The organism is Candidatus Leptovillus gracilis (assembly GCA_016716065.1).
GTDB lineage: Bacteria > Chloroflexota > Anaerolineae > Promineifilales > Promineifilaceae > Leptovillus > Leptovillus gracilis.
In genome coordinates this window covers 576,716-634,386 of the sequence record JADJXA010000002.1, presented here as the reverse complement: position 1 = coordinate 634,386, position 57,671 = coordinate 576,716, and the positions used below count along the sequence as shown (strand labels likewise).

General features: G+C 55.3%; 57 protein-coding genes and 1 pseudogene (2 of these 58 running past the window's edge). 18 read left to right on the top strand and 40 right to left on the bottom strand.

What is annotated here, in order from left to right; all coding sequences use genetic code 11:
* The 4 genes from purF to IPM39_07130 all read left to right on the top strand — a co-directional run.
* Window positions 1-982: the 3' portion of an amidophosphoribosyltransferase gene (gene purF / locus IPM39_07145; protein ID MBK8985846.1), read on the top strand. It extends 503 nt beyond the left edge of the window; only the last 982 of its 1,485 coding nucleotides appear in the window; its start codon lies off the left edge, out of view; it ends in the stop codon at window positions 980-982.
* Window positions 983-1,057: 75 nt separating this feature from the next.
* The gene (locus tag IPM39_07140; protein MBK8985845.1) at window positions 1,058-2,803 is read left to right on the top strand and encodes a VWA domain-containing protein; all 1,746 of its coding nucleotides are present in this window, start codon (window positions 1,058-1,060) and stop codon (window positions 2,801-2,803) included.
* A gap of 96 nt (window positions 2,804-2,899) precedes the next feature.
* The gene (gene purD / locus IPM39_07135; protein MBK8985844.1) at window positions 2,900-4,150 is read left to right on the top strand and encodes a phosphoribosylamine--glycine ligase; all 1,251 of its coding nucleotides are present in this window, start codon (window positions 2,900-2,902) and stop codon (window positions 4,148-4,150) included.
* Window positions 4,151-5,176, top strand: coding sequence for a phosphoribosylformylglycinamidine cyclo-ligase (locus tag IPM39_07130; protein ID MBK8985843.1), 1,026 nt, complete (start codon window positions 4,151-4,153; stop codon window positions 5,174-5,176). It abuts the gene before it with no gap.
* Window positions 5,177-5,282: 106 nt separating this feature from the next.
* Here IPM39_07130 and IPM39_07125 read toward each other — a convergent pair whose 3' ends face one another.
* Window positions 5,283-6,062 carry a hypothetical protein gene (locus IPM39_07125; protein ID MBK8985842.1) on the bottom strand — a complete coding sequence of 260 codons (780 nt, stop codon included), beginning with the start codon at window positions 6,060-6,062 and terminating at the stop codon, window positions 5,283-5,285.
* Window positions 6,063-6,513: 451 nt separating this feature from the next.
* Between IPM39_07125 and IPM39_07120 the strand changes: the two genes are divergently transcribed.
* From IPM39_07120 to IPM39_07095, 6 genes are all read left to right on the top strand, one after another.
* Window positions 6,514-7,869, top strand: coding sequence for a DHH family phosphoesterase (locus IPM39_07120; protein MBK8985841.1), 1,356 nt, complete (start codon window positions 6,514-6,516; stop codon window positions 7,867-7,869).
* 6 nt (window positions 7,870-7,875) lie between these two features.
* Window positions 7,876-8,841, top strand: coding sequence for a YafY family transcriptional regulator (locus IPM39_07115; GenBank protein MBK8985840.1), 966 nt, complete (start codon window positions 7,876-7,878; stop codon window positions 8,839-8,841).
* Between the two features lie 87 nt (window positions 8,842-8,928).
* Entirely contained in the window at window positions 8,929-9,801 is an 873-nt protein-coding gene (locus IPM39_07110; protein MBK8985839.1) for a metallophosphoesterase, read from the top strand.
* A 201-nt stretch (window positions 9,802-10,002) separates the two neighbouring features.
* Entirely contained in the window at window positions 10,003-10,827 is an 825-nt protein-coding gene (surE, locus tag IPM39_07105) for a 5'/3'-nucleotidase SurE (GenBank protein ID MBK8985838.1), read from the top strand.
* Between the two features lie 292 nt (window positions 10,828-11,119).
* On the top strand, window positions 11,120-13,027 hold the full coding sequence (gene dnaK, locus IPM39_07100) for a molecular chaperone DnaK (protein MBK8985837.1): 1,908 nt from the start codon (window positions 11,120-11,122) through the stop codon (window positions 13,025-13,027).
* Window positions 13,028-13,185: 158 nt separating this feature from the next.
* Window positions 13,186-14,175, top strand: coding sequence for a J domain-containing protein (locus IPM39_07095; protein MBK8985836.1), 990 nt, complete (start codon window positions 13,186-13,188; stop codon window positions 14,173-14,175).
* On the opposite strand, the gene IPM39_07090 is transcribed toward IPM39_07095, so the two are convergent.
* The 3 genes from IPM39_07090 to IPM39_07080 form a co-directional block, all read right to left on the bottom strand.
* Entirely contained in the window at window positions 14,176-14,769 is a 594-nt protein-coding gene (locus IPM39_07090) for a hypothetical protein (protein MBK8985835.1), read from the bottom strand. It lies immediately after the preceding gene.
* A gap of 107 nt (window positions 14,770-14,876) precedes the next feature.
* Window positions 14,877-17,594, bottom strand: a complete 2,718-nt coding sequence (locus tag IPM39_07085; GenBank protein MBK8985834.1) for a S8 family serine peptidase — start codon at window positions 17,592-17,594, stop codon at window positions 14,877-14,879.
* A gap of 305 nt (window positions 17,595-17,899) precedes the next feature.
* Complete coding sequence (locus tag IPM39_07080) at window positions 17,900-18,223, bottom strand: hypothetical protein (protein ID MBK8985833.1); 324 nt, start codon at window positions 18,221-18,223, stop codon at window positions 17,900-17,902.
* A 286-nt stretch (window positions 18,224-18,509) separates the two neighbouring features.
* Between IPM39_07080 and IPM39_07075 the strand changes: the two genes are divergently transcribed.
* The 4 genes from IPM39_07075 (at window position 18,510) to IPM39_07060 (ending at window position 23,341) form a co-directional block, all read left to right on the top strand.
* Window positions 18,510-20,243, top strand: coding sequence for a hypothetical protein (locus tag IPM39_07075; protein MBK8985832.1), 1,734 nt, complete (start codon window positions 18,510-18,512; stop codon window positions 20,241-20,243).
* A 70-nt stretch (window positions 20,244-20,313) separates the two neighbouring features.
* Entirely contained in the window at window positions 20,314-21,114 is an 801-nt protein-coding gene (rsmA, locus tag IPM39_07070) for a ribosomal RNA small subunit methyltransferase A (protein MBK8985831.1), read from the top strand.
* Between the two features lie 3 nt (window positions 21,115-21,117).
* On the top strand, window positions 21,118-22,194 hold the full coding sequence (gene add / locus IPM39_07065) for an adenosine deaminase (GenBank protein MBK8985830.1): 1,077 nt from the start codon (window positions 21,118-21,120) through the stop codon (window positions 22,192-22,194).
* Between the two features lie 73 nt (window positions 22,195-22,267).
* Window positions 22,268-23,341 carry a hypothetical protein gene (locus tag IPM39_07060; GenBank protein MBK8985829.1) on the top strand — a complete coding sequence of 358 codons (1,074 nt, stop codon included), beginning with the start codon at window positions 22,268-22,270 and terminating at the stop codon, window positions 23,339-23,341.
* On the opposite strand, the gene IPM39_07055 is transcribed toward IPM39_07060, so the two are convergent.
* The 4 genes from IPM39_07055 to ftsH form a co-directional block, all read right to left on the bottom strand.
* Window positions 23,336-24,859 (bottom strand): ATP-grasp domain-containing protein, encoded by a 1,524-nt coding sequence (locus IPM39_07055; GenBank protein ID MBK8985828.1) that lies wholly within the window; start codon window positions 24,857-24,859, stop codon window positions 23,336-23,338. The two genes, IPM39_07060 and IPM39_07055, sit on opposite strands and share 6 nt — an antisense overlap.
* A gap of 96 nt (window positions 24,860-24,955) precedes the next feature.
* The gene (locus tag IPM39_07050) at window positions 24,956-25,768 is read right to left on the bottom strand and encodes an AAC(3) family N-acetyltransferase (protein ID MBK8985827.1); all 813 of its coding nucleotides are present in this window, start codon (window positions 25,766-25,768) and stop codon (window positions 24,956-24,958) included.
* A 23-nt stretch (window positions 25,769-25,791) separates the two neighbouring features.
* Complete coding sequence (locus tag IPM39_07045; GenBank protein ID MBK8985826.1) at window positions 25,792-26,586, bottom strand: enoyl-CoA hydratase/isomerase family protein; 795 nt, start codon at window positions 26,584-26,586, stop codon at window positions 25,792-25,794.
* A 225-nt stretch (window positions 26,587-26,811) separates the two neighbouring features.
* Window positions 26,812-28,788: an ATP-dependent zinc metalloprotease FtsH gene (ftsH, locus tag IPM39_07040; GenBank protein ID MBK8985825.1), complete on the bottom strand. Its 1,977-nt coding sequence runs from the start codon at window positions 28,786-28,788 to the stop codon at window positions 26,812-26,814.
* Window positions 28,789-29,055: 267 nt separating this feature from the next.
* On the opposite strand from ftsH, the gene IPM39_07035 reads away from it, so the two are divergent.
* Both IPM39_07035 and IPM39_07030 read left to right on the top strand, forming a co-directional pair.
* Window positions 29,056-29,859 carry an N-acetylmuramoyl-L-alanine amidase gene (locus IPM39_07035; protein MBK8985824.1) on the top strand — a complete coding sequence of 268 codons (804 nt, stop codon included), beginning with the start codon at window positions 29,056-29,058 and terminating at the stop codon, window positions 29,857-29,859.
* A 31-nt stretch (window positions 29,860-29,890) separates the two neighbouring features.
* A complete protein-coding gene (locus IPM39_07030; GenBank protein ID MBK8985823.1) occupies window positions 29,891-30,904 on the top strand; it encodes a L,D-transpeptidase family protein in 1,014 nt (337 codons plus the stop codon).
* Between the two features lie 156 nt (window positions 30,905-31,060).
* Here IPM39_07030 and IPM39_07025 read toward each other — a convergent pair whose 3' ends face one another.
* The 13 genes from IPM39_07025 to IPM39_06965 form a co-directional block, all read right to left on the bottom strand.
* Window positions 31,061-32,203 (bottom strand): nucleotidyltransferase family protein, encoded by a 1,143-nt coding sequence (locus tag IPM39_07025; protein ID MBK8985822.1) that lies wholly within the window; start codon window positions 32,201-32,203, stop codon window positions 31,061-31,063.
* Between the two features lie 210 nt (window positions 32,204-32,413).
* Complete coding sequence (locus IPM39_07020; GenBank protein ID MBK8985821.1) at window positions 32,414-33,514, bottom strand: aminotransferase class I/II-fold pyridoxal phosphate-dependent enzyme; 1,101 nt, start codon at window positions 33,512-33,514, stop codon at window positions 32,414-32,416.
* Window positions 33,515-33,712: 198 nt separating this feature from the next.
* Window positions 33,713-33,985 carry a hypothetical protein gene (locus IPM39_07015; GenBank protein ID MBK8985820.1) on the bottom strand — a complete coding sequence of 91 codons (273 nt, stop codon included), beginning with the start codon at window positions 33,983-33,985 and terminating at the stop codon, window positions 33,713-33,715.
* Window positions 33,986-34,198: 213 nt separating this feature from the next.
* Window positions 34,199-34,573, bottom strand: a complete 375-nt coding sequence (locus tag IPM39_07010; protein MBK8985819.1) for a hypothetical protein — start codon at window positions 34,571-34,573, stop codon at window positions 34,199-34,201.
* Complete coding sequence (locus IPM39_07005; protein ID MBK8985818.1) at window positions 34,570-34,863, bottom strand: hypothetical protein; 294 nt, start codon at window positions 34,861-34,863, stop codon at window positions 34,570-34,572. Before IPM39_07005 ends, IPM39_07010 begins: the two co-directional genes overlap by 4 nt.
* A 275-nt stretch (window positions 34,864-35,138) precedes the next feature.
* The gene (locus tag IPM39_07000; GenBank protein MBK8985817.1) at window positions 35,139-35,546 is read right to left on the bottom strand and encodes a PIN domain-containing protein; all 408 of its coding nucleotides are present in this window, start codon (window positions 35,544-35,546) and stop codon (window positions 35,139-35,141) included.
* Window positions 35,547-35,549: 3 nt separating this feature from the next.
* Entirely contained in the window at window positions 35,550-35,771 is a 222-nt protein-coding gene (locus IPM39_06995; protein ID MBK8985816.1) for a hypothetical protein, read from the bottom strand.
* Between the two features lie 273 nt (window positions 35,772-36,044).
* Window positions 36,045-36,326, bottom strand: a complete 282-nt coding sequence (locus IPM39_06990) for a hypothetical protein (GenBank protein MBK8985815.1) — start codon at window positions 36,324-36,326, stop codon at window positions 36,045-36,047.
* A gap of 62 nt (window positions 36,327-36,388) precedes the next feature.
* On the bottom strand, window positions 36,389-36,712 hold the full coding sequence (locus IPM39_06985; protein ID MBK8985814.1) for a hypothetical protein: 324 nt from the start codon (window positions 36,710-36,712) through the stop codon (window positions 36,389-36,391).
* 235 nt (window positions 36,713-36,947) lie between these two features.
* Entirely contained in the window at window positions 36,948-37,436 is a 489-nt protein-coding gene (locus tag IPM39_06980) for a DUF3368 domain-containing protein (GenBank protein MBK8985813.1), read from the bottom strand.
* The gene (locus IPM39_06975; GenBank protein ID MBK8985812.1) at window positions 37,433-37,684 is read right to left on the bottom strand and encodes a UPF0175 family protein; all 252 of its coding nucleotides are present in this window, start codon (window positions 37,682-37,684) and stop codon (window positions 37,433-37,435) included. The genes IPM39_06980 and IPM39_06975 overlap by 4 nt, the downstream gene beginning before the upstream one ends.
* 271 nt (window positions 37,685-37,955) lie before the next feature.
* Window positions 37,956-38,321 carry a hypothetical protein gene (locus tag IPM39_06970; GenBank protein MBK8985811.1) on the bottom strand — a complete coding sequence of 122 codons (366 nt, stop codon included), beginning with the start codon at window positions 38,319-38,321 and terminating at the stop codon, window positions 37,956-37,958.
* Window positions 38,308-38,637 (bottom strand): hypothetical protein, encoded by a 330-nt coding sequence (locus IPM39_06965; GenBank protein ID MBK8985810.1) that lies wholly within the window; start codon window positions 38,635-38,637, stop codon window positions 38,308-38,310. Before IPM39_06965 ends, IPM39_06970 begins: the two co-directional genes overlap by 14 nt.
* A gap of 651 nt (window positions 38,638-39,288) precedes the next feature.
* Between IPM39_06965 and IPM39_06960 the strand changes: the two genes are divergently transcribed.
* Together IPM39_06960 and IPM39_06955 are read left to right on the top strand one after the other, a co-directional pair.
* Window positions 39,289-39,609: a hypothetical protein gene (locus tag IPM39_06960; GenBank protein ID MBK8985809.1), complete on the top strand. Its 321-nt coding sequence runs from the start codon at window positions 39,289-39,291 to the stop codon at window positions 39,607-39,609.
* Window positions 39,597-39,935, top strand: a complete 339-nt coding sequence (locus IPM39_06955) for a hypothetical protein (protein MBK8985808.1) — start codon at window positions 39,597-39,599, stop codon at window positions 39,933-39,935. The genes IPM39_06960 and IPM39_06955 overlap by 13 nt, the downstream gene beginning before the upstream one ends.
* A gap of 257 nt (window positions 39,936-40,192) precedes the next feature.
* Here the strand turns inward: IPM39_06955 and IPM39_06950 are convergent, their stop codons facing one another.
* The 19 genes and pseudogenes from IPM39_06950 to IPM39_06860 all read right to left on the bottom strand — a co-directional run.
* A complete protein-coding gene (locus tag IPM39_06950) occupies window positions 40,193-40,834 on the bottom strand; it encodes an acetyltransferase (GenBank protein MBK8985807.1) in 642 nt (213 codons plus the stop codon).
* 4 nt (window positions 40,835-40,838) lie between these two features.
* On the bottom strand, window positions 40,839-41,444 hold the full coding sequence (locus IPM39_06945; protein MBK8985806.1) for a sugar transferase: 606 nt from the start codon (window positions 41,442-41,444) through the stop codon (window positions 40,839-40,841).
* A 250-nt stretch (window positions 41,445-41,694) separates the two neighbouring features.
* A complete protein-coding gene (locus IPM39_06940; protein ID MBK8985805.1) occupies window positions 41,695-42,921 on the bottom strand; it encodes a glycosyltransferase family 4 protein in 1,227 nt (408 codons plus the stop codon).
* A gap of 10 nt (window positions 42,922-42,931) precedes the next feature.
* On the bottom strand, window positions 42,932-44,056 hold the full coding sequence (gene wecB, locus IPM39_06935; protein MBK8985804.1) for a UDP-N-acetylglucosamine 2-epimerase (non-hydrolyzing): 1,125 nt from the start codon (window positions 44,054-44,056) through the stop codon (window positions 42,932-42,934).
* Between the two features lie 4 nt (window positions 44,057-44,060).
* A complete protein-coding gene (locus tag IPM39_06930; protein MBK8985803.1) occupies window positions 44,061-44,636 on the bottom strand; it encodes a PIN domain-containing protein in 576 nt (191 codons plus the stop codon).
* Window positions 44,636-44,977: a type II toxin-antitoxin system Phd/YefM family antitoxin gene (locus tag IPM39_06925; GenBank protein ID MBK8985802.1), complete on the bottom strand. Its 342-nt coding sequence runs from the start codon at window positions 44,975-44,977 to the stop codon at window positions 44,636-44,638. The genes IPM39_06930 and IPM39_06925 overlap by 1 nt, the downstream gene beginning before the upstream one ends.
* A gap of 82 nt (window positions 44,978-45,059) precedes the next feature.
* Window positions 45,060-45,221, bottom strand: coding sequence for a four helix bundle protein (locus IPM39_06920; protein MBK8985801.1), 162 nt, complete (start codon window positions 45,219-45,221; stop codon window positions 45,060-45,062).
* Window positions 45,222-45,257: 36 nt separating this feature from the next.
* A pseudogene (locus tag IPM39_06915) lies at window positions 45,258-46,368 on the bottom strand (NAD-dependent epimerase/dehydratase family protein).
* On the bottom strand, window positions 46,365-47,402 hold the full coding sequence (locus IPM39_06910; GenBank protein MBK8985800.1) for a polysaccharide biosynthesis protein: 1,038 nt from the start codon (window positions 47,400-47,402) through the stop codon (window positions 46,365-46,367). Before IPM39_06910 ends, IPM39_06915 begins: the two are co-directional and overlap by 4 nt.
* 3 nt (window positions 47,403-47,405) lie before the next feature.
* Entirely contained in the window at window positions 47,406-48,602 is a 1,197-nt protein-coding gene (locus tag IPM39_06905; GenBank protein ID MBK8985799.1) for a glycosyltransferase, read from the bottom strand.
* Window positions 48,599-50,026 (bottom strand): oligosaccharide repeat unit polymerase, encoded by a 1,428-nt coding sequence (locus IPM39_06900; protein MBK8985798.1) that lies wholly within the window; start codon window positions 50,024-50,026, stop codon window positions 48,599-48,601. The genes IPM39_06905 and IPM39_06900 overlap by 4 nt, the downstream gene beginning before the upstream one ends.
* On the bottom strand, window positions 50,023-51,267 hold the full coding sequence (locus IPM39_06895) for a glycosyltransferase family 4 protein (GenBank protein ID MBK8985797.1): 1,245 nt from the start codon (window positions 51,265-51,267) through the stop codon (window positions 50,023-50,025). Before IPM39_06895 ends, IPM39_06900 begins: the two co-directional genes overlap by 4 nt.
* Entirely contained in the window at window positions 51,230-52,057 is an 828-nt protein-coding gene (locus IPM39_06890) for an FkbM family methyltransferase (GenBank protein ID MBK8985796.1), read from the bottom strand. The genes IPM39_06895 and IPM39_06890 overlap by 38 nt, the downstream gene beginning before the upstream one ends.
* The gene (locus IPM39_06885) at window positions 52,054-53,337 is read right to left on the bottom strand and encodes a glycosyltransferase family 4 protein (GenBank protein ID MBK8985795.1); all 1,284 of its coding nucleotides are present in this window, start codon (window positions 53,335-53,337) and stop codon (window positions 52,054-52,056) included. Before IPM39_06885 ends, IPM39_06890 begins: the two co-directional genes overlap by 4 nt.
* Before the next feature lie 66 nt (window positions 53,338-53,403).
* A complete protein-coding gene (locus IPM39_06880; GenBank protein ID MBK8985794.1) occupies window positions 53,404-54,138 on the bottom strand; it encodes an FkbM family methyltransferase in 735 nt (244 codons plus the stop codon).
* 226 nt (window positions 54,139-54,364) lie between these two features.
* On the bottom strand, window positions 54,365-55,090 hold the full coding sequence (locus IPM39_06875) for a glycosyltransferase family 4 protein (GenBank protein ID MBK8985793.1): 726 nt from the start codon (window positions 55,088-55,090) through the stop codon (window positions 54,365-54,367).
* Window positions 55,091-55,481: 391 nt separating this feature from the next.
* A complete protein-coding gene (locus tag IPM39_06870; protein MBK8985792.1) occupies window positions 55,482-56,453 on the bottom strand; it encodes a tetratricopeptide repeat protein in 972 nt (323 codons plus the stop codon).
* 100 nt (window positions 56,454-56,553) lie between these two features.
* On the bottom strand, window positions 56,554-57,213 hold the full coding sequence (locus tag IPM39_06865; GenBank protein ID MBK8985791.1) for a methyltransferase domain-containing protein: 660 nt from the start codon (window positions 57,211-57,213) through the stop codon (window positions 56,554-56,556).
* 70 nt (window positions 57,214-57,283) lie between these two features.
* Window positions 57,284-57,671: the end of an oligosaccharide flippase family protein gene (locus IPM39_06860; protein ID MBK8985790.1), read on the bottom strand. It continues 1,094 nt past the right edge of the window; the window shows 388 of its 1,482 coding nt (coding positions 1,095-1,482); its start codon lies beyond the right edge, outside the window — the gene reads right to left on this strand; its stop codon occupies window positions 57,284-57,286.

The following is a 57,671-nucleotide window of genomic DNA, read 5'->3' as shown; positions in this document are numbered from 1 at the left end:
TTGGGTAGCCCGTATTCGCGGCTTTATGGATGTGGCCGAAGGCGCTTATTCACTCACCATTCTGACCCGACACGCTATCTATGCCGTGCGTGATCCGTTGGGCTTACGGCCGTTATGCCTGGGCCAACTCGACAGCGGCGGCTACATCGTCGCCTCCGAATCGTGCGCCCTGCACACCATCGGGGCGAACTATGTGCGCGACGTAGAACCGGGCGAAATCGTGCGGCTCAACGGCAGCGGCCTCACCTCCCACCTGGGCAAACCATCACCCAAACGCGCCCTGTGCATCTTTGAATACGTCTACTTCGCCCGCCCCGATTCCCACTTCGAGGGCAAAGTTGTGCATCAGGTACGGCAGCAGTTGGGCCGCGAACTGGCCCGCGAAGCGCCCGTCGCCGCCGACATCATCGTCGGCGTACCCGATTCCGCCACGCCCCACGCCATTGGCTTCAGCCTGGAAAGCGGCATCCCCTACTCCGAAGGGCTGACCAAAAACCGCTATATCGGCCGCACCTTCATCCAGCCCGACGACCATCTGCGCAAAGTGGGCATCTCACTCAAATACAACCCCCTCACCAGCAACCTGCAAGGCCAGCGTGTCGTACTGATTGATGATTCGATTGTGCGCGGCAACACCGCCGGGCCGCTGATTCAGCTAATCCGCGATGGCGGCGCGACCGAAGTCCACGTGCGCGTCGCCTCGCCGCCGGTGCGCCACCCCTGCTTCATGGGTGTGGACATGGCGACCTATAAGCAGCTCATCGCCCATAAAATGGATGTGGAAGGCATCCGCCAGCGCATCGGCGCAGACAGTCTGGCTTATCTCAGCGTCGCCGGACTAGACAAAGCGGTCGCCGAGGCCATCGGCAAGCAATCGGGCCATTGCAACGCCTGTTTTTCCGGCAAATATCCCATCAACATCCCCGATTGGCTTTTTGAAGAAGACCGCGATAAAGTAATTTTTGAAGATATGTGGGGATAAAATAGGCTAAGTTTGGTGGTTGGACTGAACACTGGCTTCTACTACTAACCAAATTAACCAACAAAGGATCAACCTATGGACCGCACGCGCATTATTTTTGTCGGTATTGTCGGACTGGCTTTTCTGGTCATCGTCTGTATGGTGGGTGTTCAGTTTATTGCCCGGTTGGGCGGCAATGCTAACCCGGTGACCCAGGTGGAACAGGCCACCCCCCTGCCCCGCGACAGCGTTTTGATTACTGTGTCCAGTTCTAACACCAAGCAGAATTGGTTGGATGCCGTCGTGGCCCAGTTCAACGCCGCCGGGCAGACCACCTCGGCGGGCAATGCCATCATTGTGGAAGTCAGCCACGTCACGTCGGGCGATTCGATGGAGGCGATTTTGGACGGCCGTTCCCAGCCCACCGCCTGGAGTCCCGGCGACCAATCCTGGGTGGACCAGGCCAACGCCGCCTGGAAACTACGCGCCAACAAGCCGCTGGCTTCCCAGGAATGCCTGCCCACCATCTACGCGCCGCTTGGCTTTGCCATGTGGCAGCCCATGGCCGAAACCCTCGGCTGGCCCAACGAACCCATCGGCTGGGACACCATCGTGCAGTTAGCGGCTGATCCAGACGGTTGGGGCAGTTACGGCCGTCCTGAATGGGGTGAATTCCGCTTCGGCCACACCCATCCCGCCTACGCCAACTCCGGGCTGCTCTCCATGGCCGGCTTCGTCTATGGCATCGCTGGGGCCAACCTGACCCCGGCCGACGTTTACAGCGACGAGGTGCAGAACGCCATGCGTGAGCTGCAAAACAACACCAGCAAATACGGCCGTCAGGCCCCCGCCCTGCTGGATTTAATGGCCCGCGAAGGCCCCAGCTACCTGCACGCCGCCGCCGTGCCCGAAGCCGACGTGGTGCGCTTTAACGTTGAGCGCGGCAGCGAACTCAGCTTTCCGCTGGTTTTCATCTTCCCCGCCGAAGGCACAATTTGGGCCGACCATCCCTTCTGCATTCTGGACAATGCCGACTGGGTGACGCCAGAGCAGGCCGAAGCGGCCAAACTCTTTCGCGATTACTTGCGCGCCCCCACGCAGCAAGAAATGGCGATTGATAATTATTTACGGCCGTTAGACCGCAGCATCGCCCTCCACTCCCCCCTGGACCGCAGCAGCGGCACAGACCCCAACGCCAGCCCCCAAACCATCCCGGCTCTGCCCAGCCCCAACACCGAAATCAGCAGCGCCATCATAGATGTATTCCAACTCAACAAGCGCAAAGCCACCATCCTCGTCGTGTTGGATACTTCCGGCAGTATGTCCGGCGAACGCATCAAGACCGCCCGCGATGCTACCATGGACTTCTTGCGCCGCCTGGACCCCAACGACAACGTCGGCGTGATGATTTTCAGCGACAACGTAACCATGTTGGCCGAACCGAACCGCGCCGGTGACGTTGTAGAAACCCTCACCCAGCGCGTCGGTGGGCTGGTGGCCAACGGCAACACCGCCCTTTATGAAGCCGTCTGCGACGCCGTTGAAGCCGTCAATGCCGCGCAAGAAGCGGATGTCGCCGATGGTGAATCTCGCCTCTACGGCATCGTTTTATTGTCTGATGGCGAAGACACCGTGGGGCGCGTCACGGAAAACCAGATGTTCGCCACCTGCCTGCCGGCCAACGCCGAAGCCGATGGCGTGAAGATTTTCCCCATCGCCTTTGGCAGCGAAGCCGACGTCTCCGTGCTGACGCGCATGGCGAATGTCACCGCCGGCCGCATGTTTACCGCCGACCCGGCATCCATCAGCAACGTCTACATCTCCATCTCGGCCGAACAGTAGCGCGGCACACCACCACGCCTGGGAGCGCAGGCGTCTCGCCTGCCGGGGCGGACGGGACGTCCGCGCTCCCATTTTCACAGGAGGGAAAATAACGGCATGAAGGTTTTGATTGTCGGTTCGGGCGGGCGGGAACATGCGCTGGCGTGGAAACTGGCGCAGTCGCCGTTGGTAGGCGAAATTTTTATCGCGCCGGGCAACGCGGGCACGGCGCAGGTGGGGACCAACGTCCCGATCAGCGTGGAAGACGTGGCCGGGCTGGTGGCTTTTGCGCGGGGGAAGGGGATTGGGCTAACGGCCGTTGGCCCCGAAATCCCCCTCGCTTTGGGCATAGTTGATACATTTAAATCCGCCGGGCTAACCGTCTTTGGCCCCACCCAGGCTGCCGCCCAACTGGAAACGTCGAAAGCCTTCGCCAAAGCCTTTATGCAAGACATGGGCATCCCGACGGCCGTTTCCGCCACGTTCACCAATCACCACCAAGCCCTTGCCAACCTGCCCGATGGCCCCGTCGTCGTCAAGGCCAGCGGGCTGGCCGCCGGCAAGGGCGTCATCGTCTGCGATACGCGCCAGGAAGCGGAGGCCGCCCTGCGCCAGATCATGCTGGACCGGGAATTTGGCGCGGCTGGCGACGAAGTGGTGATTGAGGAGCGCCTCAGCGGCCCGGAAGTGTCGCTGTTGGCCTTTTGTGATGGGCAAACGGCCGTTCCCCTGCCTCCCGCCCGTGACCACAAACGCGCCTACGACGGCGACCGCGGCCCCAACACCGGCGGCATGGGTGTTTACGCCCCGCCGCCCGACGTAGACGCGGCGCTGGTGGACGAACTCATGCGCGCCGTCATCCAACCGGCGGTGCAGGGCATGGCGCAGCAGGGCACACCTTACGTAGGTGTGTTGTACGCCGGGGTGATGTTGACGGCCGTTGGCCCCAAAGTGCTGGAATTCAACTGCCGCTTTGGCGACCCGGAAACCCAGGCACTGCTGCCCCTGCTGCAAAGCGACCTGGCCGAAATTATGTTAGCTTGCGCCGCCGGTCGCCTGACGCCAGAACTGGTCCAGGTACATCCCGGCGCGTGCGCCACCGTCGTTATGGCCGCGCCGGGCTATCCGGGGCGTTATCGCAAAGGGCTGCCCATCACCGGCCTGGACGATGCGCCGGAGGGCGTGCAGGTCTTCCATGCCGGCACAAAAACAGAAGGCGGGCAGATTGTGACGGATGGCGGCCGGGTGTTGTGCGTGAGCGCGCGGGGCGCAGATTTGGCAACGGCCGTAACCCTGGCGTACGTCAGGGTACAAACCATTCACTTTGACGGGGCGCATTACCGCACCGACATCGGCAGGAGGGAGTAAATGAGCAGCAGCGCCTATGCCGCCGCCGGGGTAGACCTGGCCGCCGGACACAAAGCGACGGAATTGATGAAAACGGCCGTACACGCCACCTTCGGCCCCGAAGTGCTGTCTGGCGTGGGCAGTTTTGGTGGTTTATTTGACATAAGTAAGCTCAAGCAGATGGATGAACCAGTCCTCGTCGCCTCCACCGACGGCGTAGGGACCAAAACGATGGTCGCTGCCGCCCTGGACCGTTGGGACACCATCGGCCAGGATATCGTCAACCACTGCCTCAACGACATTTTAGTGCAAGGCGCAGAGCCGCTCTTTTTTCTTGATTACGTGGCTTCCAGCAAGCTGGACCCGCAAAAGATTGCCGCGGTGGTGGGCGGGGCGGCGCAGGCGTGTCGCGCCGTCGGCTGCGCCCTACTCGGCGGCGAAACGGCCGAAATGCCCGGCGTCTACCAGCCCGGCGAACTCGACCTGGTCGGCACAATCGTCGGCGTGGTGGACAAAGCGAACATCATTGATGGCTCGCGCATCCAGGCAGGCGATGCGATTTTAGGGCTGCCATCCAGCGGGCTGCACACCAACGGCTACAGCCTGGCCCGCGCCGCCCTGGCCGGGCTAGATTGGCGCGCGCCCCATCCCGACCTGGGCCAATCCATCGGCGAGGCGCTGCTGGCCGTCCATCGCCCCTACCTGGCGGAAATTCGCCAGCTATGGCAGGCAGGCATAGACGTGCGCGGCCTGGCCCACATCACCGGCGGCGGCCTGATTGACAACCCACCACGCATTTTCCCGGCCGGCCTGGGGGCCATTCTGCGGCATGGCAGTTGGCCTGTCCCGCCTATCTTCGACCTGATCCAGCGCCACGCCAACGTCTCCGACGCGGAAATGGCCCATGTGTTTAACCTGGGGTTGGGCATGTTGGTCATTGTGCCAGCCGAACAGGCGGAACTAGCCCAACAGGCACTCAAGCAATCCGCTTACATCATCGGGGAAATGAGAACAGGGTCACGGCAAGTAGAAATTGCGGTTCTCTGAGCTTACCTGTGGCAAACCCCTCTTCCCAACCCTCTCCCAAGGGTGGAGGGCTAGGGAGGGGGGCAGCCACAGAATTCTTCAGAGATCCGAAATTGCCTGAAACGTCTCATTGACATGAGGATTGATACGAATGTATCCAGACGTCTTCATGCACACAAGAGTCCGCGCTGCACATGTGAATGGTAAACGGGTCACCATTTACCCCAGAGGGTTTTTCAAGAATATACTCGGTGGCGGCCACATCCCGCATGATAAGTTTTCCCTCATCACGAGTAACCGTGTCATGGAAAAAATCATAACGGCCGTTTCCCCCATGGCCCATCAATTTATAGACCAACTGGCAGCGATTATTGCCTAACGAACGTGCCTCCTGAAAAACGATTTCCAACCAGATCGAAGATGTATCCTTGTCAGGAGGCGGAGTAACGAGATTTGTAGAAGAGCTTCTCTTCCCAGACTCCGACAAGGTGGGTGGATTAATAGATTTTACGTCCACTTCAACCAGGATAGTTCCGTTCTCTAGTGTATAGATTTCTCGGACCCATTCCTGCTCAGAAAACTTCACCTTAAATGCCTCACCAACGTTGTACTGTTGCTGCCAGATGCCATTGTCATTTTCCCAAACAAGGATGAGAAAATTTGATTTGCCTTTTGCCTGATTCAGAGCCTTTTCAACGCCCATCTTTAGGCTGACGCCCAAGAAATCTTCTGACCCGATTTGGATAATGGTGATGGCACTTTGGACAGAAATCTGTCCGTTAGAATCCACAGCTAGGGATACTTCGACCGGGCCAACATCGCCCTCAACCGCAATAAAACTGGTTCCACCCGCACAACCTACACAGGTGCAAAACAGAACGATTACATAAATGAGACCGCTTTTCACAGGAACCCCACGATTCGTATATGATAGACAAGCACGGTAATGTCGAGACTCAACAATCATGGCAGACCAAACGATTGTTTGGCAAGTGATCATATTCCACGAAACGAAGGTAATTTGTCATGTGTTAAACTGCACAAGAAGTAGCAATCCAATGAACACACCTGCTCAGAATTATCTTGGACAAATACGCCGGAAAGCGCTAAAAATAAGCGGAAAGTGTAGTGTAGTGGTCAAAGGTTAGTCAAACTCATCGGGTTAAGGACATCGCGTCGCATTTTCATTCTGAGCGGAGTCTTCGGCCATCGGGTTTCGGAGCGAAGAATCCCTATTTGTCAGTGGTAAGGGGATTCTTCCTCGAAGACTCGTCAGAATGACAACGATTCCTACTAATCCCTTGACCATTACAAAAATAAGCGGCAAGATTCAGTATCAGAAATAGGAAAAACCCACCATGCCTACGAACAGCGAACAAACTTATGTCATCGGCCATTTGAACCCGGATACAGACGCCATTGCCTCGGCTATGGGCTACGCCTGGCTGCTGCAAGACAAAGAGGGCGAAAAAATCGCCGCGGCCCGCGCCGGACAATTGAACCCCCAAACAACCTGGGTATTAAAACGACTGCAACTGGAGCCGCCGTTTCTGCTGCCGGATGCTTCGCCGCGCTTTGAATCCATTTGCCACCGGCTGAACACCACCACGCCAGACCGCCCACTGCGCGAAGCCTGGGCTATTGCCAATCGCACCGGCGGCACAGCGCCGATTGTCACGGAAGATGGCAAACCTTTTGGCCTGGTGACGGTGTTGAGTTTGTTCAAGTTTCTCAGCGAAGCGGTTGGTCCCCATCCGCGCCGGGAAGAAGTCCGTCTGGCGGAACTGCTGGACCAGCCGTGCAGTGAAGCGTGCGATACAGAAGTGCCGCGATTTCAGATTAAGAGCCGCATTAAGGACACGCTGCCGCGCATTTTGCGCGAAGAACGCAGCGAGTTTTGGATTGTAGATGAACATGGCAGCTATGCCGGCGTTTGCCGCCAGCGCGAGGCGTTAAACCCACCTCGCCTGAAGCTGATTCTGGTGGATCACAACGAGATGGGGCAGGCGTTGGGCGCGTTGGATGAGGCCGATTTATTGGAGATTCTGGACCATCACCGGCTGGGCAATCCGACGACACACATCCCGATTCGCTTTACGGTGGATGTGGTGGGCAGCACCAGCACATTGGTGACAGAACGCATTAACGAGGCTGGCCTGAGCGCGCCGCCAGCGCTGGCCGGGCTGTTGTTGGCCGGGGTGCTGTCTGATACGCTCATTCTGACGTCGCCGACGACGACGGAGCGCGACCATGCAGCCGCCGAGCGGCTGGCGCGGTGGGCGTTTATGCGCGGCTCCATGTTGGAAGGGGAGACAATTGAGGGTTACGGCCGTCAAATTCTGGAAGCTGGCGCCGGTTTGGCCTCGCGGTCGCCAGGCGAAATTGTTAGCGCCGACTTTAAGCTGTATGAAACCGATGGCATCGAGTTTGGCATTGCGCAGGCGGAAGTGACCAATTTTGCCCAGTTGGAAGAACACCTGGCAGCTTTACGTGAAGCATTGACCGAGCTTAAAGAAAGTCGCGGCCTCCATTTTGCCATGTTGATGGTGACAGATGTTGTGCGGCGTACCAGCCGACTGATAGTGACTGACGAACTGCCACAGTTGGAAGTGCTGCCTTACCCACGCCTGCCAGACCACACGCTGGAAGCGGTGGATGTGGTGTCGCGCAAGAAGCAGCTGCTGCCGGTGGTGTTTGGCGCGCTGGAGGGGTAAACGGCCGTGCGCGCCGACCGACTGATTTCACTGCTGATGCTGCTGCAAACCCGCGGGCAAATGACGGCCCAAGAGTTGGCCGACCGCCTGGAGGTTTCGCCGCGCACCATTTACCGCGACCTGGACGCCCTGAGCACGGCCGGTGTGCCGGTATATGCCGAACGCGGTCCGCAAGGCGGCTGTTCTTTGCTAGACAGCTACCGCACCAACTTAACCGGTCTGACGGATAAGGAGGTGCGGGCGTTGTTTATGTTTACGGTCCCCGGTTTGTTGGCCGATTTGGGAGCGGACAAAGCGTCGCAGACAGCGCTGCTGAAGCTTACGGCCGTTCTCCCCGCCCCCTTCCGCCCCGATGTAGACAAAGTGAGGGAACGTATTTTGCTGGATACGGCCGTCTGGTTCCAGCCCGAAGAACCCACCCCGTTCCTGCCGCTGGTGCAGGGCGCGGTCTGGCAAGAGCGGCGGCTGCGCATGACTTACCGCCGCGGCGATGGGCAGTGGGTGAAGCGGCTGGTAGACCCCTATGGTCTGGTGGCCAAGGCCAATGTCTGGTACATGGTGGCTGGGGCGCATCACGGCACGTTCACCTTTCGCGTTTCGCGCATCCAGGAAGCAGAAGTGAGCGACAGCAGCTTTACACGGCCGTCCACCTTCAAACTGACCGATTACTGGCAGACGTGGTGCACCCGATTCGAGCAAGAGATGGCCCAGTACACAGTCACGCTGCGCGTCTCGCCGGGCGGCGCGCCGTTGGTGGTGCAGAGCTTTGGCGAGGGCATGGTGTCGCTGCTCACGGCGGCTGCGGCCGGGGAAGATGGCTGGACAGAAATCAGCCTGACGTTCGCCTCGGCGGAGGATGCCTGCCGCCGGTTGTTGGGATTGGGAACGGCCGTACACGTCATCGCCCCACCTGAATTACGCCGCCACCTGCACACTGCCGCCCTGGAAGTGGCCGCCGCGTATAAACCCTGATAAAAACTTGGAGAGGAAGATAAACATCGTTTGAGTCAATGGCCTGATCAAGGTAGACTTGACCCATTCTTGCTTTGGGACTTTGAGATGAAGATAGCCGTATTATCAGACATTCATGGCAATTTGCCCGCCTTACAAACCGTTGCCGCCGACATCGAAACGTGGCAGCCCGACCTTGTCGTGGTGGATGGCGACATTGTGAATCGCGGGCCGCTGTCGTTAGACTGCCTGGAATTTGTGCAGTCCCGGCAGCAATCGGACAAGTGGCGCGTGGTGCGCGGCAACCATGAGGATTATATATTGGCCTGCGCCCGCCCAGAAGCGCCGCGCAGTGGACCGCAGTATGAATTGTGGCGTTTCGCTTTTTGGGCCTATGAGCAAATCAACGGCCGTATCCATGTCCTGCAATCGTTACCCAATCAATTTAGCTGGATGGCGCCTGATAGCACTGAATTTCGTGTCGTGCATGGGTCTATGCGCGACAACCGCGATGGTATATACGAAGATACCAGTGACGAACATCTGTATCAGCAAATTGCGCCTGTGCCCGGCGTGTTTGTGACGGCGCACACTCACCGGCCGCTCATTCGCCGCTTCAACGATTCTTTGGTGGTGAATGTGGGTTCGGTAGGCGCGCCATTTGATCAGGATAGACGAGCGAGTTACGGCCGTTTCACCTGGGCGCGTGATGGTTGGCGGGCAGAAGTGGTTCGGCTGCCCTACGACACAGCGCAAACCGAGCGCGATTATGTCGAATCTGGCTTTTTGGCAGAAGCGGGACCACTGGCCCAACTGATGCTGGTGGAATTACGCCGCGCCGGCGGCCTGATTCACCGCTGGGCCAGCCGTTATCAGGATGCTGTGCTGGCTGAAGAGATAGATATAGGGACAAGCGTGCGCGAGATGCTGCGTGATGAAGATTTACGGCCGTATCGCGGCCATCCCGGTTGGGTAGATTAGCCCTAGCCGCATCTCCGTCCCGTAGGCTGTTCAATTTGCAATCCTTAGCAAAACGGTAACTTGTTCTTAAACGGCCGTTAACACCCCCGCGCTACACTCCAAACATTAAACAAGACAAACGTATAAACGTATACCTGACCAGGTGACATCGGACAAAATGTCAGATGATGACCTTTGCGCGTATAGAATAGGAAACAAACCATGCACATTCTTGTTACCAATGACGATGGCGTGACCGCGCCAGGTTTACTGGTTTTGGCCCAGGCCATGCGCCAATTTGGCGAAGTAAGCGTCGTCGCGCCCGACCACGATTGGTCAGGACATGGACACACCAAACATTTTAAACGGCCGCTGCGCGTGCAAGAAATCCGGCTGGCCGATGGGACCAACGCCCTGGCTACCGATGGCAGCCCCGCCGACTGCGTGGCGATGGCCATCATGGGACTGCTGCCACAAAAAGTAGACATGGTCGTCGCCGGCATCAATTCCGCCGCCAACCTGGGCCATGACGTATCCTACTCCGGCACGGTGGCCGCCGTTAAAGAAGCCAACGTCTGGGGTGTGGCCGGCGTGGCCATATCGCTGGATGTGCAGCGCCAACACGCGCTGCTGAATTACGGTCTGGCCGCCAGCGTCGCCTGCCAGGTGGTGCAAACCATCAACCAAAACAACCTGCCAACCAATGTATTTTTCAACGTCAACGTGCCAGACATCCCGGCCGAGCGCTTTCGCGGCCTGCGGCTGACGCGCCAGGGGCAGCGGGTTTACCGCGACCGGCTGGAAAAACGGCGCGACCCGCGCGGCGACAGTTATTATTGGATTGGCGGCGACATGCCGACCGGCATTCCCAAAGAAGGCACAGACATTGGCGCGATTGCCCTGGGTTACGCAGCCATCACCCCGCTGCAGTTAGACCTGACAGCGCACCATCTTTTGGGCAGTTTTACTGATTGGGGCTGGACGCTGGCGGAACGGCCGTCTACCAACGGCACGGCCATACAGCCAGCCATGCCCATCCCAGCTTAATCCCCTCCGGCGGAGCCACAGCAAACATACGATCCCCTGCGACACCCCCCTCCTCACTTCTTCTGCACCTCTTCTCCTCTCTGAAAAGACCAGACCCATGAGTCTGGTCTTTTCCATTTAAGCGCCAGGCGTCAGACGCCGGACAACATCCGACGTATCAATTTTGCGCCTCATACGGCCGTCTAACACTTCTCTGATTTACTTCTAACACTCATCCACGACAATAGAGTCCATACAGAAAATTTCACATAAACACTGAACAGTGAACACTCGACCCACTTGGAGGATCATCATGAGTAAAATTATTGGCATAGACTTAGGCACAACCAACTCCGTGGCCGCTGTCATGGAAGGCAGCGACCCGGTAGTCATCCCCTCGGCCGAGGGCAGCAACACCGTGCCCTCGGTGGTTGCTTTCAGCAAAAAGGGGGAACGGCTAGTAGGGCAAACAGCCAAACGACAGGCCGTTGTCAACCCCGAAAACACCATCTATTCGATTAAGCGCCTTATGGGCCGGCGCATAGACGCCGAAGAAACCCAGCGCACGCAAAAAATGGTGTCCTATCAGGTTGTCGCCGGGCCGCAGCAAGACGCCCGCGTCCAGATTCCGGCAGTCAGCAAAACCTATTCGCCGCAAGAGATTTCGGCGCTGATTCTGCAAAAACTCAAGCGCGACGCCGAAGCTTACCTGGGTGAGCCTGTGACCCAGGCGGTCATCACCGTACCGGCTTATTTTAACGACAGCCAGCGCCAGGCCACCAAAGACGCCGGCAAAATCGCCGGTTTGGAAGTGCTGCGCATCATCAACGAACCCACGGCCGCGGCCCTGGCTTACGGCCTGGACAAAAAACAGGACGAAACCATCCTGGTCTTTGACCTGGGTGGTGGTACATTCGACGTGTCGGTGCTGGAGGTTGGCGATGGCGTCATCGAAGTGCAGGCGACCAACGGTGATACCCACCTGGGCGGCGACGACTGGGACGAACGCATCGTCCATTGGATGATTGAGCAGTTCAAAATGGACCAGGGCATTGATTTGTCCCAGGACCGGCAGGCGCTGCAACGGCTGCGCGAAGCGGCCGAAAAAGCCAAAATCGAACTCTCGACGCTGATGCAGACCGAACTAAATCTGCCCTTTGTGACGGCCGACGCCAATGGCCCCAAACATCTGCAAATGACCCTGACACGGGCCAAATTCGAGCAGTTGACCACCGATCTGGTGCAGCGCTGCCGCGTGCCTTTCGACAAGGCGCTGCAAGACGCCGGGCTGGACACCAGCAAAATTGACGAAGTGGTATTGGTCGGTGGCTCTACCCGGATGCCCATGATTCAGGACCTGGTACAATCGCTCACCGGTAAAGCGCCCAACAAAAGCGTGAATCCGGACGAGGTGGTGGCCCTGGGCGCGGCGCTGCAAGGCGGCGTATTGGGCGGCGATGTGAAGGATTTGCTGCTGCTAGACGTGACGCCCCTGAGCCTGGGCCTGGAAACTCTGGGCGGCGTGATGACCACGCTCATCCCGCGCAACACCACCATCCCGATGAAAAAGACGGAGGTCTTTAGCACCGCCGAGGACAGCCAGACGGCCGTAGACATCCATGTCTTACAAGGCGAACGGCCGATGGCCGCCGACAACAAAACATTGGGCAACTTCCGGCTGGACGGCCTGCCGCCCGCGCCGCGTGGTCTGCCGCAAATTGAAGTAACCTTCGACATAGACGCCAACGGCATCCTGCACGTGACGGCCAAAGACAAGGCCACCGGCCGCGAACAGCAAATTCGCATCACCGCCTCCACCAACCTGAACGAGGCGGAAATTGACCGGATGGTCAGTGAAGCGAAAGCGCACGAAGCGGAAGACCAGCGCCAGCGCGAGTTGATCGAAGCACGCAACCAGGCAGATCAGCTCATCTACACCGTCGAAAAGAGCTTGACGGAATTGGGTGACAAGTTGGCCCCCGCCGAGCGCGCCAACATCGAGAGTCTCATCACCGAGCTGCGCGCCGCCATGCCGGGCAGCGACATCGGCCAGATTCGCAGCCAGACGGAGCGCTTGCAGCAGGCCAGTTACGCCATCAGCCAGCAGCTTTACCAGGCGCAAGCGCAGCCAGGCGGCTATACGAACGGGGCGAGCAATGGCAGCGACAACGGCCGTACCGCCGGTGAAGGTGTCGTCGAAGGGGAATATCAGGAAATGTAAACAGACCCAGGTGCGGCGCACTTCTCCAGTGCGCCGCACTGTCCACCATTTGCTGTTGTTGTTATCCCTGCACAACTCCACTACACTTACATCAAACTCGCCCGGTCCCCGACGCCAATGAGCGACATCGGGGACTTCGGCTTACCGGTGGATAGACTATGAAAGTACAGGATTATTATCAGACGCTGGGCGTGAACAAAAACGCCGACGACAAGGCCATCAAAAAAGCATATCGCAAGCTGGCGCGGGAATTTCACCCGGACATGAATCCAGGTGACAAAGCGGCCGAAGAGCGCTTCAAATTGATCAACGAAGCATACGAAGTGCTGGGCGACGCCGACAAGCGGCAAAAGTATGACCAGTTCGGCGCGCAGTGGCAGCAGTACGAACGCGCCGGCGGCCGACCGGAAGATTTCAATTGGTCGCAATGGGCGGCGCCCGGCGGGCAAGGCAGCACACGCACTGTCAGCCCAGAGGAGCTTGCCCAGATGTTTGGCAGCGGCGGTGGGGGTTTCTCCGATTTCTTCGAGACCTTGTTTGGCGGCGCGGGACGGGGGTCGGCCGGTGGTTTTGACTTTAGCAGCTTTGGCGGTGGGCAGACAGGCCAGCCGCGGCCGCGCCAGGGACGCAACACCGAACACACCATCCAGGTGACGTTGGAAGAGGCGTTTCACGGCACAACACGGACGCTGCAATGGGACGACGGCCGTTCCATTCAGGCCAAAATCCCGCGCGGCGTAGACAATGGGTCACGCATCCGGCTCAGCGGCCAGGGGGGCAGCGGCCAGGCCGGCGGCCGCGCCGGCGACCTGTACCTGATCGTGGAGATGCAGCCCCACGCCACGTTCCAACGTGACGGGGATGACCTGATGGTTGAGCTGCCGGTGGATGTGTATACGGCCGTACTCGGCGGCAAGGCAGAGGTGCGCACCCTGGACAAAAGCGTCAACCTGACCATCCCGCCGGAGACGAGCACCGGCAAGGTTTTCCGCCTAGCCGGGCTGGGCATGCCCAACCTGCGGCAGCCGGACAAACGGGGCAATTTGTACGCCACCGTGTCTATCACACTGCCACAAAAATTGACGGATCGGGAAAAGGAGTTGTTCGCTGAACTGCGGGCGCTGCGGACAGCATTTAAGGAGAGTTAGTTATTTTAGCGGCTCGTTTTGCCCACGCTGGAGACCACCGCTGGAGACCACCGCTTCTTCAACCCGCTTCACAAATGGCAGTTCCACCAATTGCTCGATTTGCGCCCCGGTGGCCTGCCCCTCGACAAAATTCATCACGCCAACGGCCGTGCGCTCCACCACCATCTGGTCAGACAGCACGGTCGTTTCCATTGCCGTAGGCGCGCCATACAAGTGAACAACGATGGCGTAAGCTGCCTGCGGATCGGCAAATTCCCCTCTGAGCTTCGTGGTTGGGTCAATGGACGTCACGTCCAGGATGACGTTACTGGTGTGCAAGGTGGCGAGGAAGGGAACGGCCGCTGCCGGAACATACGCCTGAAAGCGGTACTCACCCAACGGATCAAACAGCACAATCCCGGCCGCGTCAAGCTGTTGGGCGATGGTTTCGTCCAACGTGCCCGGCAGTGTCACAATTACGTAGGCCCCATCACGGCCGTTTATCATCCCCTGTACCCGCTCCGGCAGTGTGTCTGCCTGCCCTGGCGTGCAGCCCGCCAGCCAGCCCCAGAGCAGAAAAATAGCCAATAACCAGCCAATTTGCTTCATCATCATACCTCCCATTTGCCGTCTTGCCATGCCTATAAAGACGTTGGGAAGGTACAATTCGTTCCAAAAAAACAGGTTCCCGGCGCGAATAAAGCGCCGGGAACCTGTTTCATTTATTTTCTGAGCATGGGCAGGTAGTTGCAGAGTGCTTTGGTAAAGGTCACGCTGCTGCTGCCACCAGAGCCAAGACCCCCATTGTCACGGAAAAAGGCCGCCGCGTTAAATGTTCGGCTGGCGGAACAGGTGGCGCCATTGTAACGAATGAACCAGCGCACCAGGCGAGGATGATTGGCGATGCTCTCGCCGACCGCCACACGCCAGAAAGAACCGCCGCCATCGTTGTGCAGTTCGGCGTCGTCGTAATAATGGGAACGGCCGTCGCGGGTATAAATGCGCGCCCCTTCCACCGTAAACAGAGTAGTAGACGGCAGTTGCAAACGCACATAGCTGCCCGGCGCAGCAAAACCACTGTTGCTGATGGTTGTGTAAAGATAGAACGTATTGTCGGCAAACGTGCCGATATTCGGCGTCAACGAAGAAGTCAGCGACAAATTTGCCGGCTGCATTACCACCACGGAGGCCAGACCATACGCCTGCGACGATGCCAGGGAAAAGGCGCGGGCTTCGATGCGCCACGTCCCCGGAGTCCCGGTGGTAATTTTTACATACTCCACCGTGTCATCCACCGTGATGGATGAGCCGCGAAGGACATTGTTGGCGTCGTAGACGCGCAAATCCAGGTCGTTGATTACGTCGTCGTTGTTGGCTCCGGCTACCGGATCCGCCCAGGTTAGGACAACCCGAACTTCTGAGAAACCAGCCGGAACCGTGAAGTTATGGTTATTGGCATTGCCGGTAGCCGCCAGGGAGCCGGTCCAGCGGCTGGTGTCGCTAATCCCGGTTTGGTCGTAGACGGCGTGGTAGGTGTTCACCATACCACGGCCGTAGCGGGCAACATCCACCCCGCCCACATTGGTGGCTGAAGCAATGAAGACCGCTTTGACTACTTCCGGCCAGCTAAGATAACCCGGATAAGCATCCAGGAATTGGGCCACGCCGCCGGTCACTTGCGGCGCGGCCATACTGGTGCCGTTCCAGGTGTCGTACTGGCGGTTGTCGCCATAAAAATACCAGCCTACAGCCGAATGGGTACGCACGCCGGGGGCCATGATGTCCGGCTTTACCCGCGTAAACCCATCGCCATCCACGTCTATGGGGCCAAAGTTACTGAAGCAGATGCGTTCGCCGGGCGGGAAGTTGTCGTCGCCCACGCCGCCACAGGTGGTAACATTTTCGTTGGGCCAGTTGCCATCCTTCACTGCGCCCACGGTGAGGGCGTTTTTGGCCGTGCCCGGGCTGCGCGACAAGGCATTGTCGTTGTGGGTGATGATGACCATGTTCATAAACTGGCTGCCAAATTCGCCGCGCACCGCCCGGTCAGCCAACTGCGAACTGACGGCGTAGGTGCCGTTGCCGCCGCCCCAACTGTTGTTGGAAACATGGCCGTTGTTGGCTGCCCCACGCACCAAAGATGCCTGAAAGTCGGCGTTGAAATAGCCAGTGCCGCCGGGCACGTTGCAGCACAAACGGTAAATGAGCAAGTTGACGCCAGGGGCAATGCCCTGCCAGGATTGCCCGCTTGTGCCGTTGCCGCTGCCGCCGATGCTGCCGGCAACGTGGGTTCCGTGGCTGTCTATGGCTGCCGCGTCTGTGCTAACGGGCAGCGGATACCAGGCATATTGGTCGGTGATACGACTGAGGGGCAGGTCGGGGTGGTAGGTGCTGCCCTGGTGGGCAATACCAGAATCCATGATCATGACGTTGATGCCGGTTCCATCGTAGGTGTTGAGTTTGAGGATGTCGCCGCCGGTGGCCAGGTTGCCTTCCAGGTTAGCGGGCACGCCGGTAGGCGCGATGGGCTGTGGCGGCGTTTCCGCCGAACCGGATTCGTTGACGATATGCTCGTGGACCATTTGCACGGCCGTATTCGCCGCCAACGTATAGACCAGATTGGCCGGTATCCAGCCTTCGATCAAGAACATGGCCCCGTCAGAGCGGCGCTCGATGGTCATCAGTTTGGCGAATTCGGCCAATTGGGTTTCGGTGGGGGCTTCAAATAGCTGTACGGTGATGGGCACGGCCGTTTCCGGGGCGTCGAGGGCGTTGAGCTGTGTTTGCAGCCCTTCGCTGATCTGATAAGCGGGTGGGACCTGCCCGACAAAGTTGATTTTGCCCTGGGTGATGGCGTTGGTAACGGCCGTTACCGCCGCCGCCGGAATTTTGGCGTAGAAAGATAAACTGTTCAGCGGGTCGCCAAAAACAACACCCTGGGCGCTGAGCTGTTCTTTCAGAATCAGGTCCACCGGATAGGTGAACTGCAAGGCCAGGTATTCAGATGGGGCGTCAGCCGTCAGCAGGCGCTGCTGCAAATCGGTCGCCAAACCTGGCGTGACTGCCAACAAGTTGTTGGCCCCAAAGCGAATAAAGCTGGCGTCTGGCGGCGCTTTTTCGTCGTCCGGCCAGACCTGGGCATCTGTGTAGCGGGTGATGGTGGGATCGTCGAGGTATTGGCCGGTGGCTTTATCATAACCCAGTACAACTTCGTCGAGGGTGCTGAGGATGGTTGGGTCAGTGACGGCCGTTTCGTCCAGCAGCGCCGCCACGGTGGGATCAACCGTACTGCCCCACTGCGCCAGGGCGGCCTGCTCATCCTCGTCCAGACCCACCTGTGCCGCCGTTTGTCCGGCCGGCAGCGCAAAACTGCCCTGAGAAACCAACAAGACGATCATGATCAAACTCAGAACAAAAATCCATTTTACCGCTTTCATCATGTCACCTCTTAATGAATTACCGAAAAAAGGCCAACAAAAGAGCATTGGCTTCATCCTAATAAACGCCAAAATAGAACGATTTCCGTTTCGCAAGGCGAAAATGTTTCCTGGCGTGGTCAAGATGGCACAAAAGTGAGCGGGGAACTGGCGCAGAACAGCGCCAGCAGATAACAGTATAGCCGGGCAGCAAACCAGATGCTGCTAACTCGTTAACAGTCAGCCCAGCCAAACATGGTGTTGAAGGAACGAAAAACAGCAACCTTCCGGGCGACCCAACCGGCGGTCGCCCGGAGGCAAGAGGAACTTCAGGCGGGTAAATCTTCTTTGCGCGCTTTGCCCATGGCAATGAAGGTAGGCATTCGATGCCAGGTCAGTTCCTCCACTTCCTTGCGCGAGACGTCCAGGAGGAGACGGCCGTTCTCTTCATCATACCCCCCAATAAAATCGGTGGGAATATAATAACGTTCGCCCAACTCAAACGAAAATAGTTCCAGATAGGCGGCGTAATATTTTAGCAGCGGTTCCACCTCTTCGAGGCGGTGGAAAATGTACATTGCATCCCCCAGGTGCTGATCATCTTGCGTCCAGACGGCCGTATGTTTTTTGATAGTTACAATTGCACTGTCCATATCATGCTCCCTCAAGCGGCTAAAGTGAGATATATACCTGACAAGGTGACAAAAATGTCAGATGATGACCTTTGTGAGAATACCTATCATTTTAGCACAGAAGCCGACAACATGGCGCTGCTATTTTCCTCCCTTGAAAATGGGAGCGCGGACGTCCCGTCCGCCCAGGCAGGCGAGACGCCTGCGCTCCCAGGGTTTTCATTCGTGGTGGTGGGTGCAGCCTACTCATGAAGTCTCCTGACAAATGCCATTCTCCAGCCGGGCATCCACCGGGAGGTTTGTTATAATGGGGTCCATGCACTTCTACCGCCTCCTGTTTCGTTGGCTGCCCGTCTTGTTACTCTGGGGTTTGGCCGCCTGCCAATTCCTCCCGGCAGCGCCGCCAACCAGCCAACAACCCAACACCAACCAGCCGCCACCAACGCCACTTTTTGCCACACCCCGGCCAACGGCCGTTCCCCCATCCAATGCCACCGGAACCCGCCCACCCCACAGCCCGGCCGCCGTACCACCGCCCGAAATTTACCTGTCCGGGTTTGCCGTCGAAAATGTCGGCGTACAAAGCCCGGTTTACCTGGGCTACCAGGTGATTGGGCGTGATCTGGCCGAAGTGGCTTTGTTTGGTGGCGCGTATGAGGCCGACGGCCGTCGCCGCCTTTTGCTGGACATCCCCCTCGGCCGGCGCGATGGTCTGCTGGACGATCTGTTTATCTGGGATACCCGCGCCGCCTATCTAGTTGACGCAGCCGGCAGCGGTGACTTTGCCCTGGCCTGGCCCATGGCCGCCGACAGCGACCAATTGGCCGCGCCTGGCGTCTATTCGCCAGCCAATGGCCCCAGCCAACCAGCCAATCTCCTCTTTGCGGCACAGGCCAACAGCCCGGCGCGTCTTGCCAGCCAGGGGGATGACCCGACCCAGATTAATCCCCAACCGGGCGACGCCTTCCAATTGACTCGCTTCTACCTGGATGAAAACGGGGCCATCGGCCAGGAACCCGGCCCGATATTGGCCTTTGATGACGCCGGGCTGTTAGCCGTGGAATGGCGGACGCTGCCCGATGGCCCATACTTTCTGGGAATACGGGCCGAAAACGCCATCGGGACCATTACGCGCGCCGTTGAGGACCTGACCATCACCAACAGCCAGTTGCTGTCAGGCGTCGCCGTCTATCTGAACCCGCGCCTGGGCCTGCAATTCCTCCATCCCGACGACTGGCACACGCCCAGCGACGACGACACGCTGCTCCGCGCCAGCGACCTGAACAACCAGACGCAAATGCAGATCACCCTCTATCCGGAACTGGAACGGGGTATGAATTCAGCGGCGCTCAGGAACCAGACGCTCGGCCAATTTGGCCCTGTGGATGTGCTGTTCAGCGATGGATTAACCATCGCCGGAGTGGGCGGCAGCCGTGTGGCCTATGGCTATACCCGGCCAGACGGCCAGGAGCGGGTGGGCCTCTTTTTCGCCTTTGTGAAGGATGGGCGGGGGTACGTGGTGGATGTAGATGGTCCGCAAACGGCCGAAACGCAAACCATCACCGCCGCGCAGACCATTGGCGAGAGCTGGCGATTTTTCCACCAGGCGGACCATAAGGCGTATTGGACACGCGCCGACCTGGGGGCGTTCACGGTGGCCTATCCCCCAGGTTTTGCTTACCAGAGCCAGGATGGGTGGCGGCGTTTTGTCGCCGACGGCCGTACTTTTGTGGCGCTGCGGCTGGCGGCCGAGACACGGCCGTTAGACAGGGCGCTGGCCGCGCTGCTGCGCGACGCCGAAGCGGGCGTGGCCGGTTTCCAGGCCGGGCAGCCGTTCGCCTTGCCCCTGGGCGGCGCAGAGTGGCAGCGGGTGGATATGGTTTATACGGCCGTAGATGGCACAGAAATCTGGGGCTTCATCATGGTCCGGCAGGTGGATGGGCAGGAAATCACGGCCTGGGCCGAAGCGCCGGCAAACGTTTATCCCCAGCTTGAATCGTCCGTGTTCCTGACCCTCATCGCCGATATGGAATTGAAATGACGACCGGGGTCTGGCGAAACTGGATCGAATCATCGCACTTTAGAGAATAATCAGGCAAAGTGACAATCTCATGCACCCAAAAGAGTTACTCGACCGCTACCAGATAGAGCCGAAGAAAAGCCTGGGGCAAAACTTTCTCTTTGACGAGAACGTGTTGAGGCGCATTGTGACCGCGGCCGAACTGCAACCGACCGACGCCGTGCTGGAAATTGGGCCGGGGTTGGGGGCGCTGACGCGGCTGTTGGCGCAAACGGCCGTCTCCGTCACCGCTGTGGAGTTAGACGGACGTCTCCTCCCCATCTTGCGCGAAGAACTGGCCCACTTCCCCAATGTCCACCTTATTCACGGCGACATTCTGGAGCAGGACCCCGCCCAACTGTTTGCCCGGCCGTACAAAGTAGTCGCCAACGTGCCCTACTACATCACCGGCGCGATTTTGCGCCACCTGCTCAGCGCCGCGCACAAACCCACCAGCATGGTGCTGACGGTGCAAAAAGAGGTGGCCGACCGGATAACGGCCGTGCCGCCCAACATGAGCCTTTTAGCCGTCAGCGCCCAGGTGTACGGACCGGTGCAGCAGGTTGCCACGCTGAAAGCGGGCGCCTTTTGGCCGCGCCCAGACGTAGATTCGGCCGTCATTCGCCTGGATATTCGCCACACCCCGGCCCACGAAGAGGCATTCTTCCGCGTCGTCCGCGCCGGGTTCAGCCAGAAACGGAAACAACTCCACAACAACCTGGGCCAATTAGGGCTTAAAAAAGCGGATATTGATACAATCCTGGCAGCGGCAAATATAGACGGCCGTCGCCGCGCCGAAACCCTGACCCTGGACGAATGGCAAAGGGCAGCGGAGTTGATAGTCGGGAGTTGATAGTTGGGAGTTGATAGTCAACAAACCACCAAAACGATGAACCACTCCAATTTCATCCGCAATCTGCCCAAAGCAGAAATACATATCCACCTGGAAGGGGCTATTCAGCCAGAAACGGTGCTGAAGTTGGCCGAGGGCCACGCCATGCTGCCCAAACTGCCCAGCACCGACGTGGCCGAACTCAAAAAATGGTTCTGTTTCGCCGATTTTTCCCATTTTGTCGTCGTGTATATGACGATTCAAGATTTGCTGCGCTCGGCGGAAGATTTTTCGTTGGTTGTCTATGAAAACGGCGCGGATATGGCCGCGCAAAATATTCGCTACCGCGAACTGACCATCACCCCCTATACCCACACCGATTTTCAAGCCAAGCTGCCGATTGAGGCGTTGTTGGCTGGATTGGAAGACGGCCGTATCCGCGCCCAACGTGACTATGGCGTAGAGATGCGCTGGGTCTTCGACGTGCCACGCAACCTCAGCTTCCCCCAGCGCGACGGACGAACCTACGATCCGCGCCCGGCCGAAAAAACCCTGGCCTATGCCCTGCAAGGGCGCGACTTTGGCGTTGTCGGTTTTGGTCTGGGCGGCCATGAAGTAAACGCGCCGCCCGAACCCTTCGCCCACGCCTTCGCCGCTGCCAAAGCGGCCGGGCTGCTCAGCGTGCCCCACGCCGGCGAGACCATGGGACCAGGCAGCGTATGGGGCGCGATACGTGAACTGCAAGCCGACCGTATCGGCCACGGCGTGCGGGCCATTGAAGACCCCGACCTGCTGGCCTACCTGCGCGAACGGCAAATCCCGCTGGAAATCAACCCCAGCAGCAATACCTGCCTGCACGTCTACCCGAATATGGCCGCCCACCCCTTCCGCCAGCTAGACGAAATGGGGCTGCTGGTCACCATCAACAGCGATGACCCACCTTTGTTTAATACCAACCTGCTGCAAGAATATGCCATCCTGGCCGAGACCTTCGGCTACGACGAAACCGCGTTAACACGCATCGCCCGCAACGCTTTTGTGGCGTCTGGCGTAGAAGCCGACGTGAAGGAAACGCTGCTGGCGGAATTTGACAACAAATGATAGTGGATAGTTGATAGTTGATAGACCTCCCAACTTCCAACTCCCAACTCCCAACTCCCAACTAACAACTACTATGAGCTATACCGAAATCCGACCCTATCCTGTTCCGGCCAATGTGGTGATGCGCACGACGTTGTTCGCCCTGGCTAACATGGGGGCAAAATTGCAAGCGTACAACGAAGAGACCGGCGTCATTGTGGCGACCGTCTCCAAATGGCTGGGCTTGCAGCAAAACGACGTGATTGTGCGCGTGCGCGCGTTTGAGAACACGGCGCAGTTGGAGATTGAAGCGCCGGACGCCCTGAAAGCGCAGGAAGTGCTGCAGCTGGTGGCCCATTACATCGCCGATGGGGCCAAAATTCAGGCCAACGCGACGATGCAGTGGGTGGACATGCAGCGGCAGCAGAGCAGCCAGGCCAAACGCAAGCAGCTTGTGAACAAAGCGCGCAATTTGCTGCCGGGGGCTTCAACCGTGCCTAAAACATCAGCGGAAACGGCCGTCATCGCCGTAGATTCATCTGGTCAGGCCATTGTACCCAGCGAAGACGCGCCGACCGCTGCCCCGGTGCCCATCCCGGACAACCCCGGCGTGTTGGTGAAGAACAAAGAAGACCGGGTAGTGGAAATTAAAATTGACCCGGCCGTATTCACCGACCGGACCGCGTATGTGCAGGTGTGCGAAGGCTGCGCGGCGGCTGTGCTGCGCGGCAGCGCCTACTGCAGCAATTGTGGACGGCCGTTAACCCTGCAAGCCATCCAACCAGAACTCCGCAGCAGCGCCCAAAAAACGGCCGCTTCCAGCCTGACCTACGGGTTGGCGGCCATCGCCCTCAACCTCATCCCCATGTTGCTGCTCATTCTGCCGCCCGCTCTGGTCGCCGAAACCGCCGACTCCTTCCTGACCCGCTTTGGCGAAGCCCTGACGCCGCTCAAAATCGCCATCGCCGCCGTGTTGGGTGTCGCGCCGAGCATGGTGTTGGGCTGGCGGGCCATCGCCCTGGCGCAGCGCGCGTCTTGGTACCGCAATTTACCGGCCGTCACAGAGAAAGAGGGCGCGGGCAAAACGGCCGTTGGCAACGCCCTCGGTTGGTTAGCCATTTATCTGGGGTTGGCCTGGGTGTTGTTTGTGGTGATTGGCTTGTTATGAGACATTGCGCCACGCGCCCACTTCATTCCAGGGGTCGGGCTGCACGGCCGTTTCGCCATTAACGGCCGTTTGTCCCCCACTTTTGCCACCGCTGTGCAGCATCTCCAACACGGCAATCGCCAATCGTTCAGCTTCTGTTGGGTCAGACTGGGTCTGCCAATGAGCCATGTGGTCTTGCAAATAGCCGGTGCTGGTTAGCCCCTGCTGAAAATGCGGTTCGGCCAAAATCGCCAACAGGTAGGGGATATTGGTTGTCACGCCCAACACGGCCGTTTCCCGCAGCGCCCGCGCCATCTTGCGCAGCGCCTCTGGCCGGTCATTGCCATAGGTGATAATTTTTGCCAGCATCGGGTCATAAAATGGCGTCACCCGCGCACCGGTCTCGATGCCATCATCTACCCGCACGCCAGGACCAGACGGCCGTTGATAATAGCTGATCTGCCCAATAGACGGCAGGAAATGACGCGCCGGGTCTTCGGCGTAGATACGGCACTCCAGGGCATGGCCGCGCTGCTGCACGGCCGTCTGATCAAACGGCAGCGCCTCCCCGGCGGCGATGCGAATCTGCCACGCCGCCAAATCCAACCCCGTCACCATTTCTGTAACCGGATGCTCCACCTGCAAGCGGGTGTTCATCTCCAAAAAGTAAAAGCCGCCGTGCGCATCCACCATAAACTCCACCGTCCCGGCGCTGACGTAACCCGCCTGCTTTGCCAGGGCAACGGCTGCTTCGGCCATACGCCGCCGCAGTTCCAGGCCCTGCGCCTCAAAGCGCTGCACAATGGGCGATGGGCTTTCTTCGATGATCTTCTGATGGCGGCGCTGCACCGAACATTCACGCTCGAACAGATGCAGCAGGCTGCCGTGCAAATCGCCCAAGACCTGGATTTCCACGTGGTGGACTTCGGTAAAATACTTCTCCAGCAAAATATGGTCGCTGCCAAAGGCCGACTGCGACTCGCTGCGCGCCGCCTGGACCGCGCCGGCAAACTCGGCCGCCGACTCGACAACGCGCATTCCTTTGCCGCCGCCGCCGGCGCTGGCCTTAATCAACACCGGGTAGCCGATGGCCGCTGCCGCTGCCGCCAATTCGGCCGGCGATTGGCCTGCGCCATCCACGCCGGGCACGACGGGCACGCCCGCCTGCTGCGCCAGCTCGCGCGCTGCCGCCTTGCTGCCCATCAACCGCATCGCCGCCGGACCAGGGCCGATGAAGGTGATGCCCCGTTCGGCGCAGGCAGCGGCGAAATCGGCGTTTTCGCTGAGGAAGCCGTAGCCGGGATGGATGGCCTCAGCGCCGCACGCCTGGGCGATGTCTAGCACGGCCGTTTGCCGCAAATACGTCTCCGCCGCTGTCACGCCCGGCAGATGGTAGCTCTCGTCGGCCGCCCGCGCCCAGGCTGCGTCTCGGTCCGCATCTGAATACACAGCCACCGAGACCACCCCTAACTCCCGACAGGCCACAAAAATACGCCGGGCAATCTCGCCCCGATTTGCTACCAGGATTTTGTTGAACATAAAATGGGTCCTTTGTCTCGTGTTCCGTATTCCGTAATCCGTGTTCCGTTCAGTCTACAGCTAACAACTAACAACTAACAACTAACAACTAACAGCCTAAAGTTGCCGCCGAAAGTCTGTCAGCCACTTCACGGCAAAATCTACCGCGTCGGGCTGAGAAAACAGGCGGCAGGTAGCCAGGCCAACCAATCCCACAGCCACCGGATGGACTTGCTCAAAATCATGGCCGATGGTGGCGAAGGGGTCATCGTTGAAATCCACGTCGGTGTAGGTTTTCCAGAGGCGACGGCCGTTTTCCAGCACCGGCGTGCCCTGCGTCACCATCGGCGGGTTGGGCACGCGGTATTCGGCCAGGTGGAACGATGTATTATTGCCATACCCCACGCCCAACAGCAGCACGTATCCTTCCAGGTCGTACACCCGCGCCAGCGGCGACGAATCGCCCAGGCTGTTTTTTAGCTTGTGGCCTTCGGTGACAAACGCCGCTTCTTGGCCCCAGGCGGCAAACGACACCTGTGGATGGTCGCTGCGCCGCACATCGGGCCAGGTGCGGAATAGTTCGGGGATGCGCCCCATGCCCCGCGTCGGCGTCAGATCGGGATCGTAGCCGGGCATGGTATCCCGGATGGTCGCCTGCCAGTTGTAAGGGACCGGCGGATTCTGCCACTGCGCCGGGTCGGACAAATCGCCGGAATGGGTGGGCATCACCAGCGTACCTTCGGGCGTCAGCGCATCCATCAATGCCTGAATCACGGCCACCGGCCCGCCGTTCACCCAGCCCAACGCGCTCAACGACGAGTGAACCAGCAGGGTCATGCCTCGCTTGACCCCTAACGAGCGTAAATCTTCGGCCAAAATTTGCCGGGTGATTGGATAAGACGCTTTCTGAATGGCTTCTAATTCACCCATTATGCTCACTGTCCCTTGTATTTTTACGCATCCTGAGAATCAGACTGCCAGGACGGGCGGCGTTTTTGCAGAAAGGCGCTCATGCCTTCGCGCCCTTCGTCGCTGGCGCGGCGTTCGGCGATGAGGTGGGCGGTGTAATCGCGCACGGCCGTGTGTGGCTGCTGGGCTACGGTGCGAATGAGTTCTTTGGCGGCAGCTTGCGCACCGGGCGCGGCTTGCAGCAGGTTGTTCACCCGGTCGGCGACGGCCGTGTCTAGCTCTTCCTCGGCCACCACATGCTGCACCAGGCCAATTTGCCGCGCCCGTTCAGCGGTAAAACGCTCGCCGGTCAGGAACAGCTCACGGCCGCTGCCCACGCCAATTTTCGCCAGCACAAAGGGAGAGATGACGGCCGGCACAATGCCCAACCGCGTCTCGCTAAAGGCAAACCGCGCCCGTTCCACCGCCACCACACTATCGCAGCAGGCCACCAGCCCCACCCCGCCGCCAATGGCCGCGCCATTGATACGCCCCACCACCGGCTGCGGGCAGTTATCTACCGCCTGCATCAAATCGAAAATCGCTTCGCCATCGGCCACATTTTCGGCGAAGGTGTAATCGGCGGCGGCGCGCATAAAGGCCAGGTCGGCGCCGGCGCAGAAGGAACGGCCGCTGCCCGTCAGCACCACCACGCGGATTTCTGGTTGATGGCGTAGAGAGCGGAAAACGGCCGTTAACCCCGTAATCAACGCCGGATTCAACGCATTATGGCTCTCCGGCCGATTCAACGTCAGCCACAACACCGACCCCACCGCCTGATAAATCAGTAACTCATCCATAATTCACCAACCAGGCTGTCGGCTTACAGCCTACAACCAACAAAAAAACCTTCTCGCCCACCAGTTATAGCGGGGAGAAGGTCTTGGTGTCAACAAAATCAGTTACGCCACGGCCGTTTAGGCAGCCACGGCCGGTTAGGCAGCCACGGCCGGTTAGGCAGCCACGGCCGGTTAGGCAGCCACGGCCGGTTAGGCAGCCGCTGCCAGTTAGGCAGCCGCTGCCAGTTAGGCAGCCACGTCCAGGTCGGCAGGCAAATCGGGCAGGCTGCTCTCCGCCAACGCTTCTTTATCCAGCTTACCATTGGCCGTCTGGCCGTTCTCAGAGCTGGCGTATGAAGCCTGGCCATTGGAGACAATCGGCGCGTTCATCAATTTCTCAAAGTCGGTGCGGTCTAAAGTCTCCACCTTCATCAGAGCGTCGGCCAACTGCACCATGCGGTCATAGTTGCTGCGCACAATTTCCAGCGACCGGGTATAGCTCTCTTCCAGAATGCGCTTCACTTCATCGTCAATGGCTTTGGCCGCTTCTTCACTGTAATCCCGGCCGCCGCTAAAGTAAGACATCTCTCGGCCTAAAAAGGGATTGGCATTCCCGCTGCCATAAGTCGGCAGGCCCAACACGTCGGACATGCCATAGTCCATCACCATCGCCCGCGCCATGCGCGTGGCCTGCTGCAAATCCGACGAAGCGCCGGTAGTAATGCGGTCAAAAAAGACTTCTTCGGCCGCCCGGCCACCCAGGGCCATCGTAATCTGGTCCAGGAAGTATTCCTGGCTAAGCACAAAGCGGTCTTCCGGCAGCGGCATAACGTAGCCACCGGCCCGGCCGCGCGGCACAATTGTAATCTTCTGCACTGGGTCTGTATGAGCCAGATAGAAACTAACCACCGCATGACCCGCTTCATGATAGGCCACCGTTTCTTTGTCCTCTTCGCTCATCACCCGGCTCTTACGCTCCGGCCCCATCACCACCCTGTCGAAGGCATCCTGAAACTCCAGCAGACCAATGGTGCGCTTGTTGCGCCGCGCCGCAAAGATAGCCGCCTCGTTCATCAGGTTTTCCAGGTCTGCGCCGGAGAATCCGGCCGTCAGGCGAGACACATCTTTGAAGCTGACTTCGCTGGAAACGGGCTTGCCGCGCGAATGGACACGCAAGATCATTTCGCGCCCCTTCACGTCTGGCAGGTCTACAAACACCTTACGGTCGAAGCGGCCAGGGCGCAGCAGCGCCGGGTCCAAAATGTCGGCGCGATTGGTCGCCGCCATGACGATAACGTTGGTCTCGTTGTCGAAACCGTCCATTTCCACCAAAATCTGGTTGAGAGTTTGCTCACGCTCATCGTGGCCGCCGCCCAATCCAGCGCCGCGCTGCCGCCCAACGGCGTCAATTTCGTCCACAAAGACGATGGATGGCGCCGATTGTTTGGCTTTATCGAACAGGTCGCGCACCCGGCTGGCGCCCACACCAACAAACATTTCCACAAATTCGGAGCCAGAAATGTGGAAGAAGGGCACGCCAGCTTCGCCGGCGACGGCGCGAGCCAGCAAAGTCTTACCGGTTCCGGGCGGGCCAACCATCAACACACCTTTGGGAATACGAGCGCCAACCTGGACAAATTTCTCCGGTTCGCGCAAGAACTGAACCACTTCGGCCAGTTCTTGTTTAGATTCTTCCACACCGGCCACGTCGTCGAAGGTGACGGTGGGGCGATTGGCGTCGTTGAGGTTTTTGGCGCGGCTGCGGCCAAAACCAAAGATATTGTTGCCGCCGCCGCCGCCCTGCATCTGCCGGAAACCCCGGCTGAAAATCCAGATAAGCAGAAGGACAGGGCCAATCGAAATAACAATGGTTAGCAAATTGTTCCAGGCCGTCTGGTCGTTGACTTTCAGGTTGACAGTAGCCAGTTGTTCAGGGGTTACGCCGTAATAGGCAAAGGTTTCGGCCAGGCTGTCACGGGAATGTTTGGTGGTGCTGACAATGCTGCCATCTTGCATCTCGACTTCGATGCGGTCGCCAGTGACGGACATGGCCTTTACTTTACCGGTCTGCACGGCCGTCATCACTTCTTGTATGCTCACCTGTTCCGGGCCATTAAAACGGCCGCTTATCCACAGCTGCAAGCCGAGGATGATGGCAAAAATGCCCAATATCCAGACCCAGGTAGGAATTGTCGGCCGTGAATCATTTGATTGATCATCCATAATATCAGTAATTATCTCCTCAATAGGCTAGAAGTATGTAGTTGACCTATTGAATGTTCTGTCCAGGTTAGAGCAGCGCCTGATGTGCTTATTTTATGTCCACCCTGTAAGTATAACCCAATGTACAGGGAAATCGTTGTATTTTCATAAATCTTTTCTGATAAATTGCTGAGCCGTAAGCGGTAAGCCATAAACGGAACACGGAATACGGAATACGTACAACACACTCTTTCCGAAGCGATAAAAATGTTGTAGAATAACAACAATATGCGCTCACAGTCAGAAAATCCCACTCGTCCATCGGCCCTGCCGCCGCTGCTTCAGTTTTTGGGGCAGCATTTACCGATTGTTGTTTTTCTGGGACTGGCAGCAGCCGGGATGCTGCTGGTTTACTGGCATTTTAGTCCCGAAGAGAGCGTGGCTGAGGCGATAACGGCCGTTTCCCCCGCCGACAATTATCTGGCTGCGCCCATTTTTAAAAACGTGCCGGCCAAACCAGTGGTACAGCGCCTGGGTCAAAGTCCTGGCCCTATCCGTATTGGCATCATTTCCGGGCATCGCGGCAACGACAGCGGCGCAGTCTGCGACGATGGGCTGACCGAGGCGCAGGTTAACGAGACGATTGTGGATATGGTGCTGACCAACTTACTAAGCCGGGGCATTCGCACCGACAAACTGGATGAGTTTGATCCACGTCTGGATAACTACAGCGGTACGGCCGTTATTTCCATCCATGCCGACTCCTGCGACTATATCAACGAATTGGCTACCGGCTTCAAAATCTCCGGCTCCGGTTTTACCGATTCCAGCCAGCTTTCTATCTGTGTACAGCAAGCTTATTACCAGGCCACACAGATGGAATACCACGCCAACACCATCACCCCAGACATGGCCGAATACCATGCCTTCCGCAAGATTGCCCCTGGCGTCTCGGCCATCATCATTGAAGTAGGTTTCATGAACCTGGACCGGGAAATGATTACCACCAACGCCCAGGTCCCGGCCAGCGGCATTACCAACGGTATCTTCTGTTATCTGGACGCCTACAAAAGCGCTACGACGAGTAATTGACGATGTCGGATTTCGGATTGACCATTGACGATTGATAACTGATTCCCTTTATCATCAGGCACAAGTTGCATTAAAAAACGGCCAACGCCCACGCGCCCACGCCCTGGCCAGACAAGCCGTTCTCCAGGACCCTAACGATCATCGGGCCTGGCTGCTGTTGGCCGGCCTGACGGCCGACCCCAGCAAAAGCCTGGATTACGTCGAACGGGCCGAAATGCTGCGGCCCAATGACCCCACTGTGCGGCAGGCCCGCGCCTGGGCGGAAAAACGACTGCCAGCCAAACCGCCCACGGCCGTTCCCCACCAACCTGCCCGCCGAACGGCCGTATTTTTTCTGACGGCCGTCCTCATCCTGCTGTTCCTGGCCGGGGGCGGCTGGCTGACATGGACCCGGCTGCCCCGCACCGTACTGGCTGCGCCAACGGCCGTGCCATCAGCCATGCCCCCCACCGCTGTTGCTGCCGACCGGCAAGCAAACCCACAGGCCACACCCAACCCGGCCCACAGCCACACCCTGGCCAAAGCCATCGCCCCCGCCGACCACAACGACACGCCCCGTCCCGCCTGGACAGTGACACCGACGCCAACGCCAACCGCCACCCCCACACCGACGCTGGTTCCCACTTTCATCAGCCCACAAAACGCACAGGTGGGGATACGGCCGTTTGGCGTTGGCCCCAACGAACGCTGGATAGACGTCAACCTCAGCACCCAAAGCCTGGTCGCCTACGAAGGCAGCCAGGCTGTTTACACCACCCTCATCTCCAGCGGCCTGCCCAACCACCCCACCGTCACCGGCATGTTCCGCATCTACCTGCGCTACCCCAGCCAGACAATGAACGGCTATCTGCTCGGCTACGACTATTACCTGGAAAATGTGCCCCACGTCATGTACTTCTACAACGATTACGCCCTGCACGGCGCGTATTGGCACAACAACTTCGGCTACCCCATGAGTCATGGCTGCGTCAACCTGGACGAACCCGACGCCGCCTGGTTGTATGATTGGGCCAGCTATGGGACCGTCGTCAACGTCCACTACTAGCAGCCGTAGGCCAAAGTCCGTAGGCGGTTTTCCGGTGGCATTTGCCAGAGGCAGCGTCCTAGGGAATGCGGGATACGGATTACCGAATACGGGTACTAGTTGCAGTGGTCAGGTTTTGGGGCATGGCGCAGAGGCTGCCGGATAACGGCCGTTACCCTACACCGCCCGCTGGCGCAGCATGGTCCAGAGATGCCGCCAATGGGAGACAGAACGGCCGTAACGGGCCGCCAACCACTCCTGTTCCGGCCACAACGTCCGCCAGACCAGCTTCGCCATATCCCGCTTACGGTCTACCAAGAGCAGCAGCAGCAAAAAACGCTGCCACCCCGAGCGCAAATCTCGCCCCGCCAACACACTCGCCGGCGTTACAAAACGGCCGATAGCCCGGCTGCGCCAACCTGTCGGTCGCAGTTGCTCTAGCGCCACCGCCAGACCCTCCACGCCGATCAGTTCATCTAACAAGGAGAGGACGGTGTAAACGGCCGTCCCCACCCGCCATGTCCTCGCCCGTTCCGCCGCCACAGCCCAGTCCACTCCGCGCTTGTGCGCCGTCAGGGCAATATCCACCAGGCTGCGCAAAGCCGACAGGCCAAATTGATGATTCACCGCCGTATGCACTGCCAGATGGATTACCATGTCTTCAGCCGCCAGTTGAGCCACATCAGGCCAGTCGGACAACAGCTCCCGCCGCGCCCACAACCCCGCTTCGTCCACCGCCGCCGTGCGCGTCAGCCACCAACCAGAAAAAGCCGACCAGTGCAGTTCCACCAACCCGGCAGGCATATTCGGCTGCACAAATTGGATTTCTCCACGTGACAATTGTTGCAAGGCAAACGGCCGTTCTCCCTTCACCGTCACCACATACCCCAACCCCGTCATCACCGCCGCCGCCGCCTGCATCGCCTCAGCCGGCGTCCAGATGTCAATATCGCTCATGGTGCGCCAGGCCGGTTCCTCATACACCGTCAGGCTCAACACCGCCCCCTTCAGCAGCGCCATCTGCACTCCCGCCGCCGCAAACGCCCTTAAAATTGCCTGCAAACTCGTCTGCTTCAAACTCGACTCCGCCGCCGCTGAAAACATATCCGCCTGCAAACAACGGCGCAGTCCTGCCTCTTCCGGGCGACAGCGCCCATACGCCAGCGCCCCCAGCCCCTGCCGCGTCAGCCAACCCGCCAGCGCCGCCGGTTCAGAGAAACTCATAAGCTCGCCGCCGCCCGACATCTCGTCGCCCGACAACCACCTTAATAAAAAACGAGCAGTAGGCAGCTCCACCCACGGCTCATTCAAATCATTCATGCCAGACACCATAACCCCAACAAGACAATCGGAGCCGTCTTTCCAGGCAGCAGCCACCCTCGATAAAACGAGGGCGGCAGGTGCAGTTGAAAGGGCCATGAACGATCCTCGCGCTTCACGGCCCCAGCAACCGGCTACAAATTCACCCGGCAATCATCCCCGGCTCGGCCAGAATATCCCCCCAAACATTAAAAATGACGTTACAGCCCATCACCGCCACACCCCATCACCTCTACACACACGTATCACCCGCGCCAAATCCTCCTCCGTCATCGCCGTGCCCGAAGGCAAACACAGCCCGCGCGCAAAAATATCCGCCGCCACCGCGCCGCCCACCGCCTCATAACCGGCAAACACCGGCTGCAAATGCATGGGCTTCCAGATGGGCCGCGCTTCAATATTCTCCGCCTCCAGCGCCAGCCGCACCTGCTCCCGATCCGCCCCAAACAGCGCCGGCTCAATCGTCAACGTCGTCAGCCAGCGCGTATGCGTGCCCCAGGCCGCCTCCGGCATAAACGTAATACCCGGCAGTTCCCCCAACGCCTCCTGGTAAACAGCAAAAATGCGGCGGCGCACCACCACCCGCTCCGCCAGCACCGCCAACTGCCCACGACCCACCCCGGCCAAGATATTACTCAGGCGGTAGTTGTAGCCAATCTCCGAGTGCTCGTAATGCGGCGCATCGTCTCGCGCCTGCGTCGCCAGTTTGCGCGCATGGGCGATCCAATCCGCATTCTCAGAGACCAGCATGCCCCCGCCCGACGTGGTAATAATCTTGTTGCCGTTAAACGAAAACAGGCCAAACGCCCCAAATGTGCCTGGCGCTTTTCCCTGGTAGTTCGCTCCCAGCGCCTCCGCCGCATCCTCCACCAGCGCCACCTCATACCGCCGGCACAGGTCCAAAATCGGCGTGATGTCCGCGCTTTGCCCATACAGATGCACCAGCACCACCGCTTTGGGCAGCCGTTTCAGCGCCGCCCGCCGCGCCAGGAATTCCGCCAGCAAGTTCGGGTCCATGTTCCATGACTCGCGCTCACTGTCAATGAACACCGGCTTCGCGCCCAGATAGACAATCGGATTCACGCTGGCGGCGAACGTCAGGGTAGACACCGCCACCTCATCACCCGGTCCCACACCCAGCAAAATCAGCGCCAGGTGCAGAGCGCCCGTGCCGGAACTGAGCGCCAGGGCGTGGCCCGCTCCCGTCGCCCGGCAGAATTCCGCCTCAAAGGCGTCAACGTTTGGTCCCAATGGCGCCACCCAGTTGGAATCAAAAGCGGCCTGGACGTACTGCTGCTCCAGGCCGGACATGTGTGGCGGGGAGAGATAAATTCTTTGATTATTCAATGTTGAGTCCTCGTTGTGAAAAGTAGACGCCAATCAATGCTGCAATAGCGCGGACGTCCCGTCCGCCCCGGCAGGCGAGACGCCTGCGCTCCCAGCAGAGCCGTACCATCTTCCTCATGATAGAGTTTTATGAGATCGCTGGTATCGAAAAGAATCGAGGACTCAAAGCCTATCCTCCCGATCAGCTATTATCTCGGCGCTTAAATTCCCGTGGACATCACGGAGCAACTTTCTGCTCTCCAGAAAAGAATAAGGGTAAACCGGCTGGGTCTCTTGCCTGATAGGTGATTGTTCTTCAACATCTGGGAGGTTTGTATAGTCAAGATTGCCAAATATGTCAGACAAACGACGCTGTATTTTCCTTTTCTCTGCCGGGCTTAACATTTCAATGGCCACAACAACTTGCTCTACACTCAATTTTAGTTGTCCATTCATTATTTAACCTCCATTGGTATGGGTACTTTATCCATAATACACCATGCCCACCCACGGCCGTTTCCCATCCCAAGCAGCTTCATACGCAGCCGTTCCCCCCATCCTTTCCCTGCCACTCTGCAACTTTGCCCCCCCTTCACTTCACCACCCGCGCCGGACACCCCAATCCCGCCGCCAATCACCCACCAACTGCGCCGGGGCTACCCGTTGGCATCAGAGAGTTCCTCCAACCGCTTTTGCACAAAAGCTAAAACAAATTCCGCAGGGCATCTTCTGGCTTTTACCGAGATGACTTTCCACAACCTGGGCCTCGCCGCCATCATGAAAATGGTGTGGATACGTTGCCACAGATTGCCACCGTTGATGTGGCGCATTGTCATGTCGATAAATTGTGCCATCAAGTGCTTTACGTTCCCAATGGTAACTATAACGGTCGGCCAATTTTAGTGAAAACCAAACGTCGACAAAACTGTTATCCTTCAGAACAATGCGCAGCTCATTCAAATCTGGCATATAAGCTTCTGTGACGATAACAGCAAATTCCACCTCCGCAATTTGCTGCAAACGCGCCATATTGATGAGGGTCATGACAGATGTTCCAAAAGGTCCTGCAACTGGTCCCGTTTATACTCCAAATGATCGAGACGCTGCATATCGCGCCAGCTCGTCTCTTCTTCAAGAGACCCACTGCGATAACGGTCTTCCATATCAGCCACGTCAGATACATTATATTGGCCTGTAATCTGAAAGATATTCGCTTGTGTTTCATGCAGTTGACTCTGCAAATAGCGGAGCAAGCCCTGCATCAGCAAGTCATCTTCAGAAATGCCTAACGTTTCAGATGCAAGTTTAAGCGTCTGTTGTGCCTGTGCGATCATTGTTACCTCTCTCGCCCATATTCTAGGGCAACGTAGTTCTTACCTGTTTCTCAGTATGCATTATACGCAATCCTCGATTCGCCACGTTACAGCTTTTTTATCTGTAATACCCATTTTCCCTTCAACATGCGCCAGTACAACGGCCGTTCCCCATCCAAAGCAGCTTCACACACGGTTAAGCCGTTCCCCCATCCTTTCCCTATAAACTTGCCATTCTGCAACTTTGCCCCTCTGCCGGCCTGCCAAAGCCCGTTCATTGAACAAGTTCAAACGCTTTAAGGCGTATCCACCTCGCTAGATGCGCGAATTACCTGGTCTTGTGTCAGCACACCTGCTCCATAATAACTCGCTGTTGCGGTAATAATCCGATCATGAATCTCTCGAACATCTTGTATCTGCATCGTTTTCTCAAAGACTTCGGAACCAAAACCCACAATCTCAAATTCTGGCTCACTCTGAACCAGACGGTATAACTCAGCAAAATCCAGCGCCACTTTGCCTTTTTCCGCAATGTTAAGCGCCTCAGCCAACACAATGGTAGGCACCAGCAAACGGCCGCCTCGCCGCCTGGCACTGTCAATCAAATCCTTTAATGCTTCCGAGAGACGAGTGTTACCGCTGAAATACCAGATCAGGATGTGTGTATCGAGGACATAAAGACTTTGTTCCGGCTGGCTGGTCATGGTCTAGATATCTTCCAATGGACGGAACAAGGCTTGTTTCGCTTCTTCAATCATTTCCGGTGTCACATCGCCGCCTTGAACGCTGCCAAAGAGAGATGGCTTTTCCTGCAAAAGCTGAGAGGATACAACTTGAGCGTGTAATAAATCGCGGCGAAGACGTTCTAATTCGCGCCCCAACGTGTCAATGCGTTTCAACATCATATTTGGGTCTGCTGGTTGAAGCATAGCTAACTCCTTTTGTTGTGCCCTTGTTCGATCACAATTTATCTGAGTGCCACCCATTATACACCATCCCCACTCACGGCCGTTTCCCATCCAAAGCAGCTTCACACACAGTTGAGCCGTTCCCCCCATCCTTTCCCTGCCCCCGTGTAAATCGGAGCGCGGACAGCTTGTCCGCCCTGCTACTCTGCAACTCTGCCCCCCTTCTCTTCACCCTCCGCCCCTCCGCGCCCTCCGCGGTAAAACCAAAGCACTAAAAAGCCATTCAAACAAAGCCTATTCGCGGTTGATAACTTGATTCAGCAGGATTAAGACATCTTGAAATGAACGAACGGTTGATGCGTATACCGCGCCAGAATGGTGCATATGATGGGGGAATGTCTCTACTTCAAGGTGATGTGGCGCATTATCCCAGCCTCGAAGCACATCGTCTGTGGGTGTGAGCCAATAGTAAGCATATTTTTGCAATTCACCAGCAATCCAGACCTCATTCGCATGAAGTCGAGAGCCATCCACCAGCTGCGCCACCGCTTTAAACTGTTCAATGGTGTTACGCACCTGATGCTCGTAACGAAGTACGTGAATAACCAGGTCGGGATGAGCCTATAGTTCAGCCAGCATCAATCAACATATGCCTTTTTCAAGTCAGTCAGAATCTGCTGGTTCTGTTGCCGGGTTTCTTCCCAAAAAAACCAGTCGTTGTAATCCTCATGCGCCTGCAAAGTATCTAAATCAGGCAGCCGTTCAACTTCAAACCGCGCCAGTGAAACGCCATATTTTTCTTCATAACGCCGAATGTGCTGTTCACTTTCTTCAATCTCAGCAGCCAGATGGCGCATACGTGATTGCACGGCCTCAAAAAGTCCAGCCCGAATAAGGCTGTCTCTTTCTGCCAGAGGCAGAGCAGCCAGGGTTGACGGCAGGGTAAAAGTTACTTGGGTCATTTTTCATACTCCTGTAACATCATTTAGTTCATTGACGCTTTCATTATACATCATGTGGGGAAGCAGCCTGGATACCTCTCGTCGGACTGCGCAACGGCCGTTTCCCATCCAGAACACCTTCATACGCAGCTGAGCCGGTTTCCCCCAACCTTTCCCTGCCCCTTTGCCACCCTGCAACTCTGCCCCCTTTGCCACCCGCGCCGGACTTCACAGCGGCACAATTGTGGCAGGATGATTACAACTCCCCGGCATCTCGCAGTGCTTGTTCCCACAAAAGAGAGGAGATGCGAAAACCAGCCAGATCCCGCAGTTCACACAGTAGTGGGTGCAAAGCTGTTAGTTCGCCCCGTTGTTTTGCCACTTGTAAAATGCCAATAATGCCAACATACCCCAGGCCAAAATGTTGTGCCGTCTGCCTACCTAAACGCTCGTCCATCAACAACCAATCAGCCTTAAATTCTACCGCCAAAGCGATGGCTTCGGCCTCACCGGGATCAAGCTCCTGGCGCAGTGAATGAACCAAATCATAGTTCGTCACACTTTTTCGCTCAATCCAGTTAGCCAGACGAATCTCCTCAGCGCCTGGCTGACCCTGCCCCTCTACAACCACTTCTTGCCACACAGCCTCAGGAATGAATAGGCGGCCAAAGATTCGAGGCAGCAAATCCAACTGCCCAATACGCGCCAAATTGATGAGCGGAGAAGCGTTACTGACTACTTTCATGGCTTCGTTAAGGCATCAATGGCCTGCTGATCTGCAAGATAATCCTGGATATCGTAATGGACTGCAATTTTGCGCTGACCGAGTAACAGTTGGAAATCCCAAATCGTCATACCGGTCATTTCCCGTGCTTTGCCAAAGGAAAGTTTGCCTTGCTGAAACAAAATTAAGGCAAGTTCTTGTTTCATCTCTTCTGGGGTCATGCGTGTCGCGTGAATAACTTCGGCCGGAATTTCAATAGAATAGATCATAATATCACCTTTCTCATCGAGTAACCGTTCATCAAGGTTGTTTCTCTTTATTTAAACTACGCCTGCGCTTTTTATTATACACTATCCCCACCAACGGCCGTTTCCCACCCACAGCAGCTTCACACACAGTTGAGCCGTTTCCCCCCATCCTTTCCCTGCCACCTGCAACCTTGCCCTTCTGCCACCCTTTCACTTAACGCCAGCGCCGAGAGGGGTATGTCGCCTATTCGTTTAGGAGAAAGAAGGGGAAAGAGAGGGTTGGCCGCTTGTTTTAGTCATTCCGCGACGCGAATTCGCTTTCTAAAATTGTCATCACATCTTCAAGGCACGCCTCATAAGAAGATTCTAGCCGCGCTTGCTCGCCCACATGCTTATGATGAGGAAAGTTTTCTAGCTGTTCATGATGAGGTGCATTATCCCACCCAACTTTCATCCGGTCATGGCTATCCAGCCAATAATAACTGTAGCGCACCAATAATTGACTGCGCCATCTTTCGCTTACTCGCAGTGTCGTCCCATCTTTCAGCGCCAGAATCAGGCGAAATGTTTCATCGGTCAGGCTAAGAACCAGCACATCGTATACCAGATGCGCATATTTCTGGGCAATCTCCTGTACCCGCGCCTCAATGTAGGACACTGCTCTCCTCAGCTTTTTTCAGGATAAGGTTCACATTCTCAATAATCGTTTTGGTTTCATGAAAGACTTCTTGCCAATACTCCCATTCTATAAAGTCCTCATGAAACTGATAATCAGCGTCATCTGGCAAACCCTGCGCCAGCACTACGTCCAATGTTGTCTGGTATGTGGTTTCAAAACCGGCCACACGCTCCTCGGCCTGGCGCAAACGCGCTTCAAGATGGGGCAGCCGTAAGATAGAACCTTGCCTGAGTATAGAAAGCATTTCTTGCGCCGGTAATTCGGCTATGTCCATCACACTAACGATTGTATCCATTTCACACCCACCTTTTGAGGCTGTTTTTCATTTCTGGATTATATCATAACCGATAGACGCCCAGCCCTTTATGTCCGGCCCAACGTCATGGCGGCGCGTCTGTGCCGATGTATACCGATCCCTGATTGACTGACAAAACTTATCTAACCGCGGAGAACGCAGAGAGCGCGGAGGCTGTACCAGAGAAAATCTCCGCGTCCTCCGCGCTCTCCGCGGTGAAAATCTGAGATTTGTCAGTCAACCAGATACCGATCCAGTTAGCGCCTCAACAACGGCCGTTTCCCACCCACAGCAGCTTCACACACGGTTAAGCCGTTCCCCCCATCCTTTCCCTGCCCCCGTGTAAATCGGAGCGCGGACAGCTTGTCCGCCCTGCCGCTCTGCAACTCTGCCCCCCCTTCTCTTCACCCTCCGCCCCTCCGCGCCCTCCGCGGTGAAAACAAAGCACTAAAAATTGTTCTCTCAACCTACCACCTGCGCCGGACGCCCCACGGCCGTTATCTCCCGCCAGGTTTTTCGCTTCCAACTGCCCACGCCGATGATATACCATATTTGCGGCAAACTTCCTTAATCAACAACCTCAGGCTTAACGCTAACAAACAATGCTATAATAAGGCTCAATAATCCTGTCTATAAAGGAGCATAAACATTATGACGATAATGACACCCTTACCAACCGTTTCAAAAGCAGCACTTCAAGCGCTAACTGAGTTGACCGGGGAACCCAGGCTGAATGTTGCTCTGTGGCTTACTTTGAAAGATGCCATTGAATACCGTTTACAGAAGATTGATGCAGATATTCAGGCATTAGAGAAGAAATATGGCATGTCTTTTGACCAATTTGAGACGCAAGGCAAAGATGGCAATATCCCTAATCAGTTTTCTCTGGAAGTGGAAAATGACTATTTAGAATGGGATGGCTTAACAAGCCGCAGACAAAAACTGGAGAAAATTGAGCAATGGCTCGTTTAAACGCTATCGAGTTTGCTCGCTCCGTTCAAAATGCTTGCCACGAGTCTGCCCATATACTTTCGTATAATGTCCAAATCTTGGATGACACTGTTGTCAAAATTCGGGTTGCTTTATCGGGTGACGCCTTCATTGATGTTTTTTACAATGCAGACACAGGTAAGTGTTCCTATGCCTTGGTCCAGCAAAATATCAGGATATTTGGCGCTGATAATGCTTTTATTGGCTGGCACAAGCATCCATTTAAAAATCCTGAGCAGCATATTGTTTGTGCCGAAGTTTCTTTTGCAGACTTTTTACACGAGATTGAAGAAGGATTTTATCGATAGTGGCTTTACTCATTGGTTATTTTGATGATTCGCGCCGGATTGCCCACGGCCGTTTCCCATCCACAGCAGCTTCACACACAGTTGAGCCGTTCCCCCCAGCCTTTCCCTGCCCCCGTGTAAATCGGAGCACGGACAGCTTGTCCGCCCTGCCGCTCTGCAACTCTGCCCCCCTTTCACTTCACCCCCGCGCCGGATTCCCCACGGCCCGTTTCCCCCTTCTCTTCACCCTCCGCGCTCTCCGCGGTGAAAACAAAGCACTAACAACCCTTCCACTTCACCACCCGCGCCGGATTGCCCACGGCCGTTTCCCCATCCCCCACCTCGCGTATCACCACACTGCCCCCGCCTACCGTACACCAGCTTCCTATCCGCGTCTGCGGCAGCACCACCGCCCCAATCCCAATCAAACTGCCTTCACCCACCTGCACGTCGCCGCCCAAATGAACGCCCGGCGCAATATGAGCATGGTCGCCAATCCGGTTATGATGGTCCACCGTACAAGCCGTATTCAGGATCACATTCTGCCCAATCACCGCGCCCGTATTCACCACCACGTTGGCGCAAATCATCGCGCCGGAACCGATAACCACGTCTGGGGCAATCACGGCCGTTGGATGCCTGGCCGTCATAAACCGTTCGCCCCGTTCCTGCAAAATCCTAAACAAGCGCTGGCGAATCTGCCCGCTGCCAATCGCCACAATCACCGCCTCATGCTCTATCTCCGGCAGTCGGTCTGTCCCTCCCATTACCGGCACATTGACAAAACTTCGCCCCAACAGCGCCAGGTTATCATCCAGATAAGCGACCGGCAAAACCACTTCTCCGGCGTCACGCATCCGCCACAAGATGTCCGCCACGACTTGGGCATGACCCCCGGCCCCCATGATCACCACCCGCATCAGATTAGACACTACCTTCAAAGGGTTTCATCGTCGCCTGGCCAGGCTGGTTAATATCTTCACGTTGGACAATCTTCCAAAAGGTAAGGAACATGATCTTCAGGTCCAACCAAAGGCTGGGGTTGTCAACGTACCAGAGGTCCAGGGCAAATTTTTCTTCCCAACAAAGAGCATTACGGCCGTTCACCTGCGCCCAGCCCGTAATCCCCGGCCTGACTTCGTGGCGGCGCATTTGTTCCGGCGTATACAAATCCAGGTAATGCATCAGCAGCGGTCGTGGCCCCACCAGGCTCATCTCTCCCTTCATCACGTTCAGCAGTTCCGGCAGTTCGTCCAGGCTGGTAGAACGTAAAAACTTACCAAAGGGCGTCAACCTTTGGCCATCCGGCAGCAGGTTCCCCTGCGCGTCTCGCTGATCGGTCATCGTGCGAAACTTATAGATGGTGAATGGACGGCCGTTTAACCCTGGCCGCTGCTGCCGGAACAGTACCGGCCCACCCAGCTTCAGCCGAACCAACACGGCCAGCGCCAGGACAAAAGGCGCTGCCAATACGACGACGGGAACTGCAATCGCCAGGTCAAAAATGCGTTTGCCGTATAATTTATACATAGCGCCTAAAATAATGACTCCGGTTTACAATTCAGATTACAAATTGGATAATCTTACGATTTACGCTCTTATTACCTCGTTTATAAAATCGGCTCTTTGGGATTTCGTGGGATTTGACGTAGCAAGTAGCGGGTGGCGAGTAGTAAGTCCACAGCGAGAATCCGCTACTCGCCACCCTGTCAACCCTATGAGTTCCTAAAGACCCACAAAATCATAACCTACTAACATGTTTCGTACATACATATTGAAGTCAATGAGCTTGTCCAACCAGCATCTGCAATCGCTGTTCAAAACGATCTACGCCGATCTGCATGGCGAGGTTCTCAGCGTAGAAGGCTGCCCCGGCTTTTCCCATGCATTCACGAGCCTCTTCGGGCATGGATATTAATCGAACAACGGCTTCAGCCAGAGCACTCGGATCTTGTGAAGGACACAATAATCCGGCGCCAGCCTGCCGTACCAAATCGGCGGCGTCCCCTGGCACTGCCATGATGATAGGTCTGCCCATGTAGAGATAGGCCTGGGTCTTGGAAGGAATCGTAATCCGAAACAGAGGATCGTCTTTCAGATGTACCAGAAGAGCATCAGCCAAAGCATAAAGCGGACCCATTGCTTCTGGAGCCTGTCGCGGCAAAAAACGAACATTTACGAGGCCCAGAGCCGCAGCCTGCATCTCTAACCGGGCGCGGTCCACACCACCGCCAACAAAGACAAACTGCGCCTGCGGCGTCTGTTCCTGGCAAAGCCGCGCCGCCTCCAGGACAGTGTCCAGACCCTGCACAATCCCCATCGTACCGGCAAATAAAATGTTGAACCGGCCGTCCAGTCCAAGCGCTTGCGCCAATTTTTCATCATAGGGGAGCGGCTGCTGCGCACGCTCATCACACCAATTGTAAATCACCTGAATCTTGTCCGGCGCCACGCCGCGCTGCACCAGTGCTCGCTTAAAACCGGGAGAAAGTACCGCCACTCCGTCGGCGCGGCGATAGACCCCATTACAAACTGCCGATAGCAGACGATTGGCCGCGCCGCCCGGCAGCATCCCGGAGTTGCTCACCGACTCCGGCCACAAGTCTTGCACGTCAATCAGCACTTTCGCCCGGAACAACAAGCGCAGCCAAAATGCCGCCGGTCCTAACGTGACCAGATTGTAAACGTAAATCACATCCGCTTTGCCCACCAACCAGGAACCCAAAAGCAGACAGGAAAAAGCAAAACTCAGGTAATTGAGCATCCGGCGCAGGCCAGAATTGTCGTGGCTCGGATAAAGCGCCACCCGGTTCACCCGGATGCCCTCAATTTCCTCCCGCTGCCAGGGGCGCACCCGATAGCCCGGATACACCTTGCCGCCCGGATAATTGGGAAAACCAGTAAGGACCTCAACTGTATGTCCCCGCGCCGCCAGCGCCTTGGCAAAGGGCAGCCCTTTCATAAACGGCTCCGGCTGGAACCACTGCGACAGAATTAAAATACGCATTGGCTGGCCTTCAAACCGGTTTCTGCCACACCACGCGATTGACGTAATCGGTATAACTCAAGATAATCCGCGCCACCTTCTCCGACACGTTTGGCGCTCCATAATCCCCCACCAGGCGCAGCAATCGTTCCTCACCTCGTGGCTGGCTCGCCAAAATTGCCAACCCCTCCTGAATGCGCTCCCAGTTCAGCCCCACCATCATCACCGCCCCCTCTTCCATCCCTTCCGGTCGTTCGTGCGCCTGCCGGATGTTCAACGCCGGAAAGTTGAGGATAGACGATTCTTCCGAAATCGTGCCGCTGTCCGACAACACCGCCCGCGCCTGCCGCTGCAACTGCACGTAATCGTGAAAACCAAAGGGCTTCATCAACTCCACCAGCGGCGACAGGCTGACCCCTTCCGCTGCCATCCGTTTGCGCGTGCGGGGATGGGTGGACATGATGACGCGACGGCCGTATGTTTCCACCAACCGGTTCAACACATCAATCAACGCCACAAACTGCCCCGGCGCATCCACGTTCTCCTCACGATGGGCGCTAACCACAAAATACTCCCCCGCTGTCAAACCCAACCGCACCAGCACGTCCGACGCCTCAATTTGCGGCAAATAATAATGCAGCACCTCATACATTGGGCTGCCCGTCTTAATCACCCGATCCGGTGGCAGCCCCTCGCGCAGCAAATACTCCCGCGAAATCGCCGAATAAGGCAGATTCACGTCGCTGATGTGATCGACAATTTTGCGGTTAATCTCTTCCGGCACGCGCTGATCAAAGCAGCGATTGCCCGCTTCCATGTGAAAGATGGGGATTTTCAGCCGCTTGGCGGCGATGGCTGCCAGACAGCTATTGGTGTCGCCTAAAATCAAAACCGCGTCCGGCTGAATCTCGCGCAGTGCAGCATCGGAACGGGCGATGACCAGGCCAATGGTTTCGGCGGCCGTCGCCCCGGCCGCTTCCAAAAAGAAATCTGGCTTGCGAATTTCCAGATCGTCAAAAAAAATCTGATTTAGTTCGTAATCGTAATTTTGGCCGGTATGGATGATCGTCTGTTCCATATATCGGTCTAAGGCGGCCATCACACGAGAGAGCCGGATAATCTCCGGACGGGTTCCCACAATTGTTGCGATTTTCATAGGTCTATAAGGGCGTTGTGTAGATGTCGAATTCGGTGACGCGCCGCCAATCTTTGTCCAGGGTGGCAACGGCCGTTATCCCCATTCGCTCCGCTTCGGCCAAAATCAGCGCATCTTGCGGCAGCAGATGATAACGACCGATAAAATAACGGAGGCGTTCTTCCAGTAAAGGCGCGGTTGGTTCACGTAATAAATCATCCGGCCGGGCCAGGGTAACAGGGAAAGTGGCCAGCAAGGTGTCGAACTGTTCCATTTCGACAAACCCTTTTTGCAGCGTCTCTGGCGTTTGTTTGTAGAGGGCCAACCAATTCGCCGGTCGCGCCTGCGGCTCCATCGCCTGCCAAACACGACGCAGCTTACCAGTCAAAATAATGTGGTAGCACTCCTGCAGCACGGGCATGACAAGCCAAACCGCCAGTTCAAGCGCCTGAACACGAGGGCGCAAACGGCGCGCAAATGATTGCGCGGCTGCCGCGTGCGGGTTGTCATCCAACGGGCGCAGAGCGAGCAAGAAGGAAGTATCCAACACGATCTGCGAAGGCAAAATGGTTTCCGAATTGGCCAAATCGTGCAAAGCCATCAGCCGATCTCCTGAATTTCTAGCCAGAAGTCATCATCGTCGGGTGGCAATCCGGCCCAAAATTCAGCTAACCTGGCGACAGGATCGCCATGCAACGCTTCTAACTGGCGTGCTTTCTCAACCAGAATGCGCTGCCGTTGGCGCAATTCCGGCGGCAATGACGCAGGAACGGCCGTTTCCGCCGCCTGCTCGTGTAACTGCTCGTATGTCTCAATGCTGATCAGAACGGCCATCGGCTGGCCGCGCCGCTCCAAAATGTATTCCTTGCCGCCATATTTTACCTGCCCGACAATCTCAGATAATTTGCTTTTGGCTTCGGCCATGCTGACGGTTTGAGTCATAGATCGTCTCCAATTGGTCAAGATGACTTGATTATAACATGGGAAAGTCGAAGGTCGAAGGTCGAAGGTCGAGGAATATTCTTTAGGTGGGTTTTTGCAGGTAGGTGATGAGGCCGCCGATCAGGCGGCTGATGCGCTGGCATTGTTCGATCAGGCGTTGGCTTTCTGGTTCAGAAAGATAACCAACATCGGCCGCAACGTACAACTGCGCCCGCACCTCCTCAAACCGCTCAATCCTCGCCATCCCCCACCTCCCACCTTCTCCCCTCGACCTTAGACCCTAGACCCCCTCCCACACCGTATCCGGCCATTGCGGGTCAAAAATTTCACTGGCCCAGAAAAGCGTCACCAATTCGCCCGCGCCCACGTTTTCAATCGAGTGCGTATAGCCCGGGGGGATGTCAACCACCCTGAAATCTTCACCGCGCACGGGATATTCAATGACATGATCGTCTTCAATGTGCCGAAAACGGATGATGGCCTCTCCCTCTAAAACGAGAAACTTTTCCGTTTTGATGTGGTGGTAATGATGCCCGCGCGTGACGCCCGGCACGGTGCGAGAAACAAAAATCTGCCCAAAAGTGGGAGATTTGACAAATTCGGCCAAACAGCCACGAGGATCGCACCGCTGTTCCAGATTGTAAGCAAAATTGTCGGTTTTTAAGTAGGAAAGGTAGGTACTGTACAGCTTGTGGACGAAGGGATCGGCAAAGTTGGGTACAAACAAGTTATGGCGGGATTGGCGGAAGGCGTGGAGCAAATCGGCCAATTCGCCTAACGAGATGCGGCGTGTGGGGCCGGCCTCACGGTAGATAGCTTGATTCGGCCCTGTTTCGACCGCCAATGCGGCGATAAACGCTTTGACAATATCATCCATGCACCAGTTCAATCTCATTGGTCCGGTCAGAAATGGTGATGGGCAGGTCATGGGCGATGTTGTAGCAAAACGTCGCTACCACTGAGTTGTAATTGGGGCGGCACCATTTGCCGAACACATTGGTCAGCCGATAGACAAACACCGCTGCGCCGCTCTGTTCTGCATAGCGCGTTACCACATGTTCCGCCAAACGCTTGCTTTGCCCATACGGATTATCCCGGTCTGCCTGAATGGAAGATGAAAGCAATAAAGGGGTTGCTTTTCCCTGCGTCTGCAGGTAGTCGCAGATGTGCGCCGTTAAATCTACGTTGCCAGTTTGGAACTCATCTTCTGTTTGCGGCCGGTTCACCCCGGCCAGATGAAAAACAAAATCCGCCTGCGCCAGCCTGGCTTCCAGTTCGGCCGGGCTGTTTTCCTGGTCAAAGCCCCACACTACATAGGCCGGGTTTTGCCGCAGATGGGCGGTCAGGTTGCGGCCAATAAAGCCCTGCGCCCCGGTGACTAAAATTTTCATACCAATGCCTCCTGCGACGTATGCTGCCCGGTCAACTCGGCCTGGATGTAGGGCAGCTTGCCCAACACGGCCATCATGCCCGCCTCGTCCAGCCGTTCGGTGTTGTTCGAGTTGTAATCAGACAGGGCCGACAGCCGGGCATCCCCTTCGGTGAAGTACGCGCCGTAGTTCAAATCCCGGTTATCGGCCGGGACGCGGAAATAGTCGCCGTGATCCATCGCCCGCAGCATCTCCTCGCGGGTGAGCAGCGTTTCATATCCCTTTTCGCCGTGGCGCGTGCCGATGACCTGGATGGGATTGTCGGCGGCAAAGAGGCGCAGCAGCGCTTTGGCCAGGGTTTCAATGGTAGCTGCCGGGGATTTCTGCACAAAGAGGTCGCCCGGTTCGCCATGTTCAAAGGCGTACAGCACCAAATCTACCGCGTCGTCAATGCTCATCATGAAGCGGGTCATGGCCGGGTCGGTGATGGTGAGCGGCCGTCCCGCCCGCATCTGGTCTACAAACAGGGGGATGACCGAACCGCGCGAGGCCATGACGTTGCCATAGCGGGTGATGTTGATCGTACAGCCCCGGTCGGCGGCGACGCGGGCTTTGGCTGCCGCCAGCTTTTCCATCATCGCTTTAGAAATGCCCATGGCGTTGATCGGGTAGGCCGCTTTGTCGGTGCTGAGGACAATGACGTTTTTCACCCCCGCTTGTATGGCCGCGTTCATCACATTTTCCGCGCCCAGGCTGTTGGTCAGCAGCGCCTCCATCGGATAGAACTCGCAGGAAGGCACTTGCTTAAGGGCGGCGGCGTGAAAGACAAAATCTACCCCGACCATGGCGTCTAACAGGCTTTCCGGCCGGCGCACGTCACCGATGTAGAATTTCAGTTTGCGGTTGTTGTAGGCCAGCCGCATGTCGTGCTGCTTCTTTTCGTCGCGGCTGAAGATACGAATTTCGCCGATGTCGGTTTGCAGGAAGCGGCGTAGTACAGCATTCCCAAACGTACCTGTGCCGCCAGTAATAAGGAGTGTTTTCTTTGTAAACATTTTTTAGTCTTCGATTAGAAAGTTGGGCTGCTGACTTCGACCAAGTAACCAATCATAGAGTACTATCGTTTGTTCTGCTATCTTAGACCAAGTAAACTGTGCACTTACCAAGGCCTTCCCCCGGCACCCCATTTCAGCAAGCGCTTCTTTTGGTGTATTTAAAGCGTCGGCTAAAGAATCTCTAATAGCACTCACAGTTACATCTGTCCACCAGCCGCACTTGTTGGTCAGCAAATATTCGCAGGGGGATGCTTTGGTAGTAAATACAGGTGTGTTGGCCCCCAAAGCCTCAAGAACTGTCATGGGCGCTCCCTCACTATGGGACGGCAGTATAAACAAATCTGCGGCGGCATATGCCTCGCGTTTCTCTTGATCAAACTGGGGCCCAATGAACTGCACGTAAGGAGCCAACAACAATTCTTGTACCATTTGTTCTATCTCGCGTTGGTGATTAAACTCATCAACGCCAGCGATCAAAAACTGCCAGTTTGCCAGGTTTTTCTCCAACCCCCTCATAGCTTTTAACAGCATAGGCAACCCCTTTTTAGGGGTAATCCGACCTAGAAACAACATGACCTTGGTATGCGCAGAAATCTGATACTTGTGTCGAAACGCCTGCCCGTCGGCACTACTCGATATCCAATCAGGTGAGATGCCATTTGGGATAACTGCAATTGGATTACAGAGGCCAAAATCCCTAAATCCTTTGGCTTCGCGTTCCGAAAGAGCATGTAAACAGGCTGCTTGTTTCAGATTCTCACGTTCATAAAGGAACAACGCCAGTCGTTTTTTGTTCATTGAACGCTTCAACGCCCAGGGATCCAGCGATCCATGTGGCGCTACTACAACTGGAATAGTATGAGTTCGGCGCAGAACATTGCTCACCTGAGAACCGGCCGTCCAAATTCCATGTTGATGCACAACGCCTAAAGCATGGCGATTCGACTTTGCAGCAGAGAGCATTGCAGGGCTAAATCCAAACCTGGTTGGGCCGAACGAAGGGAAAGCCATCACCCTGCTGCACCCTAAACCTGACGAGGTGACCGCCCACTCAATCTGATCCTCGCTGTCTAAACACCAGATGCGGGCATCCGCGTTCAGGTCATTTTGCGCTTTCGCTAAGTTGACTACCACCTGGCCCAATCCAAAAGATGTTTGACCGATGGATGAAGATAGATGCAGGATAGAAGCAGGTTTCATCGTGTCCTCAAACTGGCAAAAGCACTAGCTATGCGATGTCGAGTATGACCCTCTTCATCAATATAAGTATTCGGCCGATCGAAGATCGTGGCCCAACTCTTAACGTTACCGCGGATGCTCCTGCGAGAACGCAAAACAATCAGGTGGAGTATGGTGATCATAGTGAGCGGCATCAGCGTAGTCACCTGGAAGGTGAAGAATGAAACCAATCCATCACGAAATACCTGAATTAGAAGAGCATATACACATAGGGACCAGAAGTTGACCACAGAGTAATAAGGAGCCTGGAACATGTTGTTGTAAAGTGTGTTTAGAAGCCAGCCAATGAATACAGAGTACAGCAAGATACCCGCATAGCCGAAATTGGCGTAAGCTTCACCCAAGGCGGTTACAATCGCACCCATGTCGCCTGTAGGGCGTCTCGCAGTCTGTATCTCTTTTTGCCAATCAGCCAAGCCGGGCTTCTCTGGCCACAAAGCTCTGGGGATTGGAAGCAGCAATAGATTTAGGTAAGTGCGACCATAGTAGAGCTGTCCTCGCTCATCAATTTGTGAAAGGGCTACAGCCATTTGATCCATGAACATGGCATCGCCATGGGTACCAACACGCATCTGGGTTATGCGGCCCGTCAGCAGATTCCAGGCTCCCTCCAGATCGCCCTGACGTAGGATAGGTCCAAGTTCCTTCCCGGAAACAAAGAGCAAAATCATCAGCGACAGCGGTAATGCCAATCGCCACGAAGGCCAGCGAACCTCTTTTCGGCGCAAATAGACAAAAACGACAAACAAACCCGGCACAATGACCATCATTCGAAACGGAAAAGTTAACAGACCCAGTATGAGATAAATTATTAAGGGGATGATAAGAAGGGGGCGAAACCCATAGTAATAGATCAACGCCAATAACGAGATGCCGAACCATTGGTACATCGAGATCAAATAGCTTGAGGTTGCCCACACACTTAAAGAGGCGGAGGGATCGCCAGAGAAAATCGGGCCTCGCAACACAATAAATGCTATCAGCCCAACCGGCAAGGTAAAGACGAGGATCATCCACATCAGCCGCTCGCTGAAGGGACGGAAATTGTGGGAGTTGAGGTTCGAGACTGGGATCTCCTGTCTTCTGCGCGACAGAAATAACCAAACCAGCGTCATTACGATCAGGGCTACCAATGATACGAAGCTGGCGCGCTGGATCTCCGCCGGAGTGATGGGGCTGAATTGCAGCGCCCAGGCTTCGAATAACGTCGGCGCACCATTGGCCAACTGAAAGAGACGGAACGTGAACGTATATCCGTGAAAGAAGAAATACAGCGAAGCAGGGTGGAGGGCTGTCAAGCGGCCAAAGCGTAACATGGCAACGAGACAGCCCAGCAAGACGGTCAGATCGAGAAAAAAAATCGTCCAGTAATCCAGCACAATCATGTCGTCGTCCTCAGTGCCAATAGAGCGGTAACAAAGTGCCGAGCCACTTTCCGTCTTTGAAATCCGGCGTCAGCCATCTGGGCAGCATTGTTTCCCATCTCTTGTCGCTCCAACTCAGAAAGCTGGCAGAAGCGTGCAAGAAGAGCGCTGATGGCGGCACTGTCAATTGTTGAAATAATCATGCCACTATGGCCATCATGTACAAGTTCCTTGACATTACCGGCCTTACTAGAGACGATTAGCGGCACTCCCGCAAAAGCCGCCTCGATCACCGCAAGAGGATTGGGGTCGCGTTTGGTGGCAAGGACAAATGCGTCGGCCGCAGCCAGATAGTTGCGCACTCCGCAAGCATCTTGTTGGCCTACCAGGCGAACATCACCTTCACCATTGCCGATGGCTGCCTGTAGTTCCTTGCGCAAAGCGCCTTCACCCACCAAAACGAGAACGCAGTTCCCCGCCCTTGTTTGCAGGAGAGACATGGCGGCCACAAGCTCTCGGACTCCTTTCTCATCATCCAATCTCGTTACGGAGACAAAGATGTTGGCGTGCAATGGGAGGCCTAATTGTTGCCGCACTTGAACTTTGTCAAGTGAACGCGCAACTCGGAAGAAATCATCGTCCACCGTGTTGGGTAGCGGCAGAATAGTTGAACGGAAACCCAGCTCCATCTCCAGAAAATGTGCTGAGGAGTCGTTGGGTACCGCAAAGGCATCGTAAGCCCGTAAGCATTTGCGCCGTAGCCAGGCAATTGGCCCGGAAGGATTGAGAACCGCATCTGCGTGTCCTTCACTCCAGAAGATGCGAAAGGCAGGACCGCAAAGGGTTGGGCTGGCTGCCAGTAATGCTGTTGGCATGTTCCATCCTCCAGCAGTGAGCAAAAATTCGGGGTTCAGTTGACGTAAGCGCTGCACAACGTCGGGGTTAAAGTGTGCTTGCAAGGCGCCCACTTGAGGTGATATTCCTGGCAACACCTCGTGAGGATAGCGCATGTCGTTGAAGGATATTGTCCAGTATCGGTTGGCTTCTCGTTCTGCACAATAAAGCACGTGAAAACCATAGCCGAACGCATTCAGCACTTCATTCAAGGCATTGCAGAAAGAGATCCGATAAGGAGTTGGTATATTCGTCACATGAATTAGTAGACGATTTGCAGATTGTTGTGTCATACAGAGAGCTCGGAAAATCGTATTGTACTCAAGTGTTTCAGTCACCACGTTTGAAGAGGTAATTGATTGTTCCAAAATCTCGTTTCTTGTTGGAAATCCATCTCTCGACGTCGTTCAGCGTAACGGGCCTGATCTCAGCCCCAATTGAACTCGCGTTGTATCCATTCTGCCAAAAAAGCTCAAACAATTCCACAAAATGCGGATTGATTGAAGATTGGAAGTTCTCGGTCAACCCATGTTCGATAATCCATATAGGGGCCGGTGTTCTCTGTAGAGTGGAAACTGCTCCACGCAGAACGTTAAATTCATTACCTTCAACGTCACATTTGATCAAGATGGGGGAGTCCTCATAGCGATGGTTAAGAAGGTTATCCAAAGTATTAATTGCCACGGGGGTCTCATATGTAGCGACCACCCCCCCCCAGTTTGCCAGGAGTGATGCACCTTGACCTCCGCCACGCAGGAACGATACACCAGAGTGATCTGATAATGCAATTGGTAACACCTCTATCCCTTGATCAAGATAGTCGTTGATCTGTAGTGTCTTACAAAGGCACATAAAGTTGAACGGATGGGGTTCAATTGCCATCACCTGTTTTCCAGCCTGAACCGCTAAACAGGTAAACAAACCGATATTTGCACCAATATCGACTACTACCTCGCAGGATGCCATGCAACTATTGAAAACCATTACATCATATGAAATCGGTTTGTTAGTGTCATGGCCTGCTCCCCATAGCCGAACCCCCATGGAAGTGTCATGCACTCCAGCCTTACTAAAGAAATAGTAATCTCTCAGATACCTGAAATTTCGTATTACTGAAGGCAGTTTATGGTCAAAGAGATTTCGCAGGGCGGATTTCATGCTGGTACCTCGCAGTTCAACAGGTCACAATAGGCTTGCCGCACGTTTTGACGGAACTTATCCCAAGTGAACTCTCTGGCTCGAATCGCTGCCTGGTGACCCATTTCCGCTAACTGATGGCGATGCTTCAAACACCAACTTATCCGATCAACCAGAACTTTTGAGTCGCGTATTGGAACAATGAAGCCATGCTTACCATGTACAATTACATCTGGCCCGCAAGTGTTAGGCGTTGTGATTACAGGCAGACCACAGGACATCGCTTCCAGAATAACATGGGCAAAACCCTCCAGAAGGGATGGGAACACAAACAGATCGGCATCATGCAGTTCCTGCAAAACTTCGGCATGCGATAACCCAATCTTTACCTCTACTTTGCAGTCATGATAACGCTCAATTAAAGCAACATCTGGCGCAACGCGACCACAAAGAGTCAACTGAACAGGCTCTTCTTTCAGTATACGCATCGCATCAAGAAGATATGCGATGCCTTTTCGTTGCACAATGCTGCCTAGAAAAACAAGCCTTAACGGCTCGCCGGGCGCTGTACCCGTCGGTTTTTCCGGAAAGCCAACTGGATCAACGCCGTATGGTATTACTTTCAGCCTATCTTCAGATATCCCGTTTTCCACTAAGGTACGGGCGCAGAAGGTACTCGCTACCATCACACTATCGGCCAGCGTTGGCTCAATGACCAGTTGCTCGTAAACACGCGGCGGAATACTCATCTCGTGTTCTTGGAGAAGCGAGGCGCTGGCGTCTGGCAGGAGTAACAGTTCTTCTCGCAAGATTCGCTGGGCGCTGGCCGGGTGAGGATGCATCTGAAACAACAACCTGGGGCGTTGCTCCATTGGGGCATGGAACGCAGTCGGTCTGAGAGCTTCTGCTGCATAGGTACTGTAGGACAGGACCACCGTCTGCGTTTGCTGGGCAAGCAGTCGAGCTTTTCTGCCCAAGATTCCGTCGCTGATAGGGTGAAGATTCTGCCTGGTCAAAAGGCGATTGGCGATGATTACACCCAATGCTTTGGCCGTTGAACACACCTTATCGCTGGGCAAGCCAGGACAGTAGCGTTTGGAAAGCAACTCCATAGGCAGCAACCGCCCAACCGTGCGCATAAACCAAGGCTGATCAAGGGGAAAATAAACGTCTGTGACCAGCTTTTCCAGCAGACCAGCCTCATACAAGGCCAGTGCTACCTGGTAGTGATCTCGATTGCCTGCGTGTACAACGACCACACGTTGGAGCCTAGTCACCGAGATATTGTTCTCTATATCCATGATAATACCATATGAAACCAGACACCTGACCGCTCAAAAAGCATGAAATTGCAGTAACCAAAGGTGTTAAATATCGGTTCCTATTCCGTGAATATGATACCGAGAAGATAACTTGACGCGTTCTGATACTTCGGCGAAGTCAAGAACATAAATCGTTGAGTCAGTTACATATTGTTTGGCAAAGGGTTGATACGGAGCGTTCTGGATAAGGCAACGATTGATTGGATCATATTCACATGAGTTATATCCAATGGATAGAAGATACTCATGAAGTTCGTTCTCTTTGTATCCATAACGTGCCCCTTGTCCCATAGTCTCAACTATCAGCGCACGAACAGCACCAGACTCCAGAAGATGGTGAGCACCCTTGATCACTGGTGTCTCGTAACCCTCTACGTCTATCTTGACCACAAGACTCCGAGACCCTGTTGGTACGATCTCATCCAGCGTTGTCGACTTAACTTCAATGGTATCAGTGATAGCATCCGTTGAAACCACGCGGTTGGTAACGTCTCGATTCATTTCCATCCTTACCGTGGCGGTCTTGTCACCCACGGCAACAGGCACTATTGTTACGGAATCTTGAAGACCGTTTAACTGTAAGTTGGTGTGTAATTCTTGAACCGTAGATGTGATGGGTTCAACAGCGATTGTTCTTGCACCGATAACACCAGATGCCAATAGTGTAAATGCTCCCACATTGGCACCTACGTCTACAAAGACGTCGGATGGTTGCAGCGCGTGGAGAAGAAACGCCATTTCTGGCAACTCAGGTAAACCGAATGTCGAGATCGCATTCAAATATCCACCTGGGCACACAAGCACTCGTGTATTCTCAACAAACGGCATGATCCACCCTGTGACCCCACACCACATTCCATATCTCATCAACATCTGGTGACGCACATATCGCATGGTCGCTGAAAGCCGATGATGTTTGGTTAAAGGATTGCGCGATATGTGCCAATAGAAAGTTCTAAAGTGCTGTACCATAGCGATATCTCTATGAAAACCTTTGAATGAGTACTCATGACAGTTCATTCCATAACTTCACAATATGATCTGCATATCTGTCCAAGACATGATTTTCAAGTACGAATTGTCTAGCAGTATTGCCTCGCAATTGAATCTGATTCTCTGACATCCCCAGAAATCTCTGTATTGCTTGAACAACCTCGGAAACTGGTGCATCTTTTTCGACTAACACCCCGTACGGTTCACGTACTAGCAAATCTGTTTCACCGGTGTTCGTAGCGACAATACAACAACCGCATAGCATCGCTTCGAGCAAAGATTGAGAAGGATAATTGCTTATTTCCTGAAGTGACAAGAAGACTTTCGCATCACTCAATTCACCAGAAACGTCAGCCAGTCGAATCCGCTTCCAGCCAGGTCTTGCGTTACATAACTCATCCAGTCTTCGTTCTGCTTTCTCGCTGATCGAACTTCCATCTGAATCACCGCAGATCGTGAATATCGTCGAATCATAATGTGGCCAGGATTGAAGAATGTCTATTAGAAGATATACCCCTTTGGCAGTAGAGAGATGTCCCGCAAACACAACCTTATCCGCTTTCTTGTCAGCAGGTCTAAATGTAACTGGATCGGAAAAGCTGCATGGGGCAATGCGTAGTTTTGCTTCAGGGACTATGCCATGCCAGTCAAGTCCCGGGTTAATCACCTCGAAAAGATCAACATGCTTTGCAATCCACTGGACGATCTTAAAGCCCTTGATATTCACTGGATTATTCAAGTATCCACGGAACGTGTTGGTCGTGTAAGAGTAAATCACTTTACACCCTCGCAAGCGTCTGGACAGGAGCGCTGTGTAAACTGATCTGATACCCACGGCTGGTACATGGATGATTGAATCTCTTGGTATAGCCTTCCACAGGGTCCATTGGGCGATCAAATTGTGGGCGAGCTTGGATTGACGATCCTGCATAACGATGACGTTGTGGCCATCTAGATGGATGCCAACATTGCGTAAGCACTCTGCGAAACTGGAGTTTATCACAACTCGAACTTGATGGTATGTCGATTGATGTAGCAAATGTTGGGCCAGCCGCCCCCACCGTATCTCCTGCCCACCTAATTTCGACGTGGGAGCCGCTAGCATAGAGATAACTACAGATTGTAATGGACTATTGGCTGCCATCACACACCTCGGGATACAAACGATCGTTAATAATTTCAGAGTCTTCAAGACGCGATATTCGCTGTCGCAAATCCATGCGCCATGTTTCTGGAGCACTGTTTAGAGCTACAGCACCCTCTACCTGCAACGCTCGGCGCATTGCACAGTATGCCGGGCGTTGCAGCCCCATCTCCTCCAAGCGTAGACCAAGAGCCCTGGCCAGTTGATACGTTGCCGTTGCGTTTGTACTTCGTGCTAACGCGCTTTCTAGTACCTGGATAGCCATTTCTTGCTGACCTGAGTGCCAGAGTATATCAGACTGCGCAATGTATGGCTCAGCCCAAACTGTAGGATGCAGTTCGCCTGCAAATTTGTACGCTCGAAATGCTTCTGCACTCATGCCCCTTTCTTGATAATAGATACCTAATTCGCGGTAAAGCATGGCCGCAGAATGGTGTGATGATCGCCGTTTCATCCACTCAATGCAATCTAAATAGATTGCCGTGGTTTCATAATCGCCAGACACTGCTGACTGCTGAGCCAGTTGGATTGCCTTATAAATTGCTTCTGGGCTCTTAATCTGCTTACACGCCTGTTCATGGTAGCCAGACTCCCAATACGCATCGAGTTGTAGTATAGCCAGGATATCACTTCTTCCTTGAGGGAATAAAGCCAGTTGTTGTTGAAGGCAAGTTATATCTGCACTGTTTCCAGAGTATTCCACTTGCTTTGACATAAGCGCCGCCTCTGGAAAAGTCAAAGATAATCCATAGTAACATGGCGATATAGGTGTTTTGACAAGAACATCAGTAGCAAGCACCGAAAGTGCTGGTAAATCTGCCACATTTTCTTTTGTGTCTCCTACTACTGCTCGAACTCGAGGGAACAGCGCAATAATGATAATAACTAGCACGATTGCACGAGAGTAGATAGGGCTTTGAAGATCCCTTTTGCCTGTAGAAAAGCTCAAACGCTTCATAATGCCATATAAAAGCAGAAGTATCTTGAAATTTATTCAGAATCAACTCTAAGGTTCAGATAAGAGACAGAACATAGCAAAACAATACACTACATTAGGTTCAGCTTTTCTTCAGATTTCTGGATTCTGAACAACTAAAGTAGCGATGATAAGGATTGGCCTTAAACAACCCTGTTTCCACTTTCCAATAGTATTTGTTTAATAAGCCTAGTATTTCCTTTTTACTAGTCTTATCGTCATAATCAATTTCCCAGAAGTGCGAGTCAAACAATTGCCTTGATTTCATGGGCAGCCTTAACCAAATGCCAACCCATCGAAGGAATTTAGGTAATCTGATAAGTCCGCCAAACCCTATATATTTGCTATGGACAGGAAGAGTGAGAAATAGTCTCTCTGAGAGAGTAGAAAACTGTCCGATCAAGTTTTCAAACTCCTCAAAAGGTATATGTTCCAACACTTCGCAACACGATATTAAATCAAATTCATTTGAATGTACAAAATCACTTAGATCATGTAAAGGGGCAACAATATCAGGAAAAAGGTTAGGGTTAATATCAAATGTTTTTACATGGATCCCCATTGTTTTGAAGAATCCTGAAACAAAACCATTTCCGACGCCCACCTCAATTAGTCTTTGAGGTTTAAATTGGCTAATATGATATATTTGCTCAGTAAATGACCACAATTGCCCATAAGAAAAATAATGATCTGAATAATAGATTTCTCTATCCAGATTCTTTTCTCGATCATATCCTCTCATGTTCTGCCTCCATAAAACCTTGGTTAGTGCATCGGATTTCTTGTTTATCGGACATTAAGCTCAAGATTTTTTACTTAATTATGTTAAATGTAAATTGTGTCTTAATTAAAAACAAAAAATATAGACCCAACAGGAATCCTGCTACCAACAAACGTATTTCAATCTTACTGTCGGCCATAAACAGGTAAAGCAAAACACTGCCAGCAGGCAAAAACATAAGCACAGGTTTAGTCAAAATTTGCACGATTCTATGCAAGCTCACACCGGCAGCTGTTAAGATTGACAACAATAGATATCCATAAACAAGCACTCCGGTACCTGCAAACAAGGAAACGGCTATACGGGGTTCCTGCAAGATACCACCCATATAAAGGGCGGCAAAGCGGGTTGCAAAATTTACCATGTTGAATTTGAGAAGGAATTCTTGTTTTTCTAATGTGTTGAATATCGTACTTAAT

Excerpts from the sequence above, each read along its gene's own strand:
- IPM39_06925 (MBK8985802.1), bottom strand. The coding sequence starts at position 44,977 with ATGACTCAAACCGTCAGCATGGCCGAAGCCAAAAGCAAATTATCTGAG.
- IPM39_06930 (MBK8985803.1), bottom strand. The coding sequence starts at position 44,636 with ATGGCTTTGCACGATTTGGCCAATTCGGAAACCATTTTGCCTTCGCAG.
- surE (MBK8985838.1), top strand. The coding sequence starts at position 10,003 with ATGCACATTCTTGTTACCAATGACGATGGCGTGACCGCGCCAGGTTTA.
- wecB (MBK8985804.1), bottom strand. The coding sequence starts at position 44,056 with ATGAAAATCGCAACAATTGTGGGAACCCGTCCGGAGATTATCCGGCTC.
- IPM39_07085 (MBK8985834.1), bottom strand. The coding sequence starts at position 17,594 with ATGATGAAAGCGGTAAAATGGATTTTTGTTCTGAGTTTGATCATGATC.
- IPM39_07095 (MBK8985836.1), top strand. The coding sequence starts at position 13,186 with ATGAAAGTACAGGATTATTATCAGACGCTGGGCGTGAACAAAAACGCC.
- IPM39_06950 (MBK8985807.1), bottom strand. The coding sequence starts at position 40,834 with ATGCGGGTGGTGATCATGGGGGCCGGGGGTCATGCCCAAGTCGTGGCG.
- IPM39_06985 (MBK8985814.1), bottom strand. The coding sequence starts at position 36,712 with ATGACCCAAGTAACTTTTACCCTGCCGTCAACCCTGGCTGCTCTGCCT.
- IPM39_07010 (MBK8985819.1), bottom strand. The coding sequence starts at position 34,573 with ATGACCCTCATCAATATGGCGCGTTTGCAGCAAATTGCGGAGGTGGAA.
- IPM39_07005 (MBK8985818.1), bottom strand. The coding sequence starts at position 34,863 with ATGATCGCACAGGCACAACAGACGCTTAAACTTGCATCTGAAACGTTA.
- IPM39_07140 (MBK8985845.1), top strand. The coding sequence starts at position 1,058 with ATGGACCGCACGCGCATTATTTTTGTCGGTATTGTCGGACTGGCTTTT.
- IPM39_07080 (MBK8985833.1), bottom strand. The coding sequence starts at position 18,223 with ATGGACAGTGCAATTGTAACTATCAAAAAACATACGGCCGTCTGGACG.
- IPM39_06885 (MBK8985795.1), bottom strand. The coding sequence starts at position 53,337 with ATGGATATAGAGAACAATATCTCGGTGACTAGGCTCCAACGTGTGGTC.
- IPM39_07025 (MBK8985822.1), bottom strand. The coding sequence starts at position 32,203 with ATGAATGATTTGAATGAGCCGTGGGTGGAGCTGCCTACTGCTCGTTTT.
- IPM39_07045 (MBK8985826.1), bottom strand. The coding sequence starts at position 26,586 with ATGGATGAGTTACTGATTTATCAGGCGGTGGGGTCGGTGTTGTGGCTG.
- IPM39_06980 (MBK8985813.1), bottom strand. The coding sequence starts at position 37,436 with ATGAAAGTAGTCAGTAACGCTTCTCCGCTCATCAATTTGGCGCGTATT.
- dnaK (MBK8985837.1), top strand. The coding sequence starts at position 11,120 with ATGAGTAAAATTATTGGCATAGACTTAGGCACAACCAACTCCGTGGCC.
- IPM39_06965 (MBK8985810.1), bottom strand. The coding sequence starts at position 38,637 with ATGGATACAATCGTTAGTGTGATGGACATAGCCGAATTACCGGCGCAA.
- IPM39_06905 (MBK8985799.1), bottom strand. The coding sequence starts at position 48,602 with ATGAAACCTGCTTCTATCCTGCATCTATCTTCATCCATCGGTCAAACA.
- purD (MBK8985844.1), top strand. The coding sequence starts at position 2,900 with ATGAAGGTTTTGATTGTCGGTTCGGGCGGGCGGGAACATGCGCTGGCG.
- IPM39_06870 (MBK8985792.1), bottom strand. The coding sequence starts at position 56,453 with ATGAAGCGTTTGAGCTTTTCTACAGGCAAAAGGGATCTTCAAAGCCCT.
- IPM39_06920 (MBK8985801.1), bottom strand. The coding sequence starts at position 45,221 with ATGGCGAGGATTGAGCGGTTTGAGGAGGTGCGGGCGCAGTTGTACGTT.
- IPM39_07060 (MBK8985829.1), top strand. The coding sequence starts at position 22,268 with ATGAGCTATACCGAAATCCGACCCTATCCTGTTCCGGCCAATGTGGTG.
- IPM39_07110 (MBK8985839.1), top strand. The coding sequence starts at position 8,929 with ATGAAGATAGCCGTATTATCAGACATTCATGGCAATTTGCCCGCCTTA.
- IPM39_06900 (MBK8985798.1), bottom strand. The coding sequence starts at position 50,026 with ATGATTGTGCTGGATTACTGGACGATTTTTTTTCTCGATCTGACCGTC.
- IPM39_07050 (MBK8985827.1), bottom strand. The coding sequence starts at position 25,768 with ATGGGTGAATTAGAAGCCATTCAGAAAGCGTCTTATCCAATCACCCGG.
- IPM39_07090 (MBK8985835.1), bottom strand. The coding sequence starts at position 14,769 with ATGATGATGAAGCAAATTGGCTGGTTATTGGCTATTTTTCTGCTCTGG.
- IPM39_07130 (MBK8985843.1), top strand. The coding sequence starts at position 4,151 with ATGAGCAGCAGCGCCTATGCCGCCGCCGGGGTAGACCTGGCCGCCGGA.
- IPM39_07015 (MBK8985820.1), bottom strand. The coding sequence starts at position 33,985 with ATGAATGGACAACTAAAATTGAGTGTAGAGCAAGTTGTTGTGGCCATT.
- IPM39_06960 (MBK8985809.1), top strand. The coding sequence starts at position 39,289 with ATGACGATAATGACACCCTTACCAACCGTTTCAAAAGCAGCACTTCAA.
- IPM39_07020 (MBK8985821.1), bottom strand. The coding sequence starts at position 33,514 with ATGTCCGGCCTGGAGCAGCAGTACGTCCAGGCCGCTTTTGATTCCAAC.
- IPM39_07000 (MBK8985817.1), bottom strand. The coding sequence starts at position 35,546 with ATGACCAGCCAGCCGGAACAAAGTCTTTATGTCCTCGATACACACATC.
- IPM39_06945 (MBK8985806.1), bottom strand. The coding sequence starts at position 41,444 with ATGTATAAATTATACGGCAAACGCATTTTTGACCTGGCGATTGCAGTT.
- IPM39_06975 (MBK8985812.1), bottom strand. The coding sequence starts at position 37,684 with ATGATCTATTCTATTGAAATTCCGGCCGAAGTTATTCACGCGACACGC.
- IPM39_07035 (MBK8985824.1), top strand. The coding sequence starts at position 29,056 with ATGCGCTCACAGTCAGAAAATCCCACTCGTCCATCGGCCCTGCCGCCG.
- IPM39_07120 (MBK8985841.1), top strand. The coding sequence starts at position 6,514 with ATGCCTACGAACAGCGAACAAACTTATGTCATCGGCCATTTGAACCCG.
- rsmA (MBK8985831.1), top strand. The coding sequence starts at position 20,314 with ATGCACCCAAAAGAGTTACTCGACCGCTACCAGATAGAGCCGAAGAAA.
- IPM39_06955 (MBK8985808.1), top strand. The coding sequence starts at position 39,597 with ATGGCTCGTTTAAACGCTATCGAGTTTGCTCGCTCCGTTCAAAATGCT.
- IPM39_06910 (MBK8985800.1), bottom strand. The coding sequence starts at position 47,402 with ATGTTTACAAAGAAAACACTCCTTATTACTGGCGGCACAGGTACGTTT.
- IPM39_06865 (MBK8985791.1), bottom strand. The coding sequence starts at position 57,213 with ATGAGAGGATATGATCGAGAAAAGAATCTGGATAGAGAAATCTATTAT.
- IPM39_06940 (MBK8985805.1), bottom strand. The coding sequence starts at position 42,921 with ATGCGTATTTTAATTCTGTCGCAGTGGTTCCAGCCGGAGCCGTTTATG.
- ftsH (MBK8985825.1), bottom strand. The coding sequence starts at position 28,788 with ATGGATGATCAATCAAATGATTCACGGCCGACAATTCCTACCTGGGTC.
- IPM39_06890 (MBK8985796.1), bottom strand. The coding sequence starts at position 52,057 with ATGAAATCCGCCCTGCGAAATCTCTTTGACCATAAACTGCCTTCAGTA.
- IPM39_06995 (MBK8985816.1), bottom strand. The coding sequence starts at position 35,771 with ATGCTTCAACCAGCAGACCCAAATATGATGTTGAAACGCATTGACACG.
- IPM39_07075 (MBK8985832.1), top strand. The coding sequence starts at position 18,510 with ATGGGGTCCATGCACTTCTACCGCCTCCTGTTTCGTTGGCTGCCCGTC.
- IPM39_07055 (MBK8985828.1), bottom strand. The coding sequence starts at position 24,859 with ATGTTCAACAAAATCCTGGTAGCAAATCGGGGCGAGATTGCCCGGCGT.